General features: G+C 59.6%; 40 protein-coding genes and 2 pseudogenes (2 of these 42 only partly in view). 22 read left to right on the top strand and 20 right to left on the bottom strand.

What is annotated here, in order from left to right:
- The 3 genes from xth to C8D95_RS05780 form a co-directional block, all read left to right on the top strand.
- Nucleotides 1-293 carry the end of an exodeoxyribonuclease III gene (gene xth, locus C8D95_RS05790; RefSeq protein ID WP_109758220.1) on the top strand. Its footprint begins 490 nt before the window's first position, so 293 of the gene's 783 nt are visible here — the last part of the coding sequence; the start codon falls outside the window, past its left edge; its stop codon occupies nt 291-293.
- Between the two features lie 458 nt (nt 294-751).
- Nucleotides 752-1,174 (top strand): hypothetical protein, encoded by a 423-nt coding sequence (locus tag C8D95_RS05785; RefSeq protein ID WP_109758219.1) that lies wholly within the window; start codon nt 752-754, stop codon nt 1,172-1,174.
- Entirely contained in the window at nt 1,175-2,095 is a 921-nt protein-coding gene (locus tag C8D95_RS05780) for a tellurite resistance TerB family protein (protein WP_109758218.1), read from the top strand.
- A 638-nt stretch (nt 2,096-2,733) separates the two neighbouring features.
- Here C8D95_RS05780 and C8D95_RS21700 read toward each other — a convergent pair.
- Nucleotides 2,734-3,915: a P-loop NTPase family protein gene (locus C8D95_RS21700; RefSeq protein ID WP_126918569.1), complete on the bottom strand. Its 1,182-nt coding sequence runs from the start codon at nt 3,913-3,915 to the stop codon at nt 2,734-2,736.
- Nucleotides 3,912-5,984: a hypothetical protein gene (locus tag C8D95_RS21695; protein WP_126918570.1), complete on the bottom strand. Its 2,073-nt coding sequence runs from the start codon at nt 5,982-5,984 to the stop codon at nt 3,912-3,914. The genes C8D95_RS21700 and C8D95_RS21695 overlap by 4 nt, the downstream gene beginning before the upstream one ends.
- An 833-nt stretch (nt 5,985-6,817) precedes the next feature.
- Here C8D95_RS21695 and C8D95_RS22450 point away from each other — a divergent pair.
- Nucleotides 6,818-8,105 (top strand): annotated as a pseudogene (locus tag C8D95_RS22450) (transposase).
- A 133-nt stretch (nt 8,106-8,238) separates the two neighbouring features.
- Here the strand turns inward: C8D95_RS22450 and C8D95_RS05750 are convergent.
- The 11 genes and pseudogenes from C8D95_RS05750 to C8D95_RS21950 form a co-directional block, all read right to left on the bottom strand.
- On the bottom strand, nt 8,239-9,072 hold the full coding sequence (locus C8D95_RS05750; RefSeq protein ID WP_109758215.1) for a hypothetical protein: 834 nt from the start codon (nt 9,070-9,072) through the stop codon (nt 8,239-8,241).
- A 41-nt stretch (nt 9,073-9,113) separates the two neighbouring features.
- A complete protein-coding gene (locus C8D95_RS05745) occupies nt 9,114-10,118 on the bottom strand; it encodes an HIT domain-containing protein (protein WP_206508301.1) in 1,005 nt (334 codons plus the stop codon).
- A 2-nt stretch (nt 10,119-10,120) separates the two neighbouring features.
- Nucleotides 10,121-11,191 carry a 5-methylcytosine restriction system specificity protein McrC gene (locus tag C8D95_RS05740; protein WP_109758214.1) on the bottom strand — a complete coding sequence of 357 codons (1,071 nt, stop codon included), beginning with the start codon at nt 11,189-11,191 and terminating at the stop codon, nt 10,121-10,123.
- A 4-nt stretch (nt 11,192-11,195) separates the two neighbouring features.
- The gene (locus tag C8D95_RS05735; protein ID WP_109758213.1) at nt 11,196-13,793 is read right to left on the bottom strand and encodes an MrcB family domain-containing protein; all 2,598 of its coding nucleotides are present in this window, start codon (nt 13,791-13,793) and stop codon (nt 11,196-11,198) included.
- A 128-nt stretch (nt 13,794-13,921) separates the two neighbouring features.
- Nucleotides 13,922-14,137, bottom strand: a complete 216-nt coding sequence (locus tag C8D95_RS05730; protein ID WP_109758212.1) for a hypothetical protein — start codon at nt 14,135-14,137, stop codon at nt 13,922-13,924.
- 46 nt (nt 14,138-14,183) lie between these two features.
- Nucleotides 14,184-19,661, bottom strand: a complete 5,478-nt coding sequence (locus C8D95_RS05725; protein ID WP_109758211.1) for a RecQ family ATP-dependent DNA helicase — start codon at nt 19,659-19,661, stop codon at nt 14,184-14,186.
- Between the two features lie 774 nt (nt 19,662-20,435).
- On the bottom strand, nt 20,436-20,765 hold the full coding sequence (locus tag C8D95_RS05715; protein WP_249033311.1) for an H-NS histone family protein: 330 nt from the start codon (nt 20,763-20,765) through the stop codon (nt 20,436-20,438).
- Between the two features lie 401 nt (nt 20,766-21,166).
- The gene (locus C8D95_RS05710; protein ID WP_109758208.1) at nt 21,167-21,964 is read right to left on the bottom strand and encodes an alpha/beta fold hydrolase; all 798 of its coding nucleotides are present in this window, start codon (nt 21,962-21,964) and stop codon (nt 21,167-21,169) included.
- A gap of 65 nt (nt 21,965-22,029) precedes the next feature.
- Nucleotides 22,030-24,144: an alpha/beta hydrolase gene (locus C8D95_RS05705; protein ID WP_109758207.1), complete on the bottom strand. Its 2,115-nt coding sequence runs from the start codon at nt 24,142-24,144 to the stop codon at nt 22,030-22,032.
- 3 nt (nt 24,145-24,147) lie between these two features.
- Nucleotides 24,148-24,759, bottom strand: coding sequence for a TetR/AcrR family transcriptional regulator (locus C8D95_RS05700; RefSeq protein ID WP_164721685.1), 612 nt, complete (start codon nt 24,757-24,759; stop codon nt 24,148-24,150).
- Between the two features lie 556 nt (nt 24,760-25,315).
- Nucleotides 25,316-25,492, bottom strand: a pseudogene (locus tag C8D95_RS21950) (IS3 family transposase); the annotation flags it as partial.
- A 488-nt stretch (nt 25,493-25,980) separates the two neighbouring features.
- On the opposite strand from C8D95_RS21950, the gene pdxA reads away from it, so the two are divergent.
- Genes pdxA through C8D95_RS05660 form a run of 7 tightly spaced genes read left to right on the top strand, consistent with a single transcriptional unit; the run spans nt 25,981 to nt 33,702 of the window.
- Nucleotides 25,981-27,063: a 4-hydroxythreonine-4-phosphate dehydrogenase PdxA gene (gene pdxA / locus C8D95_RS05690; protein WP_109758204.1), complete on the top strand. Its 1,083-nt coding sequence runs from the start codon at nt 25,981-25,983 to the stop codon at nt 27,061-27,063.
- Nucleotides 27,060-28,049, top strand: a complete 990-nt coding sequence (locus C8D95_RS05685) for a TRAP transporter substrate-binding protein (protein ID WP_109758203.1) — start codon at nt 27,060-27,062, stop codon at nt 28,047-28,049. The genes pdxA and C8D95_RS05685 overlap by 4 nt, the downstream gene beginning before the upstream one ends.
- 58 nt (nt 28,050-28,107) lie before the next feature.
- Complete coding sequence (locus C8D95_RS05680) at nt 28,108-28,614, top strand: TRAP transporter small permease (protein ID WP_109758202.1); 507 nt, start codon at nt 28,108-28,110, stop codon at nt 28,612-28,614.
- On the top strand, nt 28,614-29,909 hold the full coding sequence (locus tag C8D95_RS05675) for a TRAP transporter large permease (RefSeq protein ID WP_109758201.1): 1,296 nt from the start codon (nt 28,614-28,616) through the stop codon (nt 29,907-29,909). Before C8D95_RS05680 ends, C8D95_RS05675 begins: the two co-directional genes overlap by 1 nt.
- An 11-nt stretch (nt 29,910-29,920) precedes the next feature.
- Entirely contained in the window at nt 29,921-31,261 is a 1,341-nt protein-coding gene (locus C8D95_RS05670; protein ID WP_164721686.1) for an FAD-dependent oxidoreductase, read from the top strand.
- A 58-nt stretch (nt 31,262-31,319) separates the two neighbouring features.
- Nucleotides 31,320-32,933, top strand: coding sequence for an FAD-binding protein (locus C8D95_RS05665; RefSeq protein WP_109758199.1), 1,614 nt, complete (start codon nt 31,320-31,322; stop codon nt 32,931-32,933).
- 1 nt (nt 32,934) lies between these two features.
- Nucleotides 32,935-33,702: a DeoR/GlpR family DNA-binding transcription regulator gene (locus tag C8D95_RS05660; RefSeq protein WP_164721687.1), complete on the top strand. Its 768-nt coding sequence runs from the start codon at nt 32,935-32,937 to the stop codon at nt 33,700-33,702.
- A gap of 782 nt (nt 33,703-34,484) precedes the next feature.
- Here the strand turns inward: C8D95_RS05660 and C8D95_RS05655 are convergent.
- Both C8D95_RS05655 and C8D95_RS05650 read right to left on the bottom strand, forming a co-directional pair.
- Entirely contained in the window at nt 34,485-35,411 is a 927-nt protein-coding gene (locus C8D95_RS05655; protein WP_206508303.1) for an acetamidase/formamidase family protein, read from the bottom strand.
- 255 nt (nt 35,412-35,666) lie between these two features.
- Nucleotides 35,667-36,893: a citrate synthase gene (locus C8D95_RS05650; protein ID WP_126918572.1), complete on the bottom strand. Its 1,227-nt coding sequence runs from the start codon at nt 36,891-36,893 to the stop codon at nt 35,667-35,669.
- Nucleotides 36,894-37,088: 195 nt separating this feature from the next.
- Here C8D95_RS05650 and C8D95_RS05645 point away from each other — a divergent pair, with 195 nt between their 5' ends.
- From C8D95_RS05645 to C8D95_RS05605, 9 genes are all read left to right on the top strand, one after another.
- Complete coding sequence (locus C8D95_RS05645) at nt 37,089-38,705, top strand: ABC transporter substrate-binding protein (protein ID WP_109758195.1); 1,617 nt, start codon at nt 37,089-37,091, stop codon at nt 38,703-38,705.
- Between the two features lie 74 nt (nt 38,706-38,779).
- The gene (locus C8D95_RS05640) at nt 38,780-39,730 is read left to right on the top strand and encodes an ABC transporter permease (RefSeq protein ID WP_109758194.1); all 951 of its coding nucleotides are present in this window, start codon (nt 38,780-38,782) and stop codon (nt 39,728-39,730) included.
- A complete protein-coding gene (locus tag C8D95_RS05635; protein ID WP_109758193.1) occupies nt 39,723-40,595 on the top strand; it encodes an ABC transporter permease in 873 nt (290 codons plus the stop codon). Before C8D95_RS05640 ends, C8D95_RS05635 begins: the two co-directional genes overlap by 8 nt.
- The gene (locus tag C8D95_RS05630) at nt 40,592-41,683 is read left to right on the top strand and encodes an ABC transporter ATP-binding protein (protein WP_109758192.1); all 1,092 of its coding nucleotides are present in this window, start codon (nt 40,592-40,594) and stop codon (nt 41,681-41,683) included. The genes C8D95_RS05635 and C8D95_RS05630 overlap by 4 nt, the downstream gene beginning before the upstream one ends.
- Nucleotides 41,684-41,687: 4 nt before the next feature.
- Entirely contained in the window at nt 41,688-42,662 is a 975-nt protein-coding gene (locus tag C8D95_RS05625; RefSeq protein ID WP_241239663.1) for an ABC transporter ATP-binding protein, read from the top strand.
- A 60-nt stretch (nt 42,663-42,722) separates the two neighbouring features.
- Nucleotides 42,723-44,123 carry an FAD-dependent oxidoreductase gene (locus C8D95_RS05620; RefSeq protein ID WP_164721688.1) on the top strand — a complete coding sequence of 467 codons (1,401 nt, stop codon included), beginning with the start codon at nt 42,723-42,725 and terminating at the stop codon, nt 44,121-44,123.
- A gap of 22 nt (nt 44,124-44,145) precedes the next feature.
- Entirely contained in the window at nt 44,146-45,483 is a 1,338-nt protein-coding gene (locus C8D95_RS05615) for an FAD-dependent oxidoreductase (RefSeq protein WP_109758189.1), read from the top strand.
- Nucleotides 45,480-47,714 carry a GMC family oxidoreductase gene (locus C8D95_RS05610; protein ID WP_109758188.1) on the top strand — a complete coding sequence of 745 codons (2,235 nt, stop codon included), beginning with the start codon at nt 45,480-45,482 and terminating at the stop codon, nt 47,712-47,714. The genes C8D95_RS05615 and C8D95_RS05610 overlap by 4 nt, the downstream gene beginning before the upstream one ends.
- On the top strand, nt 47,711-49,171 hold the full coding sequence (locus C8D95_RS05605; protein WP_109758187.1) for an aldehyde dehydrogenase family protein: 1,461 nt from the start codon (nt 47,711-47,713) through the stop codon (nt 49,169-49,171). Before C8D95_RS05610 ends, C8D95_RS05605 begins: the two co-directional genes overlap by 4 nt.
- A gap of 949 nt (nt 49,172-50,120) precedes the next feature.
- Here the strand turns inward: C8D95_RS05605 and C8D95_RS05600 are convergent.
- Nucleotides 50,121-50,543: an SLOG family protein gene (locus tag C8D95_RS05600; RefSeq protein ID WP_109758186.1), complete on the bottom strand. Its 423-nt coding sequence runs from the start codon at nt 50,541-50,543 to the stop codon at nt 50,121-50,123.
- 181 nt (nt 50,544-50,724) lie between these two features.
- Here C8D95_RS05600 and C8D95_RS21690 point away from each other — a divergent pair, with 181 nt between their 5' ends.
- A complete protein-coding gene (locus C8D95_RS21690; RefSeq protein WP_146202981.1) occupies nt 50,725-51,042 on the top strand; it encodes a hypothetical protein in 318 nt (105 codons plus the stop codon).
- Nucleotides 51,043-51,202: 160 nt separating this feature from the next.
- Here the strand turns inward: C8D95_RS21690 and C8D95_RS05595 are convergent, their stop codons facing one another.
- The 3 genes from C8D95_RS05595 to C8D95_RS05580 all read right to left on the bottom strand — a co-directional run bounded on the left by C8D95_RS05595 (nt 51,203) and on the right by C8D95_RS05580 (nt 56,191).
- Nucleotides 51,203-54,007 carry a virulence-associated E family protein gene (locus C8D95_RS05595; protein ID WP_164721689.1) on the bottom strand — a complete coding sequence of 935 codons (2,805 nt, stop codon included), beginning with the start codon at nt 54,005-54,007 and terminating at the stop codon, nt 51,203-51,205.
- Nucleotides 54,008-54,124: 117 nt separating this feature from the next.
- Nucleotides 54,125-54,394, bottom strand: coding sequence for a helix-turn-helix transcriptional regulator (locus C8D95_RS05590; protein ID WP_211312606.1), 270 nt, complete (start codon nt 54,392-54,394; stop codon nt 54,125-54,127).
- A 711-nt stretch (nt 54,395-55,105) separates the two neighbouring features.
- Nucleotides 55,106-56,191 (bottom strand): tyrosine-type recombinase/integrase, encoded by a 1,086-nt coding sequence (locus C8D95_RS05580; RefSeq protein ID WP_109758183.1) that lies wholly within the window; start codon nt 56,189-56,191, stop codon nt 55,106-55,108.
- 280 nt (nt 56,192-56,471) lie between these two features.
- Here C8D95_RS05580 and C8D95_RS05575 point away from each other — a divergent pair, with 280 nt between their 5' ends.
- Entirely contained in the window at nt 56,472-57,479 is a 1,008-nt protein-coding gene (locus tag C8D95_RS05575; RefSeq protein ID WP_109758182.1) for an LLM class flavin-dependent oxidoreductase, read from the top strand.
- 2 nt (nt 57,480-57,481) lie between these two features.
- Here the strand turns inward: C8D95_RS05575 and C8D95_RS05570 are convergent, their stop codons facing one another.
- A protein-coding gene (locus C8D95_RS05570; RefSeq protein WP_109758181.1) for a bifunctional sugar phosphate isomerase/epimerase/4-hydroxyphenylpyruvate dioxygenase family protein crosses the window boundary here: on the bottom strand, nt 57,482-57,671 show its 3' end. Its footprint extends 1,700 nt past the window's final position; the window shows 190 of its 1,890 coding nt (coding positions 1,701-1,890); its start codon lies beyond the right edge, outside the window — the gene reads right to left on this strand; the stop codon is at nt 57,482-57,484.

Raw genomic sequence — 57,671 nt, 5'->3', positions numbered from 1 at the left:
CCGACAATGCATTGGTTCAGGCCGAGCCGCGCCGCCAGTATCGCTCCTTGCTAGACGCCGGATGGACCGATGCGCTCCGCGCTCTTTACCCGGAAGAGACGCTCTACACCTTTTGGGATTATCGTCGGAACAGGTGGCAACGGAACGCAGGTCTAAGGTTGGATCATGTGTTGCTGTCCGGCAGCATGAGGGAACGGCTCGTGTCAGGTGGCATTGATCGCTACGTTCGTGGCCAGGACGGCGCCAGCGACCATGCCCCAGTGTGGATTGATATCAACCGAAAGAAGGTGTGAACGCAGAAGCCTCGGGATGTCGAATCCTCGATTGCCGAGGGCATGATTCTCGCGTCGCCGTGCAGCGTCTGGTCGGCGTCGGTAAGCAGGTAGCGATGCTGTATGACCCAATCCTTTGAGCGCCTCATCGGGTTGAGACGCCTCGAACCTCTGGCCCTGCCCTTTTTGGCACCACTGCGGACTTGCCTTCAGATGGGCTAATACGGCCTTTACAGAGGCGTGGCGGATCAGGCCAACGACGCAGTCCTATGCCGTGTGTTCTCTGGCGGCGGAGGCTTGGGAAGTGGTGGCAGCAGCTGAACTTCGTCCTTGATGAGCGACTGCCCAAGCATGACGGCATCTAAAATTTTGATCTTGAGTTTAGAGCGGCGACCCGCCAAAATTCCAACGAAACTGCACGGGCAGACATCATAACGATCACTCCGCTCTTCTGAAGCACTCATGAGCAAGGTAGAAAAATGTCCGCTACAATCGATGCCGTCATCAAGGACATCAACGCGTCGCTACCAGAGCGAAAGTTGATCGGGCTGATCGAGCGAACAAACCTTTCCGCAGATTTGAAAGCTCTTCTTGCCGACCTCGCGAAAATTACAGTGCAATTAGGAGGGAAGCTCGTAGCAATTGGCCGGAAGATTTTGGCCTTCGCTTTTGACTTAATTAAAGCATTTCCAACGGTAACGCTCGGGATCATCGCAGCTCTTGTCATTTCGAGTTTGATTGCAGCAATCCCGTTATTCGGTGGAGTCCTTGCCGCTGCACTTAGTTCGCTACTTCTGGTTCTTGGTATTAGCACAGGCGCTTTGAAGGATTTCACCAGCGATAAGTTGGGGGCACGTATTGAGTCACTGGTGAATTCCTTCAGTGCACTTGCGGAAATATAAATGGCGCCTAGCGAACAACAGCTCGTAGATGCCCTTAGCACGGTTGATTTGGTTGTCGCCGATACAAATAAATTTAAGATCAAACTCGGGATCGGCGAAGACGCGTATAGCACTCTGAAGCTGACCAAGACGCTGCAGACGCTTTGGGATATCAAGGGCGCCGGAGCGGCGGGAGCGGCGGCGGCGGCATCTCCGGCCGTAGCGACGACGTTCTTCGGCGGCGGTGGCATTCTATCAGTTTTAGGGTTTGGCGCCGCAGCTACCACACCAGTCGGTTGGATTATTGCTGCAGCTGTTGGTTCTGGGGCCGCATACTACGGCGCAATGCAGTTTTTCTCTAAGTACAGCTCATCACGCGTCGACACCATTCCAAAATTTATCAACACTCCGATCGACCTTCTTGGCGCCACCATTTTTGATATGATGGCAGGACTCGCCTTGAAAGTTGCTGATTTCGCAGGTGAAATCGACGAAGCAGAAAGAATTGCGGTGGTCGAGTACTTTACTGAAGAATGGGGGATTTCGCGGGACTACAGCGTCAAAGCGTTGCCGCTAGTTGAAACCCAAATTCGCCAGCGGACATTAAAGAACATGGCCAAATCCCTGGCAGAATTTCAAATGGACAACCCAGATTGTAATCCCTCCGCTATGAGGAAGGACATTAGGGGATTTCTTGAAGAGATTGCTTTTGCAGATGGAGAGTTCGACGAGCGCGAAGAACTGGCCATAGAGACTATCGAGCGTGAACTCAGCGCTCACTTCGCTACGCGCAGTCAGGTTACCAGGGCAGTGTCGCAGTATACTAGCACAGTTGCGGAAGTGGCGCAGAGCGGTTCGGCTGTAGCAGCCGAGCAAGCTCAGAGGGCTATGAGCAAGGCCAATAGGCTGTTAAATAGTTTTTTCAGGAAAAAGGGATCTTGAGTCTAGCAGTGCGCCGGTATTTGCGCGGTTAGTGCGGCGCAAGTAAGTTTTGCGCGATCTTCGGACTAATGGCGCCCTTGGATTTGACCGAGCGTTATCTCAGCCACCGGCCTTTCTGGATAAACAATCTTGTAGGTACCACTCCTAGTTTGCCATCGATTGATTGCTCCGAAAAAGTGCCGACGAGTCCATATTCAATAGCGGTCAGGGATGATCCATATATCGACCGCGCGACTGCGCGGAGCGCAGATACCGCATCCAAACAAATGAACAAGTTGTGGTTGTTGTAAGTGTAGTTATCAGGACGTGTAGAGGCATACTCTGCGCCTTCGAAGCTTCAAGCGCGCGCTCGGGCCTATCGGACGGTGAAGCTTAATCTGGTCTCAGTCGGCTGATGGCCGGGAGCAGACGTCCAGAACCGCGCAGTGCTTGACCGCTTCCGGCCCTGACCGGCCATTCGCCACCAGCTACTCTCTGTGATGCGGTTTCCGAAAGTGGGCGTTGCCGCATGGTTGCGGCAATGTAGGATTATTGAGCGTCGACGATGCGGACCAATCGAGCTTCCGGGGGCCAAGGTTGGAAGCAGCGCAATCAACCCACGGACTCTACGTTAATTCGGAGGAGAGTCGGGTCTCAGCTCAAGCGCCTGACCGCTTTTCCTCGACTATGCGATGTAGCTCCTCGAGAAGTCGGGCTTGGTTCTTCGTACTCCTTGAGTCTGCACGGAACGCTTTCTCCAGGTCGTCGTTGTCTATCAGCGTCCGCGAACGAGTTATTGGAAAACTCTCTCCTCTGGCCATGTTGAAGCGTTTACATTCGAAGTCAATGTAGACGTCGGCGAAAGCGCGCGCTTCATCCAAAGTTTTGACTTCATGAAGCTCCACTCTTGATTCCGTTTCAAAGCCAAGCCTTTGAAACAGTGGGTAGTTGTAATCACGAAGGTTTTGTGCCCCCTGACCCGTTGATCCAGCCAATATTAGGAGGGAATAGCCACTGAATTGGCCCACGGCTTCGTCGAACAGGTAGCGAATATCCTGCAAGAACCCTTGGACTTTCGAAGTGGACAAGCCGCTGCGAAATAGTGCCTCAACCTCGTCAATACAAACCATTGCTCCCATGAAAAGACGCTGTTGCCGAGCCAAAGCGAAGAGCTCTGTGAGAACTCTAATCATAAGTGACGCCGTGCTTAGTCGCGATGAAACGTGAAGATATCGGCGCTCAGTCTGCGTTAAAGTCTCCCCAACTACCCATCGGCGGGAGACTTCGAGCAAGGCGTCTGATGTGAACCTTCCAAATGAATCTTCAGGTTTGAAGCCTTGCTTCTGCGATGCCACAAGTGCTTTGAGTGCGCTCTTCAGGTCTGTCTGACGGATCGGGCCAAAATCGTTGTCTTCGATTCTAGATGATATCGCGGACAGTAGGTCCTGTTCGCCGCGCGACTTCACGTGTTCATCTGCCGCTCTGAAAATTTCTCGAACTAGCGTTGCCGCAGAGCCGCTGCCCGCAGAGAATTCCACGGAAATGACAGGCAGCTCCGCCTGCTTAACTGCATGCTGACAATGACGGAGAAAATGTGACTTTCCTTGTCCGGTGCCGCCCAACACCGCAAGTGACCGACGCGCTAAGTCTGAACCGCATATGGCTTTCACGCCGTCAGCAAAGCGGTGCAAAGCATCCTCCTGATTATAGATAACCTCCGGATAAATAGTCCGAGCTGGAGGAAATGGATTTCGGAGCAAGCCAAACTTTGTGAGGTATGTCCCGCCATCTCCTATTTGTTCGTTGGTACCTTTGAGCAGCCCACTCAGCAAAGAGCTCATTGTGCCGGTCCTCCTATTGTAAGAACGGGCCGCTCCCCTATGTGGAATCGGTCCACTATAATGGGGGTGCTAGCTAGGTTCGTCAAATTTCCGACAAGAACTTCGTCCCTAGTAACGGGTTTAGCCCCTGCGGATGACTCAAATTTGAAGCCGGACAGATGCTCTTCTACTATTAGCCTTTCGATCTGTGACTTCGCCACCCACGGGCTGATGCTGTTATTTTGACAGAAATTCATCAAGAGCTCGTAAACTTTAGCCAATCCTTCATTTTGAGTGTTCGCGAAGGATATCTCAAAAGCTTTTGCCGCGTCTCGATCCGTCAATCTATTGGAACCGTCCATAATGGAGCTTTCCATAGTCCATGCCTGCCCAAGCAAAATGTGGTATTTTGGAAGCCTGTTTGCTTCGTCCTTACCAACCTTTCCCAATCTATCGGTAAGCAATTTCAAAACTGCGCCCTTCTCGAGTCGGCCTTCCCTTTGCAGTTCTTGCTGCACTATCGCGTACGGTTCAAATCGATTAAAAAATCGGCTCACGGTATCAAGATCGCCCTTCTCCAGGGCGGTAGCGACAGTGTTCGCATCGGCCGTTGGCGCAAACTCCTCATTCTGTTGCACAAGCTCAGCTTTTTGTAGTAGCTCAAGCGCGCGTTTTACTGTGTCTGTGGTGTTTACGTCCGGTATGGCCGCGACGATTTCTTGCGGTTGTGCTTGCCCCATCTCCATCAAGACGCCTAGGATTTTCATCGCCGCAGGTAGTGACGCCCTAGGAAGGATTGGTCCGGTCTTTGGCTTGGAGCGTGGACGCGACGGCCCGACACTTCCGTCAACAACAGTAGTAGTGTTTTGCGTTTCGTCTTCGTTCGACGGCGTTACGTGCTGGTTCGGCGCATCATTGGCTGGAGCGTCACCTGACGCATTCGATTTTTCCGACACATCTGCCGGTTGGACTGTTTCCGAAGCTGGAGATGGTGTCTCAATACTGGTTGGGATATCGGCAATCGGTTCCGAGAAATTACAATCCAGGATCTCTTTCGACCAATGCGATGGCGTCTTACCCGGCCAGTAGCAATCTAGATGTGCAACGGTGTCTCCGGCTCGGCGCAAGCGAATACTGCCGAACCCATGCGCCAGCTCCCACAACAGGGCGCTAAGCGGTGCTCCAAGGAACATTCGTGCTATTGGGTCATATCTAAGGCACTCGACAGAAGAGTCGCCAATCTGGATCGTCGGAATGAAAAGTGTTTCGATTCCTTCCGCTTCCAAGACGCGTGCTACGTTCACATCAGATGTGACAACTCTTCTTGGTGTGCGAGACCGCATCGTGCGTAGAACACTCTGAATTGCCTCTATGATAAGGCGATCTTCAAGTACATCGCTCTGATCTGGGTCCGATCCCGATGACGACGCAGTCTTTTGGTATCGCAGCAATGATGGATCAAGTTCAACGACTTGGCTACGCGATCGGTTCCTCTGAAGTAATCCGAGCGCCCCATTAACAAGCCCACGAGATCGGAGAGCCTGCCCTATGTTCGTTGGTTTTTTTTGGTTGACTAAGGCCTTGATTGTCGCATCGCGCATTTGGACGGTCGTTAATGATGCAGCCAGTGGCAAAAGCCAAATTGCAGGGCGCCGCAAGACTTTTAGTAGCCAATGCACCGACCCGTTGTGAAGAGCATTTGTATCTGGAACGATTACAATGCCATCTTGTGAGGCAAGGCGAAGAATATCATCCAATAACTCATCCGAAATATTGGGTGTCAAAAGGCCCGCCCTGGCAAGCGCCAAAGACAGAGAGTCTTCTATGAAGCGGATCGATTTGGCCAACCCTCCGGACTTGGCGGGGTACTTGGAAAGCCCTGAGATGTTCTTTTCTAGTGTGTAGAATTGCTCGGTGCCTTCCTCGCCAAGCTTAAGAGTGATCGCAGAAACTTGAAGTTTCGCAAGCCCTACCCATTCATCCTGCTCGCAATGTGTTGAGTCATTATATTCAACTGTATATTCGCCCTTTGGAAGGGATCGTAAGTGACCATTGGAACGGCACTGATCCAAAGATATCTTATTAGACATTAGTCGATCCTGATCCACTTGGGAGTGCCTGCGGGATACCGCTTTGCATGCTCAACTACCGACTTGCAGATCATAAGTGCTGCTCGGTTCTGGCTAACTTCAAACTGAGCAGTCCAGTGCTCAGTCACTCCGGATTGCTCAGTAGAAACAGTACTGTAAACTTCGTTTGTGCCGGTTTCATTATTTAGAGAAGTCACGATATCTTCGAAATCGTTGAGGCCGTACCATGTCCCCGGAGAAAACCTATCCGTCATAGATGCGATGACCGCGGCCGGTAAGTCATCAGTATCTGTTTCCCACAGACGTTTTCCGGAGGATGGAGGGGCATCCTCTGGTGAGCTCTCCGCGCTCGCAACTATGATCCGCATACCTTCGCCCCTCGAAAACGACTTTGCGCCACAGTTTGATGTGTACTTGTGGCCCGAGCAAGGCAGAAAGCCGCGCTGGCTCCAACGGCCTGAGGTTGTTGCAGTGATTCACTCTCATAAGAGTGGTGTGCTATGCGGATGGGGAAGGTCGAACTCGACCTGCACAGTCGCAACTCGGTGGAGACTTGCTCAGTTGAGTTGCTATCGCCAGTTTCAAGAGTTCCGCCATATTATTGATATAGATGGTTATTTTGGGTCCTGCGGTAGGGATCAACCCTACGAACAATTATTTAGCAGGCAGGCGCTTCAAATCTGGTCGTAGATGTCCGCTCTTGCCTGGCTCTATGGTTAGCGTGCATCTACAGCGAACTTCCGGTTTCCGCCCGATTCTGTTGAAAAGCTCCTTGTTGCAGTGCGGAAAGTGCTTTGATTGACTCGGTTTAGGTAGGCCGGGAGGATCGGGCGATGATGGGCGTTCAGAAGGCCGAGGCACAGCTCGTCAAGGAATTCAATCTGGAGAGCCACGTGCCCGCCGACCACCTTCTTCGGGAGATCGACCGGTTCCTCGACATGGATTGAATGCGAGAGAGGCTTCGGCCGTTCTACAGCCACACGGGGCGGCCCTCGAGCGATCCTGAACTGATCGTCCGGATGCTGGTGATCGGCTGCGTGATGGGGATCCGGTCCGAGCGTCGTCTGTGCCAGGACGTTCATCTGAACCTGGCCTACCGGTGGTTCTGCCGCCTGGGACCCGAGATGAGATCCTCTTTCAGGCAGCGCTCGACGGTCGCCTCGAACAGCTGACGCAGCAGACCGCTCTCCCGGAACTTGCCGTGCCGATACCTCGAGAAGGTGGAATGATCGGGGACTTTGTATGACCCGGCCTTCGGCGCTGCCGCAGAGCCTGCGGCCCAGTGGACCCGGGCCGAAGAAAGCCGACCCTATTTTGCCTACGCCATAAACTACCTGGTCGACACCAAGTGCTCTGTCATCATGGACGTGGAGGGCACGAGGCGATCCGGCAGGCCGAGGTCGGCGCCTCGCAAACCATGCTCGACAGGACCGACCAGCGCTTCGGCATCCGCCCGGAATGGCTCGCCGCCGACACCGCCTACGGGTCTAGCGAGAACCTTGGCTCGCTGGTCAAGAAGCGCGGGATCATCCCTTTCATCCCGGTGATCGACAAGACCGAGAGAACCGACGGCACGTGGTCGCGGGCGGACTTCGAATGGGACGAGGAGAACGACCAGTATATCTGCCCGGAAGGCCATGCCCTGCGGCAGTTCCGACGCAACTACTCGGACCCGGGCCGCGGGAAGAACATCGCTGGCATACGCAAGTACCGCGCTCTCCGGGCCACTTGCCAGGCCTGCCCGTCGAAGGATCTCTGCTGCCCGAACGTCGACGCGAGATACGTCACCCGGACACCGGACGAAAACGCGCGCGACTTCGCCCGGGTCTGCCGGAAGACGAGGGCCTACAAGGTCTCCCGGGACAAGCTGGAAAGGTCGAGATGCTCTTCGCCCACCTCAAGCGCATCCTGAACCTCACTCGCCTGCGCCTCAGGGGTCCGAACGGTGCCAGGGACGAGTTCATCCTCGCCGCTACAGCACAGAACCTCCGAAAGCTCGCCAAGCTGCGGCCGGCGTTGCGCCAAGGTCTTAGAAGGGCGGATTGTGTTGAAGAACCCGGCCGGATTTGCGGCACAATCGGGCTTGGCGGGTGGTGCAGCCCTTGTGGTCCCGGATGCTGATCCGGTGCTGGGGTCGTCCGGGTAACCTCAAGGTTCAGATCATGTCGCGACCTTCATCTGATTGAACGCGCGGCGGACGGGTGCAGGACGATCCGAGCGCGCATAATGCGCAATATGTGCTGCCTTCGACAGATCAAAGCATAGGCTCAGGTGGTGGCCGCTGATTCAAGCGCAAGCATCTTTGATAGAACCGCCAGAGAACTTCGCCTGAAGTTCTATCCACGTCACGAATTATATCGATCAGCTCGTCCCAGGTGAGGACCCTCAACGTCCCCTCCTCTTCCATCCTCGTGACAAGGGGATCAAATGCTCTCTCTCGCCAAGCATCTAGTTGAGAGGAGTCCGCTCCGGATTCGCTTTCATAGGCTTCTATTCTCTTGCTAACCGCGGAACGCACGGCATTCGGGTGTGTAGCTACTTCCAGATTGGTGCGTCGGGCAGCACGTAGCTCGTACTGCGGCGCGACGACGTAGAACCCAACAGTTTCGATTTCATTGAGTGTTGATCCGCCCTGCTCGATGGCCTCTGCCATACACGCAACGTTGCGTGCCGCTTGATTGAAACCTAGGGCGTTTTTCACGCCCATGGACAGATTGCTAAACATCTTGGCTTCTACGACGACGAACTGCTTGCATCCTTCCGGAAGCCACAGTCCGGCCGTGGTGTCGGCCCGAAAGTGGAAATGGCCAACAACAGCGTCTGCATGAGTGAAGCCTTCACCGAGTCCATCTGCCCGGCTACGTGGTCGAAACCTAGAGCTTAAGCGAACTTCGGAGAACCAATCGGCACCTTTTTCGAAGCTCAACGGATGACCCTGGATATTGAGCCGCTTGAACGCTTCGAGGACAAGTCGTAGCATCCAGCCTTCATTGAAGATCTCAGTTTGCGGAAAGCGGGCCCCCTCGGGTTCGGAGGCCTCCAAAATCAATCGAGAAAGTATTTCAGGAATAATGTCGTTCGATGCCATACTGTCCCTTTAGGTAAAGTGGCCTCGTGCCATAGTAGCTTTCAGTATGCTTGCTTGCCAGGTACCACTCCACGTACTCCGCCTCGTGGGTTTTCAACATCACCTCGCCGCCGCGGGATCAAGTGAACGTGGCAATGAAACACCGTCTGTCCTGCAGCCTCTCCTGAGTTAACGCCCATGTTGAACCCATCGATGCCGTCGTCCTGAACAAGCAACTTCGACCGTGTTGCGCGCATGAGTGACTGGATCGCGTTCAGTTCTGGCTGGAATAGCGTGAAGTAGTCAGCCACATGACGCTTCGGAATGATCAAGGAGTGCCCTTCTGCTACGGGGAATTTGTCCCGGATCACGAGCGCCAGTTCGTTCATCGCGATGATCCGATCAGTCGGCAACTCGCAGAAAATGCAACCATTCTCTCGGTGTTCGTAGAGGTCTCTTACCCCCCGGAAGTCTGCATCGTCCCGGTCGCGCTTCATCGCGTTGCAGGAATAGCAGAGCGCCTGAAGGTTCGCCTCATCATCTGACCCGCCATGGTTCCGCGGGAGGATGTGATCCACCTCGAGAGCTTTCTCATCTGCAGAAACTCCACAAAGCTCGCAGTGGAACTTAGCGCGTTTCAGCACCTCGTATCTCAGCGTCCCTGAGATGTAGCCCGACGCGGCGCTCCGATGTGACCAGACTTGGTTACCCCGCCTTTCGAGGAATGCTTCGATTGCGGCGTCACAGGCCTCGATCAAGACGTCTAGCTCTGGCGAGCTCAAGTCATCAGCGTCTGGAAGCTCATAACCAGTGATATTGCGGCCCGCCTTCTTGACCTCTGTGATGCCGTTGTTCGTCAGGACCTTACCCACCATGTTCTTGGTTCGGAGCCCATAGTATTCGACCTGAGAGGGATCGTGCGCGAGCAGAGCTGTGGCGATCTCCTCGACGCTGGCTCTACCACCTCGGACCAGCAGCTCTCGGATCATCACGGGCTGGTAGATGTGCGACATGCGCATTTTCGTCGAGATGTACTCAGAGAGCTTGCTGAAGGTCGTCGCTGACATCTCTACTCCTGGTCCTCCGTCGCCGAAAATTCTGTTCCGGCAGCTGGCTCAATCAGCTCGATGAGCTCCGCATGAATCTCTGGCCACTCGGCGCTAAGGTCCACCGTCGCGACCGTCAAAGGCGTTCCCAACAGCCGGTAGTGCAGGCGAAGAGACTGCCCACCAGATGGGTAAACTAGTAGACCTGCTATAGCCTTCCCGGGCTCATTCTCACGAACGTGAGCAAGATAGGTGGACAGCTGGTAGAGGTGTGCGGAACGGACCTTGGGATCATAGCGACCGCCAGCCAGAACTTCCTTGTAATACTTGGCATCGGCTACAATCGTGCGATTGCCGGATCGCAGCGTGATGTCGGTCTTCATGATTGGAAGATAGGCGAGATCGGCTTCATTCTCGGCCTCAGCAAGCCATGGCATGATCTCTGAGGCCGCCGAATATCCGGGCAGCTCTGAACGATAGAAGTTCCGCAAGAAGTCCTCGAAGAGCGCCGACATTCGTGTCTCGTCGTCCAGGATGCTCTGGAACTTCGAGCCGCCGCCCTCCTCGTCCGGCAGGAGCGCGTGAAACACGAGCTCGCAGACTCGCATCAGGAAGCCATACTGCGAAGTGTTTCGCGAAAGCTGCACGCGGCGAAAGAGACTGGCGGAAAGCCGGATGGGGGATACGCCTGTCATCCGGCGCGCAGATGTCAGGAGTGCGTGTTGCAGACCTTTCTCTACATCCCCGCAGTTTGCCAATGAAAGCAGGCTGGCCTTTAGCACCTGATTGTGCAGCACATCTGGAGTGAGTTCGTCGAGGTCGCAGACGGCAAGACCCCGCAGGAGCGTCTGCTGCTTGGTCATGACGTCTAGTCGGAGCTTTCCGCGCGGAGAGCGGGTCTCTTCTGTCACTTCGACGTAACCGCGGTCGAGGCCGCGCCGCAAAAGCCGGTGCGTTCCGTCGTTCAGAACTTTGCCGAGCAGGTTTGGGAGGTCGGGGCTTTGGTCGGCGCCAACATCCCTCACCGCACCACTCTTGAAGTGCCCCCAGGCGTAGAGCAGCAGGTAATAGATGTTGCGGACGGGAATGGTCACCCGATCATCTCAACAGCTGGTCGCGCCACTGATCCGCCGTCTCCGGCGCGTCGAACCAATACTCCTCAAGGAGAGGGTAGATTTCCGTCTCGACGATGCGGCGATACCAACCGTCTGGATCACGCACCGTAGCGGTGGGCGTGAAGAAGCTATGTCCGATCCGAAACCCCGGACCAAGGTTTGTGCGATCACTCTGAATAGCTTGGTTGAGTTCGCCCATAGCGTTGACGATGCGGGTGACAACGTCCTCTGGGACGCCACGTACCTCCAAGTGCGCACGGAACTTGGGAGCGCCAAAGAGCGGCTCCATGGCCACAAAGGCAAAACGACGGCGGAGCGCATAATCCACCAGCGAGAGCGAGCGGTCCGCCGTGTTCATCATCCCGAGAATGAAGAGATTGTCCGGAACGAAGAAGTCGAGGTCAGCTTCCGTGGCGTACGCCAGTCGAGTTTTCCAGGTGGGACCACGCTTGTCCGGCTCGATCAAGAGCATCAGCTCGCCGAAGATTTTCGAGAGATTCCCTCGGTTGATCTCATCGATGATGAACACATAGGTCCCGCTTGGGTCCCGCATTGCCCGATCGCGAAACTCGTAGAAGGTACCGTTCTTCCGCTCGAAGCCGAGATTTCCATTAGGTCGGTACCCTTGCACGAAGTCCTCATAGCTGTAGGACTGGTGGAACTGGACCGTCTGAACTTTACTGTCGTCCTTGAAGCCTATGAGGGCGTAGGCGAGGCGTCGTGCGATGAAGGATTTCCCGACGCCCGGAGCACCTTGAAGGATGAGATTCTTCTTGTTGCGCCAAATGTCGAGGTAGCGCTCGACATCTTCGCGCTCGAGGAATAGCTCCTCCAGCGCATCATCTATTGAATAAGTCTCCCAAGTGGGCTGCCCGTCATCTTCCTGGATGACGCTCTGTTCACGCGCGATCAGTCGGTCGTAGGCTAGGAGTGCAGATTCCAAATGCGTATTGATGGTCTGATCGTCTGGGAGGTTTTCGGACAGAAGCTCCATGTACGCGATGGTACCCTCCTCGTAGTTTCTTGCGGCAGCTGTCTCGGAGCCTAGATCGATATCACGATCCAGCGTGAATCCCGGATCCAGTAGTTCGAGGATCAACGGGCGCGACTGCTCGGCCACCCTATGCATCTCCTCGACTGCCCCACGCTGGCCCAACCTGCTCACAAGCTCTGTCATCCCCTGGTTCAACGTGAGGTAAGTTCGCGACAGGTCTTCCGCGAGGAGGAAGACAATATATCGGCCTCTCTGAGTACTTGTTGTCTCCCTCGCATCCAGAAGGGCAATCCAGGGAGTCTTTGTCCAACTCCCCTGCCCCACACTGACCTTGACCCTAATATTCGGTCGCGCGGACACGCATGGAAGGTCCTGTAAGCAGTCGCGGAGATCTCGCATCGTGCTGCCGAGTTCTCCTTCCGTTGTGAACGGCCCTTCACGCCTCCTGCGAAAAGTATCCATGAACTTTCGAAGGAGTCTGGCAAACTCGGTCCTGCCCTCCAGCTCCATGCTTTCCTCTTCCACCAACAGTTCCTGGTTTGCCTCAACGCCCTCAACACCCCTCAGTCTTGCGTGCCACTCCCGATCAAGAAGTGGCTCAAAGAGGCGAGCCATCGTGGCAACCTCTTCGCTGAGGTCGGTATGGTCGATTTCATCGCCCCGAAGGTATCGACTGATGGTTCCTGCGGCGTTCTTCTTCCCTCGGTCGGACTGCAGATAACGAAGCCACTCCTGAAGGCTAGAAAATTCCTTCTCTTTTGGATCTAGGCGGTGCTTCGATCGGAAGAACCACGGTGGAGCATCGTCGATGTCTTGAGCGATACCTGTCGCTTCGACCGAACCCGGCGCTGGGAGCCTGACGAAGATCTTGGGAGCTGCGGTTCGCACGGCTCTTTTGGGAGCTTGCTGAGAGAAGTCCGTCGGAGAAACGGAAGCACCAAACCCATACTCAATGCCTCTCTCAGAAACGATCATGAACATCTGGGGTATCGAAGCGAGGTCTTTCGAGTTTTCCCTCGGCGACACAGAGAACCAAAGATCCTTCGGGATGAAGCTTCGAACACCGCTTTTGACGTGGAAGCCAGCCGTTGTCCGTACTTCGAATTTGTTCGGGCTTGCCAACTTCGACTTCAGCAAATCCCCGAGCCGCTCGAGCGAGCTCGAGACCTTCTCATAGGCATCGCGCTCCTCAATTGCGAGGTCAGCATAGAATTTTTTGGATCGCGAGCTTGAGATCAAGCGGACGTCTTCCGAACTGATCCTAGGCTGATCATCGGCATCCTGCACTTCGCCTACTGGAGCTGGTGCAACTTCAAACTCGAAGCCAAGCGCCTCCAAAGGCTCTTGGACCTGGCGCTCACCACCGGAGAAATCTGCTGACCGCTTGGGTCCCAGTTCGGGATACTGCATCTGGTGCGCGACCCCATAGATGGCCTTGGAGTCATAGAGGCGGTCGCCGCGTTTGACAAAGTATCGGTTTGCACTCCTGAAGCCGTACTTATGCAGGAACGTGTCCCGACCCAGGAGGTCGAATTCGTTCATTGCTGCCTCAACTGCAGCTCTGTCGGTGACCCGCTCTACCGGCATAACTCCTCCCCTAGTCCCGGGTTATAGGCTCTTGGCTGCCGTCCCACAGGCTGGCCGAGTGCTATACCCTTACATGCACCGACAGATCAGCGACCCCGCACATTGGCAATCACGTCGGCAGTCCCACGTCAGTATTTGTGGCGGCGGCGGTGCAAACGTTCAACCTCCTCGAGGAGCAACTGCCAGTACTCTATCGACTGCACGTTCCCACCCTCCTTGACCTCGGAGAGCCTTTCCCTTCTCTTAGCAATGGCGCCGTTGCCGAACAGTTCGATCGTCGCACGTGCAACCATGGCGATGTCTCGTTTGCTGGCAAAACCGTGTGGCTTGTCGTCTTTGTCCATCCGATCCGCGAGCTCTCTAGTCACTTGGCGATGAAGACGTGCGGGTTCACTCGACCACAGAGCCACTTTCGTCGCCAAGGACTCTTTCGACAAGCCACGTTGCGGGATGTCCGGGGAAACCGCCTCCAAATCTTTTGATTAACCGTGCGTACGCGTAGCCAAGGTCCGACGCTTTGCGGACATCGGAGCGATGAGACAGCGACCTCAAGACCAGTCCGCCCCCGCGCGGGACGAGCTCAAGGCCTTCCACGCGAAGTGCCGCCTGAAGCTCATCCCAAGACGACGAGGCACGGACGGACGCTCTGAGGATCCTTTGCAGCTCAAGGGTTCTGTCTTCGTCTGCCGATGGAACATCTCTTTTGCGCTCGATTGGTGACGCTACAAGCTCAGTCTGATGGGCCGGCCCAAACACCAGTTCCGGCAGCACAACGCTCCATGTCTCACGCCTGAGGTACTCATGGTATTCCTCCGCGGAATCTTCACGGAACCGCGTCGAGATCGCGTAGACGCTGCCATGCAGGAAGCTCGCCCCGGCCGGCGGCGCAAACTTCTTCGCCAGACGACACACGGCCGTGCCGGCGCGGTCCGTCATCAGCCACAGATCACCGCGCTGAACCAGTTGCAGTGCGTCCTCCGTCCCGAGGCGCTCCATGGCACCAAGCGTCGGGTTCCCGTCGTGCAGGCGTCCGGCAAAGCTGAGGTCGACCTCGGACGGATCGAGCGTTCGGTAGAGTTTCAAGCACTCCGAGACATCCACAGCCTCTCGTCTGCGAGCGCGGATCAGGAACGCGTCGTCATTGAGGCCGTCCAGGATGGCATGTGAATAGTTCATGGCCACGAGCGCCAGGCTACGCCGCGCTCTCGTCATGGCGACATAGTAGAGCCGCCGCGCGGCGTCTCGATCTTCGCCACTGGATCGCTTGTCCCATCCACCGTCGAGGACGACCACGTCGTCGAATTCGAGGCCCTTGGCGCGATGTGCCGAGAGAAGAAGAAGCCCGCTCTGGCGTTTGCGGATGTCGCGACCCCATTCGGCCAACCACTCGAGGACGTCCTTGCGGTCCGTCTCGCGGTCGCCGACCTCGCGGACGAAGTCGTCCACGCCTTCCCTCAGGATCGACCACCAGGGCCCTTCGGGCTGAGCCTCCATCCAGGCTGCCAGCTCCGACACGTGAAGTCCGGACCGTTCGCGACCCCGTAGCCAGGCGACGAGCGTCTGGGTTTCCCTCAAACGCCAGAAGTTCGGAGGATCGGCGTTCGCCGTCTGCACGGGAATACCGCGCGCCTCGCAATAGCTCCGAACCGGCTGCAGATACCTCCACTCGCGCGCGATGATGGCGGTTCTTGCCCAGCTCCAGTCCGAAACGATCTTTGAGAGCCGTTCCAGCTCCTCGACGGCAAGAACGGCTTGGGCGAACTGGTCCCCGGCATCCTTGAAGACCTGAACGCGGCCGCGACCGACGCTGTCGAGGCGCTCTAGTGCGCCGCCGGGGCGGTCTTCCCTGCGGGCGCGGTTCACGGCGATATCGTGCCCCGCCTTCATGCGCTCCGCGGCCGGTGCGATCACATGGTTCGAGGCTCGGATAATGTTGGCCGTCGATCGGTAGTTCTCGATCAGATGGCTGGGCTGCGCCTTGTAGTCCTCTTCGAAGCGACGAATGAACTCTACAGAGGCCCCGGTAAATGCGTAGATGTTCTGGTCATCATCCCCGACAGCAAAGAGGCTCAGCCGTCGGTCTTCGTCTTCGACCGAGCGCCCGGCGACGGCCGCGATCAGCTCGTACTCTTCCGGTCCGATGTCCTGATATTCGTCGACGAGGATCCATCGATAGCCTTCGATGAGGGTCTCTCTCTGCGCTTCCGCCTCGTCGCGGGACAGGCCATCGCCCTTCAGAAGCGCCACAGCCTGAGCCATGACTTCGTCGAAGTCGATGCTCTCCACCTTTTCTGCCCGCTTCGCGAAGCTGGCGCCGACCATCCGCATCGCGAGGCCATGGCAGGTGGAAATGGTGACGCCACGGGCATCATCCCCGATGAGATCGTGGAGGCGCCGCCGGATTTCAGTGGCGGCGTGGCGGTTGTAGACCAGGGCCAGAATGCCGCGCGGGTTCTCGCGCTTGACGCGTATGAGATACGCGATCCTGTGCACCAGAACCCGGGTCTTGCCCGATCCTGGGCCGGCCAGGACCAGGACGTTGGTCTGCTCCCGGTCATCCGCGACAATCCGCGCTTGGGTGGTGTTGCCCAGGTCCTCGACGATGGTTCTCCAGGAGGCAGGCGTGGTCTGCCGGCGCAACTCGGCGCTCCGTCCGGGCAGCCACTTCTGAACGAAATCGTCCCGGTCCTGCGTGAAGTAGTCCTCCGCGAGCTTGAGTGCATCGCTCATGGACGTAAGCCCCCTCTCCGCATAGGCGCCCATAATGTGGGCTTGTAGAACCTGCTCCTGGTAATGGAGCTTGAGAGGCTCGAAGTCGGCTTCCGTAAAGGCCTGCGTTCCCGGTGCCAGATGAATCGTCATGGCCGGTCGGAAGATCGTGAGGCCCTTTCCGAGCGTTACGACACCCTGTTCATGAAGCCAGAGAAGCGCCCGGTCGAGCAGCTTGGTCGGGTCTGTGACAGCGCTCGAGAGCTCAAGATCGCTCCGGAGGGATACCATCAGGGCTCCCAGGGTTGTCTCAACCTGGATATCCTTGCCTCGGATCTTGTCCGGCGCCACAGTCTGAAGCGCGGAGAGGATAACCCGTCCCGCGAGGCGACGCAGTTGGGCCGTCACCGAGAGCGCCTGCCAGGTCCGCTGCATCCGGATCGTGAGATGCTCCCTGTCGATCTTGCGGACCTGAAAGCTACCGATGCCGTCGCCGTCGTCGCGACCATCTCGCGCGATCCCGCGGACAAGCTTGTCCACGATGTCGGGCCGGACCGCCGCATGACCGGCGTCGCGGAGCCCTTGCGAGGCGAGCTTCAGGTTGAGGGTCGACGCCGCCCCCAGATCGAGGTCGGGCGCGAACTCGCGCAGCTTGTCGATCAGGTCCTTCTCGAGACTGTTCGCTTCCAGGAGGCGCTTCTCGGAGGAGTCTTCGACGCCCAGATGCACGAAGATGGTGATTGCGGTATCGTTCGACGCGATCCCCAGCGTTTCAAGATCATTCAGCGCCTTGCGCATCAGACCGGGCGGGAAGCCCGACATGCCACAGAGCTCGTCCGTCGAGAGGCCCTGATCTGGCGAGGCAGTCATCAGGCTCTGAACGAGCGCCGTGAGTTTCATGCGGTAGCCCTCCGTCGCGTCCGCCGTCGCGATGATCTTCGCGGCTTCCTCGAGCGTTCGGACGCGAAGCGACGACGGGAAGACGCGGACGCGGTTTTCTTCGCGCTTCAGGAGGACGGCCTCCTCCAGCCAGGAGACCGCCGTTTTGACTCTGGTGTCGTCCGTCGCCGAATCCCGCTCGAACTCCAGGTCCTTCTCTTCCCGGACGATTTCCCCGGGAGTTGCGACCACCTCACCCTTCTGCCTGGTCCGCCGATCCAGACGCCTGAGGGACTTCAGGATGCCTCCGATCTCGCGCTTTTCGAGACGGGAGCGGGCCGAGAGGCTGAACTGACGTTCTACGTCGTCGCGGCTGAAGAGGAGGACGCATCGGGCGTGGTCCCGGTCACGACCGGCACGGCCCGCTTCCTGGAGATAATTCTCGAGGGAGCCCGGAATGTCGTGGTGGACGACCAGGCGAATGTCCGGCTTGTCGATCCCCATGCCGAAGGCGTTGGTGGCCGCAATCACGCGCAGCTCACCCTCTGCAAACTGCTTCTGAACGTCGCGTTTCTCTTCCGGCGTGAGGCCGGCGTGATAGTGGGCGGCGGAGAACCCGCGCTCCTGCAGGAAGGCCGCCACACGTTCGGTCGTCGACCGCGTGGAACAGTAGACAATGGCGCCGGAGGAGCCCTGCGCCGGAAGCGCGTCCTCAAGCACCATGACCATATCGCCGAGCTTCTTGCCCTTGTCGGTTGGAATGATTTCGAAGGAGAGGTTGTCGCGGACCGCACCTCCGTCGAGAAGCTCGAGAGTGGCGCCAAGGCGTTCGCGGAAATGCGCTGTGATATCGCGGATGACGTCGGGCTTTGCCGTCGCCGTCAGGCAGATGATCGGCGCCGGTGCCTCCTCGCCCGAATACTCCCTGATGAAGCGGCCCACGTAGCGATAGTCCGGCCGGAAATCATGCCCCCACTTCGAGACGCAATGCGCCTCGTCCAGCACCCAGTATCCCACCTCGCGCTGGCTAAGAACGGAGCGGACGGACGTACTCCGGAGTTGCTCCGGCGAAATGAGCAGGATCGCGGCATCGCCGAGACGGACCTGGTTCAGGGCCTCCTGACGCTCCGGAAGAGAGAGCATGCCGTTGATCGTGACGCAGGAGGTGATCCCCTGCCGGCGCATGCCCTCCACCTGATCGGCCATCAGGGCCACAAGCGGGGAGATCACCACCGTCAGCGCACCCGTCTTCGTGAACTGCGACAGCGCCGGCAGCTGATAGCAGACCGACTTGCCGGTCCCCGTGGGCAAGATGCCGAGGACCGGCGTCTTCGCGATCGCGGTCGCGACGATGGTCTCCTGCAGGGGCCTGCCGTCGGGGCCTTCCGGGATCGGGCGAAACCCGTCGAACCCGAACCATCGTTTCAGAAGACTCCTGGGGTCGTTCTGGGCGCGGCACCACTCGCAGCCCGGATCAATGCAAGGGGTGTCGCGAAGGCGGCGGACAAGACGACTGGCTTCGGGAAACTGATGACGCACCCAGGGTGGCATGACGGAATCCCCGCCGGCCACGGAGATCCAGGCCAGCGCATAGGCGAGCGGCCATCCGTGTCGCTCGGCGTCCATGACGACGGCTTCGGTCTGCAGGACGCAGGCCTCGCCGCGGAGCCGTCCCCGGATGGCAGCCTGTGCCTCGGCCAGCCCTGGACGGGGGGCGCCGCGCAGATGTTGAAAGACCGCGTCGAACCCCGCATGGCCTTCGTGGGCTGTCGTCAGGAAATGGTAAACCCCCGCGGCCTCGGGATCAGCCCGCTCGAGGTCGGAGAGCGCCTGGATCTGGTTCTCGAGGACTGCAAACACGAGCTTGGCGTCAAGTTCCGGATCGTTGACGTGCCCGGCCTGCAAGCGTCCATCCTGATAGTGCTTCACCAGATGATGATAGGGGTTCCTCGGAAACGCGAGCGGGTTGAGCCAGAGCGTATCGATGATCGGCTTCCTGAGCAGGCGCAGGTCGCCTTTCGCGGCACTTAGGTGAGGCGCGTCAAAGCTGATGAAGTTGTGCCCGAGTACGAACTCGCAAGCCTCGGTGTAGCGATCGAGGGAATTGAGGGCCTCCGGGGCATTTCCACGCCTGAAGACGAAGGACTCATCATGTCCAAAGCGAACCCCGGCGAAGGTCTGGAGCCGATTGGTCTTTGGATCGATCTCGAGATCGATCGAGACGCACCTTTGCAGGAGCGCCTCCGCGCGTGCGGCCTGAGGATGAACGCCGTCCGCCAACTTCCCGTCTCACGATGCCTGTCCCTTTAGTGAGTTATCCACAGGAATTGTGAGAATTCAAAGGCAAGGACGGATGTTCACCATCCGTTCCTGATTGTTACACGCTTCGAGCTCAGTGCACGTGCACTGGGTCATCGATGACGCGCGAAGAACGCTGTTCGGACTTACCTCAGCAATACAAACAGAGACGCATATCGTTTAAGCTGCTTGGCAGTCACTGTCATCGACCGGACGAGCATTGCGAGAAAACTTCATTTTTGCTTCGGAGCTCTACATCATAGCATAAAAAGCATGCATCGCCCATCTATCGCTGGTACTTTACCTGCCGCACACGATTTCGCATTCGGCCAAGTCCCAATTTCCGGGTCATTTAAGGACTTAGGATATTTTCCCTTGAACCTCATGTGCGCCGCTGGACTTGTGTTGACCAAACTTAATCTGAAAGACTTCATCCAGCTCTATAGCAGGTTGCCAATCGCTCACCTCGACCGCCCAGACGTGGGCTTCCCAGGCCGGCCTCGGGTGGCAATGGCAGAGGTTTCCCGCTAACTCGAGCAAGTCGAGCCAGAGCGCGTAGACCTCGGACATTGGATCCGCACGATGTGTCGTCCATAGTCCATCAGACCGCCGAAGGACCATGCGATCAGGAATCCCGGAGATGCACGTTTTTGCTCAGGCTGCCGTTTTAAACTACGCGAGCTGAGACAGATTTACTTGCGCTTATTCGCGCCGAGCCGAGCTATAGCGCTCCGCACAACCACACGGCTTGACCGCTCATACTGCAAAATCCTGCAGCTTTCTCCCTGACGCCAAGCCGTCGCTGATCCACCCCGGCCGACGTCCGCGTCCCGTCCAAGTAACCTCAGGATTCTCGGGGTGCCGGTATTTCGGAGGTAGAGCGGATTTTGTTGCCGGTGCCTTCGAACGCGAACCTTTTGTCAGCTCGGAGAGGCTGAAGCCAAAGCTTTTCGCTGCTTCATCCGCGGCCTTCAAAGCATCTGCCCTGCGAGCCTTCTCCCCGTCTGCAATGGCCTGCTCAATATCTGAACTCAGCGCTTTCAGTTCCTTAAGTGTCATCCGATTCAAGTCGGGAGATTTTGCCACGATAGTTCCTTTTTTCGCCTTCAGCGTTTCAACAGATATAGGTACGAAGTTATTGCTGCAAGCCTTCGGTCCAAAGTCGCGCCATATTCAGTGTGTCCGTCGACCGGTTTGTCCCGAAGGCCGAAGTGATCGATTCTGTGGGCGCAAGTGCTTTCCGCTATCCAAGTTGTTCCGAAGCATCCGAGCCCACAACATGCCGCCGCGCTTTGAAGCTTGCGAGTCGGAGTCTGACGACAGATTCACTTGGTCTTCGCTTCGAGCGAGCTGTCAATCCGGATCAGGCCGTCGACATCCGGCAAGAGGTGCAACTCGGCTTACCCTGCGGTTATGCAGCTTCGCTCCGAGCCCGAAGAGGACGTGCTTCTCGAACTAGGGTGCTTGCCGACATCGATTACGCAGCCTCATCGGCCGGCATCGCAAATGTGAGCCTCCAGAATCTCGGCGCAGGCGGCTGGGTGCGTCGAAATCAGGAAGTGGTCCGCGCCGTCTACAACCTTCTTGGACGCACGCGGAATGTTGGCCGCGAGGTGCTCAGTAACGTCAACGATCGGAACAGGTGTATCCCTACCCCGCACCAGAGTGACAGGAAGGTCGAGGGTAGCGAAGGCCTCGAAGAGAGGTGTGAAGGTAGCGGCTGAGTGCCAATCACGGAGGTTCGTCGGCGCCGTCGCACGGCAAAAAGCTCGGACATTTTCGGGCATTCCGCGGAAAGTCCCCGGGCGGCTGTAGAAGTCGATGATTATCGAGGCTGCTTCCGGATCTCCCTCGGCCAAGGCGGTCCCGAAGCGATGAACCAAAGCCTCGATGTCTGACCGCCACGGAAAGGGTCCATTGCGCGGTCGCGCGAAGATCGGGTTGGCTTCGAAACAGACGACGCTCTGAGGCTTGATCCTTTGCGCCAGCACCGCCGCGAGGAGAAGATGCGCTCCCCACGAATGGCCGACAACATGCACCGGCTCGCCAACCGCATCCACAACCTGGCCAACGAAATCGACCAAACGATCAATGTCTGCATCGTCCACTGGTCGGACCTCCGGTGTCGTGCCGTAGCCAGGCAAGCTAGTGGACAGTAGCCTAAACGGGGTCTTCAAAGCGTTTTGGATACCCTTCCATGCCGCAGGCGTCGCATAGGAGCCCGGCAGCATCAGGACGGCGGGCCCTTGACCTGTCTCGATCAGCTCAAATGCGAATTTCTTCATGTGTCATGTTCCCGTTCTCGAAGCGGTGGCGCCCGGCGTTGTCGCCGCTCCGTTCCTGCGCATTATCACAGAAGCTCCGCCAGCATCGCCGCCGCGCGCTCGGCGCCGTCGCGAGCGACCGGGTGCGGTACGCGCGGCGCTTGCAGTTCGTCCAGCATGGCTTCGGCAATGCGTTCGGGACTGCTCTCGGCATAGGTCATGCGGCGCCCGGCGTTGTAGCGGTCGAGCCGGGCGGCGACGTGGAAGTTCTGCTCGAAATGGTTGCGCAGCGGGAAGTACAGGAAGGGTGTGCCCGCGGCGGCAAGCTCCATGCAGGTGGTGAGGCCCCCCTGAACGAGGGCGAGGTCGCAGGCCGCGAGGTGGCGATCGAGATCGGGAACGAAGGCGCGTGCCTCCACGCCCTCCGGCCAGTCGAAGGCGGCCGGGTCCAGCCGCGGCCCCGTGACGACGATCATGCGCAACTCCGGGATCCGTGCGCGGGCATGGGGATACGCCGCAAGGATGCGCCGGATCAGCTGGGCTCCCACGCCAGAGCCGCCCACCGCCACGATGCAGGTCTTGCGCCCGCCGTCGTAACCGAACTCCGCCCTCAGGTCGGCTCGTGAGCCGAAGGCGGAGGGATGTGTGCCGATGATATAGTCGGAGAACTCGTAGTGCCGCGGGATCCAGTCCCGCATCCACGGCAGACCGTCTCCGAACGACAGGTCGACGATATCCTGCGTGCCGCCAACGAAGATCGCGCGGTCCCGGACCTGCGGGTGGTTCTCGACGTGCCCGATCATCTCGGCATTGTAGTCGGTGGTCAGGAAGGCCTCGCGCGGGCCGTTCTCCGCAAACGGCACCCAACCCACGAAATCCGTGAACCAGGCTATCTGGGCGCGCTTCAGTTCAGGATGCTCGTGCCAGTAGTGATCGATGTCCCAAGCCTCATCGGCGATCACCAGATCGTAGGACTCCTGTTCGAGCACATCCTGGAACACCATGAAGTTCTTGATCAGGATCTCGTCCATGCTGCGGATAGCCTGAAAGGCGTTCAGATCGTGCTCTCCCGCCTCCTCCTCGATATGCGCACTTTCGTTCGCGAGAAGGCGGCTTGCGGGATGGAGCGTCTCGCCGTTGGCCGCGAGAAACCGGGTGACCGGGTCCTGCGCCAGCCAGTCCACCTGCAGCTCGGGGTGCAACTTGCGCAGTTCACGCGTGACCGCCAGATCGCGGCGGGCATGACCCAGACCGATGGGCGATGAGAGATAGAGCGCACGTTTCGGGCGCCTTGACCTCACGGCGTCTTTGCGCGGCTCGGACGCAGACGGATCAAGCAAGAGTTCGAGGAAGTTGCGCATCACGGCGTTGAACCGGGCCGGAAAACGCGCGTGCGGCGCATGTCCGGCCTCCTCGAAGATGACAAGCTCCCCGCCGGTGAGTTCGGCCACCTTCTCGGACGCGGCGACGGGCGCGATCGGATCCTTCCGGCCGTGCACGATCAGCATAGAGCAGGAAATCCGGCGGTAGGCCGCCTCGTCGAGCGCATACTGCCCGGCATAGGGCGCGCTCATCGAGGCGGCGAGAATCTCGCCGCTGGTCCCTTCGGCCCAGCCCCGGACGTCCTCCTGCTGCTTGGTCGAATGCGGCTCGACGAAGAGCTGCTCGGAGAAGAACTGCGCGAAGTCCGGAAAATCCGTCTGCCAGTACCCGCGGTTGTATTTCTCCCAGCCCTGCGGCCTGTGCGCACCGAGGTCCGAGTTGTAGCTCGCCTCGCTGTTGTGCGCATGCCGTGGAACCAGTGGCGTATGTGCGCCCACGGTGATCGCCGCCGTCACCCGGTCGGCATGGTAGGACGCGAGAATGGCGCAGGTCGGCCCGCTCTGGGAGTACCCGAAGACGATAGCCTCGAGAGTGTCGGTCGCGTCCATCACGGCCAGCGCATCGGCGACGTAGTGGCCCTGACCGTAGGAGGCGGAATCCGTAGGCCGGTCCGACTTCCCGTTGCCGCGCGGGTCCCAGGTCACGCAGCGGTAGCGATCGCTGAAATAGGGGATCTGCGCCTTATAGCCGCGCGAATGGATGAACATCCACGTCGGGATGAAGAGGATGGTGCGGGGGCCAGTTCCGTAAATCTCGTAGTGCAGCCCGACCCCCTCGCGGTCAATCCTGCCTCCGGTATGGGGATGTGCGGCGCGCATGGCTCAGGTCTCCTTTCTGGCTTCCGTCATGCCGATGAGGTCGCCGACATTGCGAAGGGCAGCGCGCATTGGATGCTGTGTGTCGTCGAAGCCGAGAAGGATCAGCGACTCCGCCCCGACGAAGGCGGCGCCAATGAGCGTCGCGATTTCCTCGGCGCGGAACGGCCCCAGCGAGCCTATCTGCCCTTCGACCTCCCTCACGAGTTCCAGGATGAGCGACTGCCATTGCGCAACGGCGCGGCGGATCGCATCGCCCACGGCGGGGTTGGACCAGCCGACCGCGGTCAGTTCCTGTAGCACGCGTACGTAGCCAGACTCGAGATCTTCCTCGAGATAGTCGCAGGCGCGCGACCATTTCTGCGAGACAGTCAGGTCCGGGCGATGGAAGGTCTCGGCCTGGCGCGCGATCAGCGCCTCGTTCATGTGTTCGAAGAGGGCGAGCACCATGCCCTCCTTGGATCCGAAGTGATAGCGGATCTGGCTCATCTGGGTTCCGGCCTCGGCCGCCACGGCGCGGGTGGACAAGCCGGCATATCCGTCCTCCAGGAGGACACGCTTCGCCGCCTCAAGGAGTTCAACCTTCGGATTGGATCGGAGGCTAGCCTGGGTCGTCATTGGTCTGTCGCTCCCCGGGCGGCGGATCGCGCGAAGCGAACCGGAAGTTAAGCGTAACTCTACTTCGTTCGAACGAATTAGGTCAAGTATGGCGAGGGCAGCGTGAATGCTGCACGATGTTGAGCTGTCGGAGGGCCCCGACATGCCCCCGGCACGCGCGGCGTAGAGACAGTCAATTCGTTCAGGTCCATTTGTCGGTTAGCGCGACTAACCGTTTGTCAGAGTAACCGTTGGATCAAGCCCCAGACGCTTGCCAGCAGCGACAGCGCTTCGACGGCCGGGATGATCCGGAACCGACGCAGAGCTTCGCTCCAAGTCATGCCGAGTTCATCGCTTACCCAACGCGCCGCCAACGCGCGGGGCGATTGTCCTGTCGCACGCGCGATCTCGACGATTTTAGGCTTAGCCGCTGCGATCTCTTAAATTAGTTTGATCGCTCGGGGCTGCTGAGTACCGGCATGACGCAGGGGCTCGGGGTCTCCGCGAGAGTGCAGACGCACATCTGCAAGCAACGCGAAGACGTTACAAGCATAAGGACACCCGGCGACCTCTTACTTCAGCCTTTCTTCAGCGCCGCGATCTCGGCCAAATCGGCCCCCATCAGTCCGTTCGCGGGAAACGCCGCCACGGGTGCCGCAGTCAGCTCCCGCATCCAACGCCCCAACACGCTCTCAGCCACCTCCAGATCTCGGCAGGTTGCAACAACCGCAACGCGTCCCTCGGTTACAAGGTTGACGACCTCACCTTGAACTCGCGCCCAAACGTTCTCTCTCCAATTACATCGTCACGATCTTATCTTCGCAATCACGAAACCGGCAGCAGGGAGATGTTGTGCCAACAGCCAGGTGACAGCGATGCCGCGATCCAGACCTGCCTGACGATCAAGGTGATGATCGTCATCGCGCCGCGCTAGACCACAGGCTCCGTCCAGAGACATTCCGCTTGGCCGGGCTGAACTGGCCGGCGTCGGTGTTCGGTAGGCTGTCCCGGGCCAAAAGGACTATGGTAGTGAACACCCCGACCACGTGGCTCGTGGGAGCCCATTCAGGAAAAAGGAAATCTCCGCCATCAGCGATCTGGTGAAGCTAGCTCGAGGTCCACTAAATTTGGGTGGTCATGGTGTCGCGTTTCGCGGGGACCTTACGAGCTACCGACGTGGGCCAAGCCGCTCAACGGCGAAAACGTTTGACATATATTGCCCAAATCTGACATGTTTTGATCATGAGTGAAAGACTGCCATCAGCAACGTTAGCTTTGGCCATGGGCGATCCCGCAGGGATCGGTCCCGAAATTAGCCTGAGAGCGGCCCTTACCTTCAAAGAGCGTCTGATTGCTGGTGAGTTGAAGCTGCTTCTGGTCGGGAGCAGCGCAGCAGTATCCCGTAGCGAAGAGCTAAATTACGGTGCGCTGCGTGGGGCTATCCATCTGCCGGGGGTTCGGATCATTGGTGTCGAAGAAGAGCCGCACTCACATGCCTTCGGGCAGCTTAGTGCCGCAGCTGGAGAAGTGGCTTACCGTGCCGCTGAGGCCTGTGTCGGTCTCGTTCGCTCCGGTGCTGCCGACGGCATCGTCACTGCACCCCTCAACAAAGAGGCTCTATTTCTCGCTGGACGTAGGTTCGCGGGATACACGGACATGCTTGCCTATCTGACCGGATCGCAACAGGCCGTCATGATGCTGGCCCACGGCCCGGTCCGTATCAGTCACGTCACCACCCATGTCGCACTGAGCGAAGTACCTAAGCTCGTGACGCCCGAGCGGCTCGAGCGAGTGGTGCGTCTCACCGCAGACGCACTACGCGCTTTCGGCATTAAGCATCCACGCATCGCTGTGGCAGCGTTAAACCCGCACGCCGGCGAGGGGGGCAATTTCGGCATCGAAGATGATCTAGTTATTCGCCCAACAATTGACGCATTGTGCACAGCCGGGCTTGATGTCGACGGTCCAGTGCCTGGTGACACCGTCTTCGTGAAGCATGTAGGTGGACAGTATGACGCCGTGGTTGCCATGTATCATGATCAGGGTCACATCCCCTTCAAGCTGCTTGGATTTAAGATCGACCCTGCATCGGGCAAATGGGATTTGCACGGCACAAACATTTCGCTCGGCTTGCCGCTGGTGAGGACGTCGGTCGACCACGGCACAGCCTTCGATATCGCTGGAAGCGGAACCGCCAACGCTGACAGCATGGTGGAGGCAATCGAGGTCGCGCTGAAACTGATACGCGGCCGTGAGAGAGTAGAAGATCAGTCCGAGGCGGAAAAAGCAAAACGAGAATCCAAACTCAAGGGAGAGAGACAATGAGCTATCAATCCAGAGCATTAGCGACCAGTCTGACGGCGCTGTTAACCGCAATTGCTGTACCAGCGAGTGCGCAGGAATTCACATTTGTCCATGCCAGCCTCAATCCAGCACAGCATGCAGACTTCCCCGTCAACATGAATTTTGTCGAACGAGTACAGGAACTAAGCGACGGTCGCATCTCGTTTAAGGTCTTCGATAGCGGCGCGTTGGGCGACGAGCGGCAAATGGTTGAGCAAATGCAGTCTGGAACTATTGCGACCGCCAGACTGACTCCAGCGGCGCTGAGCGGACTTTGCTCAGGCATTTCAATCCTGAACCTGCCTTTCCTGTTCACTGACGGACAAGCCTTGCTTGACGCCGTACAAACAGACGAGTTCAAGGCCATCTGTGACGATATACTGATTTCTGCAGGGATCCGGCCTCTCTCCTATTGGTGGATGGGTGTGCGTGACCTCTACACTAAAGAGCCGGTAGAAAGCCTAGAAGACGTGCAAGGAATGAAGTTGCGTGTTTGGGAAGATCCCTACGTCGTGAAAGCCTGGGAGGATCTGGGCACCATTCCGACACCGATCTCGTTCTCGGAGCTTTATACATCGCTGCAGACCGGCGCCGTAGACGGTGCCGAAGGGTGGGCAGAAAGCTACAACTCGCGCAGCTTCTACGAAGTCGCTCCGCATCTGACACGCATCGGTTACGTTCAGATTGCCAGCACGCTGGCAATCTCGGAAAGCGTCTGGCAAAGCTTGCCTACAGATCTGCAGGCAGCTGTTCAGCAGGCGGCAGACGAGAACTCCACGTTTGCATTAGAAACGTTTACTGAACTTCAAGACGGCATTTATACGACGTCCGCCAAAGTGGCTACGGTTCACGAGGTCAGCGACCTAGAAGCTTGGAGCGCGAGATCGACCGGGGTCTACGAAACCTTCGCCGCGGAGCATCCCGGTGCGGCGGCAGATCTGCTCACACAGATCGTCGAGTCCAACTGAAACTAAATTTAGACGCCGCGCGATCGCTAGCGCGGCGTCTGACTTAGTGAGGGATACGATGCATCTGATCAGAAAATTAGAGCGGTCCGTGCACAGCGCGCTTGTCTTCGTGACAGGCGCGATCACCGTGGCCATCGCATGTGTTCTGCTTCTACAGGTCGTCAGCCGAATGATATTCAAATACCCGTTCGCCTGGCCTGAAGAACTGGCCGGTTTTCTCTTCACTTGGCTCATCTTTCTCGGAGCGTCGGTGGCATATCGAAGCGGCAGCATGATCGGTATCGATTGGCTGGTTCAAATGCTACCGACTCGTGCAAGAGCAGTGATCAACACCCTCACGTCCCTACTGATGATCATGTTGCTGATGTTTTTGGTTTGGAAGGGGGTCGAGACGACGCTAAAGTCTGCGAACAGCCAGACAACAGTGCTCCGCTTCTCTTGGGCATGGGTCTATGCCGCTTTCCCAGTCGGGTTCAGCTTTTTGCTCGCTTCGATTACACTTGATTTCCTAGCAAATCCAAAGAGCGCCAACACAGGAATTCTCGAAGACGAGAGCGGCCGCTGATGGAAATGATCCTGCTTTTTGGGTTGCTTTTTCTTTTCATTTTCATGGGAATGCAGGTGCCACTGGCGCTTGCAGGGTCACTCGTCGTGACCCTGCTACTTGCTTTCCCATATCTCGATCCGATCATTGTTGTGCAAAAATCGGTTGGCGCCATGGCGCGTGCCTGGCCGCTACTAACAATCCCTCTCTTCATCATGCTCGGTGAGATATTCAAGGTCGGGCGAATGTCGACGCGCATTGTCGATGTGACAAACATCTTCGTCGGGCGACTTCCTGGCGGTCTCGCCATCGTCAACATCGTTTCCAGCTATTTCTTTGGTGGAATTTCAGGATCAGCCACCGCTGATACCTCGGCAATTGGTGGCATCATGATCCCGCTCATGAAGAAGCAGGGCTACAGTTCTTCCTTCTCGACGGTGGTGACGATCACGTCTTCGACTCTTGGGCCGATCGTGCCGCCAAGCGTGCTTGTCATACTGATATCCTGGGTGACCGAACAATCGGTGGGGATGCTATTCCTCGCCGGCTATCTTCCCGCACTCATTTCCATGCTAGGTATGATCGCCGTCGCAGTAATCATCTCAAAGAAACGCGGTTACCCGCGCCAGCCCACGCCACCGTTTCGAGAAGCTGTGCGGATATGCACCGATGCCCTGCCTGTCCTCGTTACGCCATTCATTATCGTCGGAGCTATCGTGTCGGGCCTTGTCACCATCGTAGAGTCCGCAGTCGTTGCCTTAGCTTGGGCGCTCTTCATCACGGTTGTATGGTACCGTGAATTTGCGTGGCGTGATCTAGGAACTGTTATGCACAACACGGTTGCGACCACTGCATTCGTCGGAATGTTGCTGGCTTTGGCATCAGCCTTCGCATGGTTGGTTACGTTTTCTGGCGTCCCGCAGCAAGTCTCCGACCTGTTGGTACAATACAACGTTGGCCGCTTCGGTTTTTTTGCCGCGTCTATAGCCATTTTTCTGGTTCTTGGCACGTTTCTGAACGCGGGTGAAGTGGTCTTGATGGTAATGCCAATTCTCTTCCCGGCAGCACTATCGGTTGGGATCGACCCAATTCACTTTTGCATGATTGCAGCATTGGCGATGGTGATAGGCAACGTCACGCCCCCCGTTGGGTTGTGTTTGTTCATAGGCTGCGCGATCAGCGGCGATAAAATCGAAGATCTAATACGCCCTCTCGTGCCATTCCTGGCGGTGATGGTGGCAGTAATCGTACTGCTCACTTTGGTGCCCAGCGTAGTGTTGTGGCTGCCCGAGACCTTCGGATACGTTCCCAAATAATGAGGAAAGACATGCAAGAAACTCTTAAACAGCACTATGATCTTGTGGTATTCGGCGCTGGCCCCGGCGGCCTGTCGGCAGCAATTGTTGCCGCGCGCCGCGGTCTGCGCGTGGCGCTTGTAGAGCGATCGGCGATGGTTGCCGGCACTGTCAATGTAGGACTATGTCTGCACGGATTTCAGGATGACCATGGCAACCGCGTCGTTGGGGGCGTGTCTTGGGAATTGATTCAACGCTGTATTGATGAGGGTGGATCAACCGGACCCACTCATCTGCAAAACGCACACATGTATTCCACCACACCAGTCGACATGGCGGTGCTACAGAAATGTGCGCTCGATATGCTCGAAGAAGCTGGTGTCGAATGTTGGTTTCACACGCTTGCGACGGAGCCGATCGTAGAGGGCCGGAGGCTGGCCTCGGTGAAGGCCTGGTCAAATAGCGGCGAAATAGAATTCATCGCTCGTTCTTTTGTTGACGCGACCGGGCATGCCGACATAGCGTTCCGGGCGGGAGTTCCTGTCCGCAGCGGTCGTTTCGGAGACGGGGCCATGCAGCCCATGACTCTGGGCCTTTCGATGGCGCCAGTTGACATTACTCGGATGATGGAAGCTATCGGCGAGGGCTTCGGTATGGCTGTCAAACCAGGCATGGATGCCGAGGACTACGTCTGGTTCGCTCTGAACTTCACGCCTTGGCGCGAACAGGTCGAGAAAATCGGAATCCGTCTTGGGGACAAAGGCACGTGCTGGGGCAATTCGATCTATCCCAAGATTGTTAATCTAAACGCTGTCAAGATTATCGGCATGAACGGCGCTGACGCCCGCGAGCTTTCAAGGGCCGAAGTCGCGTCGCGTCGAATCGCGGTAGAGTTTGCGAAGTTCATGCGAGAGAATATTCCTGGCTTCGAAGAGGCTTATATCACCCGGACGTCTCCATATATCGGAATCCGTGAGACTCGGCATATCGACGGGGTTTACACGCTGAGCGATGAAGACGCGATCGAGGGTCACATTCCAGACGACAGCATCGCGCTTTGTGGTTATCCAATCGACATCCACGATCCAATTGACGGTGCAGCGAGATTTCAGCGTGTTGGTGGCGGACGCTTTGGCATTTCGTTCAAGTCATTGGTGCCCACAACGCTCGACAATCTCCTTGTCAGTGGCCGCGGCATCTCGGCGTCCGATCAAGCGTTTGGTTCAGTTCGGGTAATGGGCACCTGCCTTGCGATTGGAGAGGCTTGCGGTTACGCCGCTGCAATGTCTAAGGATACAAACGCCAATATAGGTGAAATGGACGGTGTTGTTGTTCGTTCCGCACTCGAGGATGCAGGCGTAATGATGGTATGATCGGCTGGCCTGTTCAACTTGCGAATGCTGACCGAGACGCCGTCAGTGAGGGCTCCCTATGACCGGCAATATTTCAGCTGCCGTTGTCGTGATTGGCGAGGGCATCGCCGGTTTGGTCGCTGCTCTGCGTGCCCGCGACGCTGGGGCCTCGGTTCTTATTGTTGGGCTGGGAGGCGGTGCCTCCGGTTGGCTTCAAGGGGTCAATGTCGTGGTCGACGGAGCTGACAATCAAGACACAACCTCTGCTCATCGCGACGACATCTTGCGGGAAGGCTGTGGTATCAACATTCCGACTATGGTCGAAGACACTGTTTCAGCTGCGCAGCAAGCCTTTCGTGCACTACGCGAACTAGGTGTCGGCTTTGCTGAAGTCGATGGAAAGCTTGTACTGCGTCATGCTTCCGGATCGTCCCGTCCGCGATGCTGCTTTACGCCTAGTGCGATGTGGGGAGGTCAAGCAGCGACGATCTTGCGCCGTGCACTTAAAACACGCAGCGTCCAGCGCAAACGGCTGCGTGTGCTACGTCTGATCGTCAATGGCGGTCGTGTACGCGGGGTAGTCGCTCAGGATCCGCGCGGTGGGAATCCCGTCATGATCGACGCTGGCGCTGTGATCCTAGCAAGTGGCGGCGTCGGGAGCCTATTTGCCCAATCAACCTACCCTCGCGATGTGTATGGTGCCTCCGCCGCGCTGGCACTGCGCGCCGGTGCCGAACTAGCAGACATGGAATTTCTTCAGTTCGAGCCCCTTGTGGGGCATGCACCAAAAGAAATCTCTCGATATGTTATACCGACTACGTTGTTCGGGGACGGCGCGGTAATGCGCGATGTGAACGGCAGACGTTTCCTGCTCGAGCGGCGGCCTCAAGGTGAGGCCGGCATTGGCAAAGAAGATCTTGTACGCGAAATGGCACGTCAGAGCGCCGCCGGAACGACCCTGAAGGAAGGGGGACTATGGTTCGACGCAACAGGTTTGGATCCGTCCATCATTGATCGCTATCCTTGGCTCGCTACATTCATGCGGAAACATGAGATCGATATGACGCAATCCCCGGTTGCCGTCTGGCCGGCACCACACACATGCTTAGGCGGAGTCGCCGTAGATCGAGACAGGCAGAGCCGTGTAGGTGGGCTCTTCGCTGCTGGAGAAGCAGCTGCCGGTGTACATGGCGCTGGTCGCCTGGCTGGCGGCAGTGGGACGGATGTGCTAGCAGCGGGCTGGATTGCGGGCGCGGCCGCCGCAAGAGTGGCTGCCGCGACGCGGTTCGGAACAATGCCAACCTCCTTAAATTACAACATCTGTTCCCCTGCAGACGCTGACGGCAGGGCTCTAACACAGGTCAATGCTGAGGTATCGCAATGCCTGTCCAACGCCGCTGGCATTGTCCGCAATGGTGAGACCCTGGCCGACGCTGCCAATCAACTTGCTCGTCTCGCCGAAGGCCTTGGCGCTTCCAGCGAAAACCCTCTTTCGCCCGCTGCAGCGACCGCTGATCGCATCCTTGTAGGCCGCGCAATCATAGAGTCAGCACTCGCGCGGTGCGAGAGCCGCGGAGCACATCTGCGGAGTGACTACCCCGCGACCGACGCACTACAAGCTCGCTCGCTGTTCGTGTCTTTCGACGGCGACGGCGACGGCAATGTTGCGATCGTCACCGAACGCAGGACGTGACATGCTTAAGGAACAACGGCACGCCCGGATTCTTCAAGTACTCAGAGACGCGATGGCCGCCACGATCGGCGACTTAAGCGATGCTGTCGGCGTTTCTGATTCCACTGTCCGTCGCGATTTGCGCGTTTTGAGCGAGCACGGCCTTGTACGGTTGACGCACGGAGGCGCGGTATTGACGGAGAGCCACTTCTCGTCATTCGAGCTCGACAGCGAGCTCGCCGCAGCGACCGAATCGCAGGCCAAGGCTTCTCTAGGGGTGTATGCAGCTACGCAAATTTTGACCGGTCAGACAGTTCTTTTCGACAGCTCCTCAACGGTCCTCGCAGCGGCGCGGGAAATAGCTCGCCGAAAGTCAGAGATCACGGCTATAACAAATTCTCTGCAAATCGCCGAGGTACTTGCAGCCAGCAGATCTATCGCAGTCATCGTGGTGGGTGGCAGCGTGCGGCGCGGTTCTGCTACACTTTACGGAAACCCCGGCCTCGCATTTCTGAACGAATTGCACGTCGACTTAGCACTGCTTGGCACCCATTCCGTAAGTGGAGCCCTTCTGACGGAGACGTCGCAGGATGTAGTCGCTATGAAGCGCGCGATGATCCACGCTGCCCGACATATCATTCTCTTGGCCGACAGCACAAAGTTCAGGCCACCGGCGCTATTTACTATTTGCGGCGTTGAAGACATAGACGAAATCGTAACCAATTCAGACGCCAGCCACGAGGCCTTATCGATCGTAAAGGAAGCCGGGGTCGCCGTTACCACCGTGTGACTATATCGCGAGCAACTACTACCCAATGTTATTCGTCGGCAAGCGTCAATGTCTAAACCCAGGCTATTCGCCTTATTACCTCGCACACGCGAAGTCAAAAGAACACCTTCAGATAGTTCATTTTGGTCGAAGTCAATGATATCTCTATCGACGGCGTATGGTCGGGCCGTGAACCCGGCGTCGCTGGTCTCGTTGGCTGAAGTGCGGGAAGCGACCGGCGATTTGGAATGTAGCGCGGGCGGCGATCCAGAGGCGATCCGCAACAAGAATAGTTCAATTCAACGAGTCCTGGTAGCATGAAGCGTCGGTATGGAGCTGATCAGTTCGGCGAGGGTGATAAAAAGAGACATTTGATCCTGCATGCATCCCGTCGAAACCGCAAGAACATTGTCCACAGGATTCCAAGGTCTTTCGACGCCATCACGAGATTGAGAACACGTTCGGACGACCGAATGACTGGCGCAGGGTTGGCTACTCCTTCTGTCAGCCATCGCCCCCGCGGCAACGGTTTTCTTTTGGGTATGAGTCCGGACGCGTGACGTATGATATTATTTTCTTCCTATCTCTACTCGCGTACCTTCCGGCGCCTGCCCGGCACCGGACGTCGTGCGTCGTCACGATCTGGCAGGCATCGAATACTGAGCCGAAGTCAACTTTCTTCCTGGCCAAATCGTAAACGAACCCGGTACCTCCTCGCGATGACGTGATACGAACCCTTTGAAAAGCAAAATCCTTTCTGAAAGTGCCAGATTAAACCTTCACCAAGTCCTCTCTGCTCCGAGTCATACCTGATTTGGCTTTTCTGGAAGCCATTTTTTTGCGATGCTGCAAACCATCGTATACGCGGGGTTATAGACATTCCCAACTTCATAACGGACGGTCTGACCGAGTAGATGCGCGGCATCGGAATCCGACAGGCCATAATCTGACTTGAGCCAAACTACCATCTCGGTTGTCGCGTGCTGAAGCGCCTGATCAAGCGGGCGTGCATTGCCCACGGTGAAGATACGATCATCCAACTCTCCGCGAGGCCATCCAATCGAACGATGCTTTTCGAGTGTCAAGCGGAGCTCGACATCACAACAGGTTTCCACACCAGTACCGGCTATCTCGCCGTCACCTTGTGCAGCATGGCAGTCTCCCAGGAAAAAGAGCGCACCGGTCACGCCCACAGGGAAACTTACACTGCATCCGGCAGTGAAGCCGCGATAATCCATATTTCCACCGTTTCGGCTGCTGGTGGCGGTCGAGATAGCCACGCCCCCAGCGGGAGCAACGCCGAAGCACCCGATCATTGGAGCACATGGTAGGATTAACTGCTTAAGTGTGGCGGGCGGAGTCGCGAGCTGGACAGTCGATGTCTCCAGATCAATAATCCAATTACATACATCTCTGGGAGGGAGATTGCGGGCATATTCCGGCTCCAGAACATTCGCCGAGAGGGCGGCACGGGTCCAGCCCGTTGCACGCACCGGGTCAATCCTCAGGATTTCAACCCGAAGAGCGTCTCCCGGCTCTGCACCTGCCACGTAAATAGGCCCGTTCATCGGATTGGGGCGATTTGCCTTTTGCTCACCTCGAGCATTCGTCCCTGCCGCATCAAGTGTCTCGGTGATGATAGTGTCACCGCTCGCTACAACCAAAGCCGGCTTCATTGCCGCGAAGACATTGTGCCAGTTTGTCGGCCTGAATCGATGTGTTTCAGTCAAAACGTAATTCCTCGTGCTCAGCAAGTGGCTTGCGACCTATCCGCGGTTTCTAGAGGCTATATCCGTTAGGAACCGCGCCTTTTCATCGACGGCTGGCTGATCATATTGGAGCTGGGTCTTGCTTGCTTTACCCGGCTTTTTCTTGGAGGCAATATTACCGCCCTACCCCGCTCAAATGAGGTGCCTAGGGCTCGACCCGCTCCTTATCAATCATCATACCATGCTTCACCCTGTCGAAAAGGAAGCTCGACTTCTTCATTCCGCGGATTCCGGCGGCGGACCGATATAAAGAGAGGTAGGCCGGTTCTGCTCATGTTTGCTTTGGTATTGCTCCATCGCATGAGCGGTCCAGCCAGCCATGCGGGCTAGGGCAAAAATGAGGTCGCCCGAGCCGCGCAACATACCCGCGACGTAGGCAAGCGCGGCGATGGTGAAGCCAATGTTGGGGGGGGCAATGCCGCGCTGTTTCTGGATCGCAAGGAACTGTGCCAACTTCTGGCTCCGCGGGGTGGCGGAGTCTGACGAGGTCAGGATGTCGAGCACCGGACGTGTGCGGCGGTCGCCGTCTGGAAAACGTTGATGTCCGAAGCCGGACAGGACCTGCCCCTCGCGCAGCCGCTCCCCGATAAACTGATTGATGCTCTTTTCGTTATTCAGCCCGTCAAGATAGCCCTCGACCGCTAGCGAGGAGGCCGACTGCACCTTGCCGCCACTGCAGTGCATCCCGGCCGCTAGGACCGAATAGATGTCGGTATGGACGGACGCGGCCATTCGGGCAGCGATGGTCGTCGGCGTGGTCACGTCCGCGTCGGCGGTCACGATCATCGCTGCGTTCAGCGCGCGGATCAGCGCATCGCTGGGCGGTTCAGGGCACAGCCGCGACCAGACCCGGCGCGCGAAACTTTCTTCACCCGAGGGCTTATACTCTTGTCCGCCCTGTCTCTCGATCACCGGCATGGCCTCGATCATGGTCGCCATCAGGGTGCTGACCCGCTTTATCACCGAAGCGGAGTTCAGATCGTGGCGCATCGGGTCCATCGGCGCGGCCAGGTCGATCAGGATCTTCATCCGCTCGAAGGGAAGCAGGTCGGTCGGCAGGACCCGGGACTGGCGACGCAAGGTTGTGACCATTTCCATATCGGGCCGGAATGTCAGCCGGGCAGGATCGACCTCCCACAACAGCGCGGCCACTTCCTCGTAGCTCTTGATGAGCGCCAACCGAGTCGCACTTTTCCCGCGATAGTAGAACTCGCCCTCGTGAATCGTCGAGATCGCCGAGACAAACATCGGGCTTCCCTGTGACGACCTGCGGCCCTTCCGTCCGCGGTTGGCGAGATTTTCGACGTCGAGCGGGTCAAACATGCTGCCGTTGGACCCGTTAACCTCGCGCGGCACCAACAGGCCGCGCGATACATAGGCATAGATTGTCGCCCTCTTCACGCTCAACCGTTCTGCTGCCTCTTCCGAGGAGATCAGCCCCATCTTCAAATCGCATTCCCTTCAAGGTCTGGCACGACGGCTGTCAGCGGTCCGGTCGACGAGCCTTCATGTAAGGTTGATTTATGATCAACTATTGACAGGAATAGATGAGCCGTCAACTCTGAAGGTGCTTGGGGCCGATACGTCCGCGAGCGAAAGGGCGGCGCAAAGAACGACGCCCAACCAAGGGAGGAAAACATGAAGATGACGACAATAGTTGCAAGGCGGCTGAACCTTGCCGGACTGCGTGGCTCGGCGCGAGGGATACTCTCCTCCGCCGTGTTGGCGGCCATGGCTGTCTCAGCTCCGATCGCCGGTTGGAGCCAGGATGTCCAGCGCGGCGGCGAGGTCGTACAGGCCGAATGGATCGCCGTACCTTCGCTAGACCCGCACCTGTCGAGCGCCGTCAATTCGTACGTCTGGCCCAACCTCTTCGATGGACTGTTCACCTACACCCCACCGCAAGAAGAAGGTGGTACCTATACCACCGGACCGGGGCTTGCTGCCTCGATCGAACGCGAGGGCGACGGTGTTATCGTGGTTCAACTGCGCGAGGGCGTCAGCTTTCATGACGGCACGCCGGTGAATGCGGAAGCTATCAAGTGGAATCTTGAACGTGCACGCGATCACGAGTTGTCGACGCGAAAGGACGCGGTCGCCAACCTGGAAAGTGTCGAGGTGGTCGACGACCTGACCGTGAAGTTGACCTTCACAGAGGAGCAACCGCTTTTCGAAGTCCTGTTCTCATCGGCCAACCCGGCCAACATCTACTTCGTCTCGCCGACTGCCGCCGAGCAAGTCGGGGACGAGGCGTTCGGTCGTGCCCCAGTGGGAAGTGGGCCGTTCAAGCTGGTGGAGTTCCGCGCCGATGACCGAATGGAGATGGTGGCGAACGAGGCCTACTGGGCGGAGGGTCTGGACGGCGAACCACTGCCATACGTCGACGCGCTGACCATCCGCTTCGTGCCGAACCAGTCGGTGGGAGCGGTGGAATTGCGCGCCGGCAGCATTCACGTCGCCGAACTGCTGGAAACCGACGTCCTCACGCTGAAGGATGACCCCAATGTGAAGCTTTACGAGGTGCCGCTGACCGACAAAGGGTATCCGAGTTTCTACATGGCATCTAACCCGGATCTCGACACGCCCTTCGCGCAAGACGTGCGTCTACGCCGTGCGGTGCAGCATGCGATCAACCGTGAGGCGATGGCTAAGGTCGTTGGCCTCGGCGCCGCCGTGGCGGAATATCACTGGGGCTGGTATCCGGGCGTTCCAGGCTATGACGAAAGTCTGCCGCGCTACGAATACGACCCGGACAAGGCGCGCGAACTTTTGGCCGAGGCCGGTTACCCTGACGGCATCTCGCTAGAGGTCAAGGTGATCAACCGGCCACGCGACGTGAAGCCACTGGAGATCATGCAGGCGATGCTGGCCGAGGTCGGAATTGACCTTTCGATCAACTTGATGGATCGCACTCCTTGGATCGATGCCGGACGCGCAGGCAACTTCGAGGCGCTGTCGCACGGCAATACGGCCGACGTCGAGCCGCTGATGCGCCAGACGACCAAGACAGGGTCGTCTTCGAACTGGGCTAATTTCTCTAGTGCCGAGATTGACAAGCTGTGGGAGGACGCCGCGCAGGCGACTTCGATGGACGAGCGCGCCGAGATCTATCGCGAGATGCAGCGGATCATGCACGAGGAGGCTGTCCACTTAGTGGCGTACCGCATTCCCACGGTACTCGGTTACGCCGCAAACCTGCACGGTCTGGACCAAACCGCCGGTCTGGGGATGCATCACGTCTGGCTGGAACAGTGACCAGCTGACGCATCCGAGGCAACACTGATCGGGCACCCGTGCGCGGGTGTCCGAAGTGAAAAGGTCCAAAGGCAATGCGAAACTTCTACGTGCGCCGCGTACTGACCGCGTTGGTGGTGCTGTTCATCGTCAGCGTGATCTCTTTCTTTATCGCCTTCGTGCTGCCAGGCGACACCGCCACCGCCATGCTCGGCGAAGAGGGTGGTCTGGATCCCGAGCGGTACGCTTACCTGCGAGAGCAGCTAGGGCTGAACAAGCCACTTGTGGTGCGCTACTTCGAGTGGGTCGGCGGTGTGCTAACGGGCGATTTCGGCGTCTCGCTCCGCACCAACGAGCCCATCGGGCCAGCGCTGCTGCGGCGGCTCGGGCCAACCATGCAGTTGGCGATGATGGCCATGGTCTTCGCGGTCTGCGTCGCGATTCCGGTGGGTGTCGTCGCAGCGGTCAACAGCCGGACCTGGGTGGACACGGCCGGCACCCTCCTGGCGCTTACGGGCATTGCAATTCCCGCATTCTGGCTTGGCATCATGCTGATGCTGTTTTTCGCGGTCTGGCTGAAATGGCTACCGCCGTCGGGCTACGTGCCAATCTGGGAAAACCCGCTGGAATCTATTCGACTGATGATCATGCCAGCCATCGCCTTGGCCTCTGGCCTGATGGGCGTAATCATTAGGCAGGTGCGCGCCGCAATGCTGGACGTGCTGACCGAGGACTTCATCACCGCCGCCCGCAGTAAGGGCATCACCGAGCGGCAGGTCATCCTGCGCCACGGTCTGCGAAATTCTCTGCTGCCGGTGGTCACGATCATCGGCCTGCAGATGGGGCATGTGATGGCGGGCGCGGCAGCGCTCGAGGTTGTATTCTCGATCCCCGGGCTGGGCCGTCTGGCGGTGGATTCCATCTTCTTCCGCGACTTCACCATGATCCAGGCGATCATGCTGCTTTTCGCATTCATCGTGCTGCTAAGCAGCTTCGTCACCGACATGGTCTACGCGCGCCTCGACCCGAGGATCCGGTATGACTGATGTGTCCACACATACCCCCCACTACGTGCCGCGACCGCGCACGACCCGGGGCCTGCGCAGCCCTCTTGGCATCCTCGCACTGGTGCTCGTGGTTCTGATCCTGGGTGTCGCGATCTTCTGCGGGCTTATCGCGCCATACGATCCGAACAAGCAGGACTACAATGCCTTCCTGGAAGGGCCTTCGGCGGCCCACTGGCTTGGAACTGACCACCTTGGCCGAGATCTGCTGTCGCGTCTGATGTACGGTAGTCGGGTCGCGCTGATGGTCGGGTTCGGCGCCGTCGGCTTCGCGATGTTCTGCGGCGTCACGCTCGGCCTTCTTGCGGGGTATTCGCGCGGGTTCCTAGACGATGCGATCATGCGCGTGGTGGACGCGATCCTCGCCTTTCCCTCGGTCATGCTAGCGCTGGGCATCATGGCGGCGCTCGGGCCCGGTCTGAGTACGATCATTATCGCCATCGGCATCGCCGACATGCCGCTATTCGCCCGTCTTACGCGCAGCCAAGTTCTCTCGGTGCGAGAGCGCGACTTCGTCACGGCCGCGTTGGCGATGGGCGCCCGTGCCCCCCGCATCATTATACGACACATCCTGCCGCATATCCTCGGCCCGGTCATTGCTTTGGCGACCCTGCAGGTCGGACACGCTATCCTGATTGAGGCCGTGCTCTCCTTCCTCGGGCTCGGGGTGCAGCCGCCCACCGCCAGCTGGGGCGCAATCCTGAAATCCGGGTTCGACTACCTTGAACTGGCTCCCTGGATCTCCGCGTTCTCTGGCCTCGCCATCCTGATGACGGTCCTTGGAGTTACGCTCCTCGAGGACGCGCTGCGCGAGCAGATGGATCCCAAGTCCGGTGCCAAGACATGACAGTATCCGGTCCCGCCCGTTCGCCCGATCGTCCGCTCTTGCACCTGGATGATCTGCACACCTCCTTTGCCCAAGGCGCCATCGTGGCGGTCGAAGGGATTGACCTGCGCGTCGGTGCCGGAGAGTCGGTTGGTCTGGTTGGAGAGTCAGGGTGCGGCAAGTCGGCTGCGGCGAAATCGATCCTGCGGCTGCACGATCCGCGCAATACCCGCATCGGCCCTGGACGCATCCTGTTCGAGGGGCGAGACCTCCTGCAACTTTCTGACGAAGGCATGCGGAAGATCCGCGGACGCGAGATCGCGATGATCTTTCAGGATCCCATGACCGCATTGGATCCGGTGATGACTGTCGGCGACCAGATCGCCGAATGTCTCGACGCGCATGAGCGTCTGTCCGCCACGGCTCGGAAGGCGCGCATCCTAGAACTGATGAAGCTGGTGGGCATCCCCTCGCCCGCCACCCGGATGCGCTGCTACCCGCACCAATTCTCAGGTGGGATGCGGCAGCGGATTATGATTGCAATTGCGTTGTCTTGCCGACCGAAACTGATCCTTGCCGACGAGATCACTACCGCGCTGGACGTGACGCTTCAGGCTCAGGTTCTGGAACTGATCCGGTCCCTACGCGACAGCATGCAGCTGGCCACAATCATGATCACCCACGATCTGGGCGTCGTAGCCGGCATGACCGACCGCGTCTACGTGATGTATGCTGGCCAGATCGTAGAGACCGCAGCAACGGATGACCTGTTCGCTCGTCCTGCCATGCCCTACACGTGGGGACTATTGCGTTCAGCGCCCGATCTGGAGGCGCCGGTTGTCGAGCGCATGGTGCCGATAGAGGGAATGCCGCCTAGCCTGGCGGACCCTCCTTCGGGCTGTCGGTTTGCCCCGCGCTGCCCCTACGGACGAGAAATCTGTGAACGCGCCGCGCCGCCACTCGCACCCAATCCCGTCAGCGGACCAGAACATGCCGCCCGCTGCTGGGGCACGCAACAGGTCAAGGGCGGCGGTTGGCTGATCGGGCATGACTGGCGCGCGCCGAACAGTGACACGCCGACTTCGGGAAAGGCGGGGACGAATGCCTGACACATTGAAGGTTCAGGAGAAGGCCCAACCGCTGTTGAAAGTCACCGACTTGGCGGTCAGGTTCGGTGAGGTGCGTGCGGTCGACGGTGTCAGCTTCACGATCGCGCCGGGCGAGACGCTGGGGCTCGTGGGCGAGTCCGGATCGGGCAAATCAACCGTAGGCCGCGCGATCCTTCAGCTGGTCCGCAGCAGCGGCGGTACGGTCGAACTGGACGGCACCGACCTGGGCGCTCTGAACGGCGAGCGTCTGCGGACCATGCGCCGGAAAATGCAGGTCGTGTTTCAGGATCCGCGCGGCTCGCTTGACCCGCGCATGCGGATCAGTGCGATTTTGGCGGAACCATTGGTTATCCATGGCCTCCGCGACAAGACCGCCATGGCCGACAGAGTGCGCGATCTGATGCGGCTGGTGGGCCTGCACGACGACATGGCCGACCGGTTCCCGCACCAGATATCCGGCGGGCAGGCGCAGCGTGTAGCCATAGGCCGGGCGCTGGCGCTTGAGCCTGCGCTGATCGTGGCGGACGAGCCCGTCTCTTCGCTCGACGTATCGATCCAGGCGCAGGTGATGAACCTTCTGGCTGACCTGCGCGCCTCGCTGGGGCTGTCGATGCTTTTCATCGCTCATGACCTTGCCGTCGTCAGGCACATCTCGGACCGTATCGCGGTGATGTATCTGGGCCAGATCGTCGAGCTGGCCCCGCGCGACCGGATCTACGCCAAGCCACTGCATCCATACACGCGGTCGCTGTTATCGGCGGTGCCGGTTCCCGACCCGGCGCGCGAACGCGCCCGCAAACGTATTATTCTTGAGGGAGATCCGCCCTCCCCGGACAATCCGCCGCCGGGCTGCCCGCTCAGTTCCCGGTGCGCCCTACGCCGGGAACTGGGCGACCCGGCGGAATGCGAGAAGCGCCGTCCAGCCCTGACCGAGACAGCACTCGGCCATCACGTCGCCTGTCATTTCGCGCGGGAGTAGCGCTGCCGTGCGCAACTACACCCGTTTCTCAGACATCCCAAGACCATGAGGCAAACGACCATGACATCAGCCCTTACAATTCGCCACCACGACGTGGTCGTCGTTGGCGGCGGCGCCGCCGGGATCGCCGCGGCTCACGCGGCCGCCAGCAACGGCGCCGATACGCTGCTGATCGATGCCGGGCCCATGCTGGGCGGCGAGCTGTTGTCCGGCATTCCTATCGACGGCTGCCTCAACACGCGGGGAGAGTGGATCGTTGGCGGGTTTCTCGACGGTCTGCTGGAAGAGTGCAAAGCGCTGGACGGTTTCGTCGGCGCCTTCTTTGACTGGCGCACTATTTGGGTCGTTTGCTGCGACCCCGAGACCATGAAACTGGCCGTCGCGAGGCAACTGGACAAGGCGGGGACCAAGATCCTGCTAAACAGCTTTGTCGACGAGGTCGTCACTGATGGCGGTCGTGTCAAAGCGATCTCTGTCCTAAACCGGAACGGGCGCACGCTAATTTCCGCTGGCACATTTCTGGATTGCTCGGGGGACGGCGACCTCGCCGTTGGCGCGGGCGCCGAATTCCTCAGTGGCGACGGCAAGGGCGCATATCAGCCTGTTACCATGGTCTTCCGGATGGCAGGCGTCGACAGTGACCGCCTGATGCAATTTGCAGAGGAGGAAGAGGAAAACCTCGCGCTGCGGGAAAACCCCTGGATCAAGGAAACGCGCGAGGAATGCCTGCGAGCGTTGATCAAGCAGGGCTATCCCAAGCTGTTCCTCAAGGCCGACGGCCCGCTGATGGCAAAATCCATCGAGGCGGGAGAGCTTTATCCCACGGCCCTGATCGGGGTCACGCCGGTGTCGATGCGCCGCCGCGAGGTGGCCTTAAATACGACCCGTGTGGCCAACGTGGACGCGACAGACACCCGCGCGCTCAGCGCGACGATGCCCCAGCTGATCGACCAGGTCTGGAATTGCCAGAGCTTCATGCGCAAGCGCGTGCCGGGCTTCGAGAACGCTGCCTTCGCCGGGATTGCCCCCCGCATCGGTATACGCGAAACGCGGCGGATCGTGGGCGAAGAGACGTTGGACGGCGACGACGTGCTGGCGGCGGTGAAGCGCACAGACGGCATCGCCAAAGGCGGCCACCACGTCGACATCCATGGCGGGGGCACCGATCAGGTTCGCAAGCCGATCCGAGACGGCGGGTCCTATGACATCCCGCTGGGCTGCCTGCTGCCCAAGGGGATTGAGAATGTAGCCGTCGCCGGGCGCTGCCTGTCGGCCGACCGACAAGCGCATGGCTCGGCGCGAGTTATGGGCACCTGCATGGCAATGGGTCAGGCCATCGGCACCGCCGCAGCTATCGCCAGCGACGGAAATGACCCGCACCCGGTGCTGGGCGAGGTGCCGCTGTCTCGGTTGAGGGAGAGACTTCTGGACCAGGGCGCCATTCTGGACGGCACACATTAACGAACGAGGAAGAGGTCAGGACATGGGCAACGCGATCTGGGATATTGATACTGACGTTCTGGTTGTCGGAGGGGGCGCCGCGGGCGTTTCTGCGGCGGTGACTGCCGCGCGGAATGGTGCGCGTGTCACTATTGTGGACGGCGCGCCGATGCTGGGCGGCGAGTTGCTGACCGGTCGGCCAGTCGATGGTGCAATTGCGCTGGACGGGCGGCGGATCCTGGGCGGGTTCGCGGACGACCTGCTCAGGGGCTGCGAGAAATTCGACGGGCGAAGCGCGGTGGTTTGCGATTTCGACCGGCGGAACGTCATTTGCATGGACCCGGAGGCGGCCAAGTTGGCATTGACCGAGCTGGTTTTCGGGTCCGGGGTATCGGTCTTGATGTATACGGCGGTCGACCAGGTGGTAAAGGATGATGAGGGGCGCGTGCACGGCGTGATCGTGCGCAACAAGCGCGGCCGCAGCTTGATCCGCGCCAAAGTGACTATCGACGCCAGTGCTGAAGGCGACGTGTTCACGACGTTGTCGAACGCCGTGCAGGAGGATGGCGTCTATGCGGATACGCGGAAGGTCGACCTGACGATGCGCATGTCCGGCATTGACGCCGGCGCGCTGCTTGCCCGGGCTAGCGAGACGCCGAGCAACTTCTCTCTGCTGCGCCATACGCGGTTCTCGGACCGCTCCGACGCTTTGTCGAAGTTCCGCGAGCAAGGAGTACCGATCCTGAAGGTGCCGCGCGAATCGCCGCTCCTGTCGGGGGCGATGGGGCCGGGCGGCCGGCTGCCGGATTTGGAGGCAATCGAGATCGCGCCGACCTCTGCGTTGCGGCGGGAAATTTACGTCCGCGCGGCAAATGTGCAGGTTCCGGCAGATCGCACCGTCGAGGCTGCGAGCGACAACTACACCGGCTTGCACGCCCAAATAGAGACGATCATCGCCTTCCTGCGAGAGAGCCTACCGGGGTTCAGCGAAGCCGGCCTTGCCGCCGTCGCACCTCAGGTAGAGTTCTCGGGTGGCCGTTATGCGAAGGGCGATGTGGTGATGGACACCGCGACCGACGCCGGAGCGCCGGTCATTGCACTAGGATGCGGGGTCGCGGATGCTGAGATCTTCGGCATTCCGTTCGGCAGCCTGCTGGTGAACGGCACCGACTGCCTGCTGGTTGCCGGCAGCCGGATTTCCGCCGCACAAAGCCGGCGCGCCGATACACGCGCGGTCGGGACCTGCATGGCAACGGGACAGGCAGCCGGCCTGGCGGCTGCCATGACCGCCGAAAGCGGCGGCTCCTTGCGATCTCTGGACGCGCACGCGCTGCGCAAGCGGCTGATGGATCAGGGCGGCGTGCTCGAGGCGACGTCGTGACACCACTTCCGGACGTTACGCCGGCCGAAGGCTACGCGACGCTCGGCCCCGGGGAAGCGGCAATTCTGTCCGCCGCGGTTGCGGTGATGTGGCCCGCGGATGCAGCAGGACCAGATGGAGCTGCGCTAGGCGTGGTGCGCTATGTCGACCGGGCGCTGGCCGGGGCGGAGCAGGCGGCGCGGTCAACCTACACGGAGTGCCTTGCCGCGCTTGACCATGTGGCGGTTTCGGCCCACGGCTCCAGGTTCGCAGAGTTGCCGGCCGATGCGCAGGTGACCCTCCTGGAACGGCTGTCGAGGGGGGAGCTCGGCATCGATGCACAGCGCGAGACGTCGTTCTTCTCAATCCTCCGGCGCCACCTGACCGAGGGCCTGTTCGCCGATCCGGTGCATGGCGGCAACCTCGATTGCGGCGGCTGGCGATCGATCGGCTTTCCGGGCGTCGTGCTGTCTCACACCGCAGAAGACAACCTTGGCGCCTCCACCGATCCCGGCGAGGGGCCCATTCCGTCCCTGAAGGACGTGATAGGCGAACCCGCCCCTCGCGCAGCGCCGCCCAAGACGTCAGCAGAAAACATCGACGCGGCCGACGTTGTGATTGTGGGCGGTGGCGGCGTCGGAGCTCTGGTCGGCCCGTGGTTGGTGCAGGCGGGTTTGAAGGTGGTGATCCTCGAAGCCGGGGAGCACCGCAAAAGCGACCGCAAGCGCCCGGACGAACTGACCTATGCATACTACTGCCGTGCGGGGTTCGGTGAGAAATTCAACTCCGAGGTACCCACATGGTGCGACGGCGAAGGCGCCGATCCCGTGCCGATGCCGTTCTCGCTTGGGCGCATGTGCAACGGCGTCGGCGGTTCGCTAGTGCATTACGGGGCGCGTTTGCGGCGGATGCATCCGCACCAGTTCCGCATGCGCTCCACCCTGTCCGACCTTGGCCGGCTCGAGGGGCTGGACGACGATTGCACCGTGGCTGACTGGCCCTTGGACTACGACGCGCTGGAGCCGCATTATGAGGCACTGGAGCAGCTTGTCGGGATCGCCGGCGCCGACACGCATCCATTCATCCCGCGCCGCACCGGCTTGCCGATGCCGCCCGCGCGGGAGTTCGCCGTCGGTGCCTTTTTCGAGAAGTTCGCTAGAGGGCGAGGCTTGCACCCGGAACCGGTTCCGGTCGGTCAGAACACCGTGCCCTATGCCGGCCGCCCTGCCATGGAGTATTCGCCCTGGGGCGAGGGCACGGGCTGCCCGGGGGCCGCGCGCTGGATGCCCAACGATGACCTGCTGCCCGCGGCGCTAGCAACCGGGGGGCTAGGCCTTCGTACGGGCGCCCGAGTCCTGCGCATTCGCACCGACTCCAGCGGCCGTGCCAGCGGCGTAGACTTTGTCGACGCGCAGGGCCGCGAACGGATTCAGGTGGCGCGCGCGGTGATCCTGTCGGCTTATACCTTCGAGAACGTGCGTCTAATGTACTTATCGGGTGACAGCGCGCACCCCGATGGTCTTGGCAATTCTTCCGACCAACTCGGACGCCATTTCATGACCAAGCAGTTTCCCAGCGTCTATGGCAGCTACCCGGGGCAGCAGTTCAACCGCCATACCGGGCCGGGCGCACAGGGGTTGGTAATCGAGGATTTCCTGACCTCCGACTTCCTCGCCGCTTCGGGACTGGCCGGGGGCGGCACCCTATCGGTCGAGAACCAACTGCTGCCGATCCAGATCGCGCGGGAACCGCTGCCTCCCGATACTCCCAATTGGGGAACCGAATGGAAGGCACATGTGCGGGCCTGGAACGAGCGGCTTGCCATCCGCATCCAGACCGACACTCTGCCCTATCGCGACAACAGGCTGACACTGGATCCGCTGCGTCACGACACGAGCGGGCTTGGGCTTCCGGTGGTCCGGGCCACCTACCGCATCCGTGGTCACGAGAACCGCCTGTACCAGCGCATGATCTTCGAGGCTGAGGATCTGCATCGCGGCTTGGGGGCAGCGCGTGTCTGGCCCGGTCCTGTCTTTACCGGGATCGGAAGCTGCCATGATCTCGGCGGCTGCCGGATGGGCGAGGATCCCGACGTCACAGTCGTTTCACCTGATCTCGAGGTGCACGACACACCCGGCCTGTACGTTATGGGAGGCGCGGTGTTTCCCTCCTGCCACGCGGTGAACCCCACGCTGACGATCTGGGCGCTTTGCCGGATGGCCAGCCAGAACCTTGCCAGGAGGCTCACATGAAGCTGCACACGTCACTGGATCATCTCGGTTCGGTGATCGTCGGTCACCGTATCGGCGGCCAGACCGTGCCGGGAGAGGAGCGGCTGGAACTGGCCGATCCCGCGCGTGTTGCGCGGCTGACCGGATCGCCGGATGGCGGCCAAGATTGGATCGACGAGGCCGTCGCGGTGGCCCGCGCCGCACTGAACGGTCAGTGGCGCGCTACTAAGCCGGTCGAGCGGGGACGGCTGCTGACGGCGATCAGCCGGGCCATCGCGGCTAACGAGGACCGAATTGCCGCGATAGAGACCCTTTGCATGGGCAAGCCGTTGAAACAGGCGCGGGGCGACGTGCGGACCGCGGCGCGCTTCTTTGAGTACTACGCCGGCGTCGCAGACAAGATCGAGGGCGAGACGATCCCCTTGGGGCAGGGAATGCTTGCCTGGACAGAACTGGAACCCGTGGGCGTAAACGCGCAGATCGTGCCGTGGAACGCGCCCTTGGCCATGCTGGCGCGCGGGCTGGCCCCCGCACTGGCGGCAGGCTGCACCGTGGTCGCCAAGCCGGCCGAAACGACACCCCTAAGCGCGCTGATCCTGTCCGATATCTGCACAGCTGCCGGGCTGCCGGATGGGGTTCTCAACATCGTGCTGGGCGGGCGAGACACAGGCGCGGCGTTAAGCGGGAATGCGGATGTGGACCACGTGACCTTTACCGGGTCCGTTGCCGCCGGCAAGAAGGTGATGGCCTCGGCCTCCCAGCACCTGGCCTCAGTGACGCTGGAGCTCGGAGGCAAGTCGCCGTTGGTAGTCCTGCGGGATGCCGACCTAGACCGTGCCGCCGATGGCGTGGTGCGCGGCATTTTCTGGAACGCTGGACAGATCTGCGCGGCCTCGGCACGGCTAATCGTGGAAGCGCCGGTGGCCGAGCCGCTTTTGGACAAGGTCGTGGAGCGGGCGAAGAGACTGACCTTGGGTCATGGATTGGATGATCCGGACCTTGGCCCGCTGGCATCAAAGGCGCAGTTCCACCGGGTTGGCGACGCCCTGGTCCAGGCTGAAAGGGACGGCGATACGGTTCTGCTTGGAGGCAAGCCAGCCGAGGTTACCGACTTGCCCGGCTATTTCTATCCTCCGACCATCCTGCGAACCAGGCCCGACAGTCAGGCCTCAAGGCGAGAGATTTTCGGCCCAGTACTCGCCGTGTCCGAGGTGCCGGATGCTGCGGCGGCCACCGAATTGGCGAACGACTGCGACTACGGGCTAGTAGGCGGAATCTACACGCGCGACATGGATCGCGCCCTGGCTTTCGCTCGCGCGTTGAACGTCAGCCAGGTTTTCGTGAATGGCTATCTTGCCGGCGGTGTGGAAACCCCGGTGGGGGGACGCAAGGACAGCGGTTTCGGGCGCGAGAAAGGACTGCGCGGCCTACAGGCTTACCTATCTACCAAGTGCACAACTGTCACATTCTCGGAATAGGGTAACGTCCGGAGCGGCGTGATAGTTCTTTGACGAACCTGGTGACGCCGTAGCGGATGTCTGCGCGTGCCCATGCCCATTCGGCGGGCACGAAAGCAATCCGCTCCAAGATGGTGCTCGCTAACAACCCAGCCGGGACCGGAAACGACCAATATGTCGGAACCGGTCAAAGAGGCTTCGGACGTTCAAGGCCTGCCACTTCTCGCCCGGCCGCATCGCGGGCTTTTACAGCTCTAGTGCTTCCTCAATTCGCCAGTGATCGGCTCTCGCTCCTGCCGTGCAAACAGTTCCATGATGCCGGCCGTCAGTGTCGTTCGCTTTCGGCATGTCGCAGGCCCGGAAGGTAGCACCCATCTCTGCCAGTGAGCAGAAAAACAGCGTTGCGAGCAGGTCGCTTGGGTCCTTCCTAATGGGTGGGGGCCTCCGGGGGTTGCGCTGAGCCCCGGATCTCGCCAATTTTTCGGATATGTCAGCATGACAGACCTATTTCTGGGGATTTCCCCCACAGCTCCCCCACAATGACCCTCGGCTTCCTACACCCAGCATACCTCCCCCAGAAATTCCCCACAGCATCCCTGAGAAATGGGACGGGGTGGGACGGGGGTGGGACGGGGGGGCCGTCCCAGCATTTCCCCCTTTATTTTCAACTACTTATACTACTCCAAATCTATGGGACGGGGGTAAGAGGGTTAAGTGCTGGCTTCCAGCGAAAAGTGGAATAGGGGCCTGCCCCATCGCTGTGGGGGCCCTCGGGGAGCCCTGTCTTCGTCGGGACGCCAAAAGTTGCCCTGACCCCCGTCCCGGCCGTCCCACCCCGTCCCGGACCTTATAAATAAGGGCTTTCAGAGCATAGGGGGCCCGTCCCACCCCGTCCCAAAAAAAGAGGACCTGATTTCTCAGATCCCCCACAAATCCCCCACACGGACCCCCCTTCTGTGGGGGATCGCTCTCAGGGGGAAATCTCCCTCACAGGGACTTTCTTGCCGATGCTCTGGTAGATCATGTCTGCGGTCCCGGGGCCCCCGGGGAAGGCGATGACGAGCGTCGGTTTCCCCACAACAAGCATCTCGGTATTTCTCCGGGCCCCCGCAGAGCGTCCCTGCGTCTTCCACGCGGCCCGGAACTCACGATGCCCGGCGGCGTACAGCACGGCCCAGACCTTCCCGAGAAAGTCGGCGCCGCGCGCCCCGCCTTGGATGATGAAGACGTCCCGATCTCGGAAAGGGGCCATGACCTCCTGCACCCGGTCCCAGTTGTTATAGTCGCGGCCGCCGCAGATCTGGATGCGCTGCTGCGGCCCGGCAGAGCACATCTCGTCGATCAGCTGGCTCTCCCCTGCCCCGCAGACGGCACAGACGGCGTAGCCCTTCACGACTACCTCGGCGGGCGCGTTCCGGTCCTAGAGCGACCAGAGGGCATGGGTGTAGCGAAAGTCGTCTGGCATCTGGACCTTCCAGCCCCTGTGCAGGGCGCGCTTGTGGAAGTCGTCGACGGTCAGCCCCCTCGCCCACTACAAGATGGGGACGGTCCCACCGATCCGGCCATCGAGCAGGATGGCGCCCGCGACGAAGTGCGGGGCTACGACCCGGATCAGGGCGCGGCGGCCGCGCTCACCCACGGCCAACAGCGCGGTGCCGGTCCCGGGGCTCTCGCCGGGCGAGCCGTCCGGGCGCTCGATCTTAATCTTTGGCGAGACGAAGCAGATCAGGTCGGCCCGGGGCGCGAACTCCTGTCACCACAGGGCCGAGGTCCTGTCGGCACGAGGCGATCCCATTGCCGTGCTCGAAGAACTTCGTCAGCCACGCGACCTTGGTCTTCTGGTGCCCGAACGGCGGGTTCATCCAGATGAAGCCGTGCCAGCCTGTCTCTAGGCTGTCTCCAGGCTGTCTCGGTAAATCCGACAGTCGCAAGGCCCATGAAGAGGGCTGAACTGGTCAGCGGCCACATCCAGATCGAACTCTTCCCCGAGGGCGTCGAAGAGGTGGGCCGGGGTGAACCAGTCGTCGGACTTCCCGGCTGCCTCGTAGGCGCTCACAACAGGTCCTCTGGGTTCGGGGTCATATCATTCCGGGTGGGCTCCGCCTCGCCCGTAGAGGTAAAGCCGCGTTTCAGGTCTTCCTTGGTCACGGCAGGAAAAATTACCCAGCGACGTCTCTTTCCGCCGACGTAGGGTCTGGTGTCGCCGTGGATGAAACCTTGCTCGACAAGGTGCGAGACAACCTTCTCCCATGCCGAGTCCATGATGTTGTTCGTCAAAGGACTTTTACGGAGACCGAGCGCCGCTTCAAAAGCGTGTTCCTGAGCGAAGGCGACACGCTGGACCAGCGTGTCCTCCGAGAGGCCGCCCGGAAGGTCGATGAGTTCGGCGGTGTCGCGCTCCTGCTCGTGGAAGATCGTCGCGAGGGTGACAGGCTGCGTCGCCCAGTCGAGGACTGCTTCCGACCAGTTCTCCCACATCTCTTTCTGTCGGGCGCGCTCCTGAAGCCTCTTGGCCTCGCGCAGGGCCTCTCCGGTCAGGGTGAGGGGCAGATCGCCGTTGTACTGGCGTCGCATCTGGTCGTACTCGTGGACGGCCTGCGCCCAGAGCTGATCGCGCTCGGCGAGCACACCGCGCAGGTCGATGCTGTTGACCTCGCATCTGACTGGCCAGTACGAGCGGTTGCCCGTGGGGTCACGGAGGTACTTGGAGTCGTTGGTCGTGCCCCAGATGACGTTCTGCCGGGGGAAGCGCGTCAGCTCCCGGCCATAGGCTTCCCGGACGTCGTCATCCTGCCGTCGCATGAACTGCTTCGCGGCGTTGTGGTCGGCTTTGTGGAGAGAGGACAGCTCGGGCAGCTCCAAGGCCCACTTGCCGGAGGTCTGCTCGGCGACCTCGCGCCTGTTGCTCAGATCGCAGTCGATCTCGCCGAAGTAGTCCGAGCCATAGATGACCTTGATGAGCGTCGACTTCCCGATGCCCTGCTTGCCCTCGAAGATCAGGGCGTAGTCGAACTTGCACCCGGGGGTCTCGATCCGGGCGATGCTGGCGATCAGCATCATCCGGAAGGCCATGGCCGTGTATTCTGTCTGCTCGCAGCCGACGAAGCGGTGCAGGAAGGTCCCGATTCGGTCGACCCCGTCCCAGCCCGCCGAGCGCCATCGGCTGATCTTTTCCTTGATCGGGTGAAAGGCATTGTTTCGAGCGGCCAGTGCCACGCCACCGACGAGGTCGCGGTCGGATGATTTGAACCCGTAGCCCGCCTTTCCGGGGCCGTTCGGCGCTTCGATCACGGCGCGGATGCTCAGGTTATAGAAGTCCACCCAGAGCATCCCGCGCTCGGTGTCCGAGCAGACAACTGGCGGGATGGTCTTGCTCTTGGTCTTGATGCTCGCCAAAAGGACGACGTTCTGGGCGAACTCGTTGTAGGCGATCTTGCGGAAGAATCGCGGGTCATTCGTGATGATGGTCGCGATGTTGTGGAGGGTGGATTTTATCGACCCGTCTTGGCCCAGTTCCAGCTCGGTGGCGACCCAGTTCTCCGGCGGCTTTCCCGCCTGCTGACGCTGGTATCTTGGCAACTCTTCGGCCGTGTCCTCGACAGGGGAGCCCAGCAGGTCCGAGACGAAGTCCCGCTTGGCCTTGGCCTCTGCCGCCATCACCCGGGCATAGCCCTCGCCCAGCAGCTCGGCCGCGATCTCATCCGTGGTCGCCTGCTGCACCCAGCTCTGGTCGTCGTCATCCTCGAACATGGTGTTGAGGTCGTAGCGATCCTCGACGGACTGGAGGTTATAGCCCGGCTGGCTCCCGGCCCACTTGTTCATGGCCTTGACCGATTCCCGGTCCTTCATCGGAGTGTCGTCTTCGTCGTCGGCCGAGTTGAAGAGATGGCACCGGACCAGATCGTAGGCGTTCATCAGCTGGTCTTGAGCCGGATCAGAGCCATGGTGCGAGTAGACGAACTTGTCGTCGTAGACCACGGCGCCGCTGGTTGTGGTGCCCTTGATATAGGTCAGCCTTGTTGCCATACCTTCGTGGTAGTCGACGACCTCGTAGTAGTCCGCGAGGATGCCCGGCTCGCCCTTCTTGCCCTCGACAAGCTCGGTGATCGAGTAGGCCCGGCAGAAGGTGCCGATGGGGCTGTCTTTCAGGAGAGGGTCTTCCGCCTTCTCGGCTGACTCGCGCAGCTCTTGCTCGCCCTTGTAGCGTGGCAGGTTCGAGAGGTCTCCGGCGGTGCCGTTGATGGTCTCCCAGTCCGCGACCATCCCTTTCCAGTCCAACAGCTTACCCGGCTGCTGGTAGAAGACGTAGTGCTCGATCATGTTCGATGAGACGGTCGGCATGTACATCATCTGGGCGACCCGGGCGGAGACCTTGTCGATGTGCTCCATGTTTGGATCGACGATCTGCGAGAGGATGCGACAGACGGCAGGGTATTGCTCGGGCGGGATCGGTGAATCGGCGATGACCATGACCCGGAGCCGGGGCTTCTCGGGCGTGTGGCGACGGCTGCTGTGGGCGAAGAGGCAAATGCCGGGCACAAACTTTCCGGCCAGCAGGTTCTCTTGAAACTCGGGGGTCGCGTAGTCGACGTCCATGGTGACAAGATCGCGCGGCTGGATGCCGCGCTTGTTGCGGGTGCCGGTCTCGGTCTGCGCGGGCATGAACCAGCCGCCTACGCCCTTCAGGAACGCTTGCTTCCGGTCATGGAACGTCAGGTAATCGTGGAATTTTTCGGAGGTCGGAACAGGTGTCTCGAACCGCTTCATAAAATGCTGAAGGGGTTCCGACAGGTTCTTGGCTTTCCCCAGATTCGTCGCATCTCCGAGCGCGAAGCGGATCTGTCTGGCGGGAAACATGGGCTCTTCTCGCATCCAGGAGAGTCCTACTTGGAGAGACGGGCAGTTGCTCGCGCTTGCAGTGCCGACAATGCTGTGCCGCGCATGCAATCGCTGTGCTCGAAATCCGACTGAAAGCTACGTCGTCGCCTCGACGACGTTCTTCTCAATCCATGCATCGAGATCTGAGCGGCGATATATGACTGTGCCGGATAGTTTAACGAAGCGTGGACCTCGACCGCGGTTCGCGCTCATTCTAAGTTTTGCAAGCGTGGACTGCGGGATACAGGTGTACCGCGAAGCTTCACTCGGCTTCATGTTCTCGGGCAGGACATTCTCATCCACCAACTCGGGCGATGGACTTCCAGCTTTGATCGTCTGCATTCTCAGGTCCTCGTGGATGTTCAAGGTCTTTCGACAATATTCCACGAATGCAGACGCTTCCGTCCTCAAAGTTAAGCCGCTATCTTAAGAGACGTTATACTCTGACCTGCTCATCCTCTAGCAAAGACAGGTAGAACAGTTTCATCACCTCGCGATACTCGGCTCGCAGCGCCGTGTTTTCCCAGACACGCTGTATCTCAGTTGCCTCCACATTCCGCAGACGAGATTCCTTTATTCCCTTTGAAGCTATGTCAGCTAGGTGCGTCTTCTTACCGCGTATACCCCATCGGTCTCGATTTTTGCCCACAGGCAGGTCGTCATGCTGCTGCATCAATTCCTCAAGAAGAGCGAAAATGATGAAGTTGCGAGACCAATTTCTATCTCGGCCTGGACCGGGATTCCTTCTTGGACGCGTTCTTGGGTTTTCCAGATATGAAGCAACAACTTGGCCAAGCGGTTTAGGTACATGCACTCCTGCTCGAAGTCGCGTGCCAGAGGCGAACAAACATAGGTCAAAGACGTCTGGTTCTGTCTGTGCGCGTCTTGCGAAATCCCGAAGATGCCACGGCGAGAGAAGAACGTATTCAGGCTCAGTTTCGGACCAGCTTAATCGGAGCTGATACCAAGCACGGATCCATTCTGGACCATGCTTGACGAGATGGCTATCGACCATTCCGTCGACAATACGCGTTGCGAATTCGCACAACTCTCGTTGAGCAACTTTATCCATAGAGTTCAGGTTCCAGGTCTGTTGCTGCGTCGGCCAAGTTCGCTACAGGTTGTCTTCATCGCCGGCCTCAAAGCATCGAGAGAAGGTCGAACGTATCTTTGACCGGTGATCGAGAGCGGAGTGTGATTGAGGAGGCGACCCACGACTTCCTCCAGGACGCCAGCCTCCATGGCCACGGTCGCGAATGTTCTGCGGTGGCTATGAGGACTCCAATTGAGACGTTTGGGTCCCGTCAGACGGCCCTCCGGGCCTCTCGCGGCCGGAAACACCCACCGGCGGTGGAGTCCGCGGACAGGGGCGAGGATATCGTGATGAACTTGCAGGATTGGAAGATCAAAGCTTCGTCCGTTCTTGGTTATAGGCAGGTGAAGGCGGCCTTCGTGGACGTGTTTCCACTCGAGTTTCAGAGCTTCGGCTTTCCTGAGCCCAGTGAACAAAAGAAACTCGTAGAAGGTGACGTGGATAGGGTTCGGCAGCGCTTCGATCGTCCGGCGCCAAAGGACCAAATCCTCTATGATCGTACCCTCCGGTCGCTCCTCGAACCACTCAATGGCCAGAGTTGGGCATTCTGGAAGCTCCGAGGTGCGACGAGCGTGGTTCCAGACCGTACGAAAGTATTTGAGCGTGTGGTTGGCTGCAGAAGGCCTATTAGCCATCGATTGATGTTTGGCTACGACCATTCGCTTTGTGATCTCGTCGAGCGGCAGGCTAAGCCATTCCTTCAGGTGCAGCGCGAACTGCTGGCGAACACCGCTGCGATGTGCCTCAGACCGCAGTTTGGTCCGAGCCAGATAGACATCCATCGCACTTTCGAGAGTGGGCGCGCCCACTTGGATCGCCTTGCCGGCCCCCCTGCCCCATTCAAGGGCGAAGCCAAGGGCTGTCTGTCTCGCGGTCGCGGCAGAAATCATCGGATAGCGTCCAATCAGGACACGCTGCGTGCGTCCGCCGACATCCCGCTGGAAGTACCATGTCTTCGATCGCTTCCCCACAAAGAGGACAAAACCCTTGATCTCATTGTCCCAGTACTTCTGCGTACCTTTATCGGCCTGCGAGAGCTTGCTCGCGAAGGTCTCGGTGAGCTTGGGCATTTTGTCGGCTTTTTGTCGGTTTCTATAGCAAATCGTACGAACCGATGGGACACGATCGGAAAGTTCAATGTCAACAAAAATAATGAGTTAGAATGATCTGGAACGATCTGGAAAGGCCCAACATCTGGTTGGAAGGCTGAGGTCTTACCATTACACAACGCCCGCGTCGCTTCGGGGTAAGTATTGGATGGGGCATCCGGGGTCAAGCGCGGGCATGGACAGGGTTGCCCTTGGCGGAGCGCGCCACCGCCCCTAGGTCTGGGGGGAACGGAGATTCCAGATGCAGCATTATTCGCTTCTCGACCTGTCGCCGGTGCCCGAGGGACATACGGCGGCAGAGGCCCTCGCCAACACCGTCGAGCTGGCGCGCGCCGCCGAGCGTGCGGGCTATCGCCGCTACTGGCTGGCCGAGCATCACAACATGCCGGGCATCGCGAGTGCGGCCACCGCCGTGGTGATCGGTCATGTCGCGGGTGCAACGAAGACGATCCGCGTCGGGGCGGGCGGGATCATGCTGCCGAACCACGCGCCTCTCGTCGTGGCCGAGCAGTTCGGCACGCTCGAGACGCTTTATCCGGGGCGGATCGACCTGGGCCTTGGTCGCGCTCCTGGCACGGACATGGCGACGGCGCGGGCGCTCAGGCGGCACATGGTGCAGGAGGACAGCTTTCCGCAGGATGTGATCGAGCTTCTGGGATACCTGGGCGATGCCGACGCAGGCGCAAAAGTGCAGGCGTTTCCGGGAACGGGCACGCATGTCCCGATCTGGATCCTCGGCTCGAGCCTTTATGGCGCGCAGCTCGCGGCGCATCTGGGGCTGCCCTATGCCTTCGCGTCGCATTTCGCGCCGGGCTATCTCGAACAGGCGGCCGAGACCTATCGCGGCATGTTCCGCCCGTCGAAGTGGCTTGACCGGCCGTGGTTCATGATGGCGGCGGGCGTCTGCGCGGCTGTCACGGATGCCGAGGCCGAACGTCTGCGGTCGTCGCAGATCCTCTCCTTCGCGCGGCTGCGGTCGGGCCAGCCCGGCAAGCTGCCGCCGCCCGATCTGGCCGCCGTCGAGGCATTGCCGGAGGAGGTCAAGGCGCAGGTCGCGGGGGCGTTGGCCTGCTCGGCGACGGGGTCGAGAGAGACGGTGCGGCGTCAGCTCGGCGATCTGGTCGAGGCGTTCCAGCCGGACGAGCTGATGGTGACGGGCATGATCCACGATCACGCCGCGCGGATCCGCTCGTTCGAGATCGCGGCCGATGTGCTGCGCGAGATGGTCGAGGTGCGCGAACCCGCCTGAGGTCAGTGCTTCGGCATTCCCCTGCCCCGCCCCAGCCGCTTCTGAGCGGCGATGCGGAAGGGGGCGTTCGGCGCGCCGTAGCCGTCGTAGCTGCCGGTTCTCTGCACCACCTCGAAGAAGAGGCCCCCCGCGAAGGGGCGGCTGTAGAACTGGAAGAAGGCGCCGTCCGCGTCCTCGTCGTAGAGGATGTTG

It is taken from the genome of Silicimonas algicola (assembly GCF_003148765.1).
GTDB lineage: Bacteria > Pseudomonadota > Alphaproteobacteria > Rhodobacterales > Rhodobacteraceae > Silicimonas > Silicimonas algicola.
This window is presented reverse-complemented; position numbering and strand designations above follow the sequence as displayed.

What these genes read in the sequence shown, in the direction of transcription:
- C8D95_RS05630 (WP_109758192.1), top strand. Translation starts at nt 40,592, where the DNA reads ATGACAGTATCCGGTCCCGCCCGTTCGCCCGATCGTCCGCTCTTGCAC.
- C8D95_RS05640 (WP_109758194.1), top strand. Translation starts at nt 38,780, where the DNA reads ATGCGAAACTTCTACGTGCGCCGCGTACTGACCGCGTTGGTGGTGCTG.
- C8D95_RS21690 (WP_146202981.1), top strand. Translation starts at nt 50,725, where the DNA reads ATGGCGCCCGCGACGAAGTGCGGGGCTACGACCCGGATCAGGGCGCGG.
- C8D95_RS05605 (WP_109758187.1), top strand. Translation starts at nt 47,711, where the DNA reads ATGAAGCTGCACACGTCACTGGATCATCTCGGTTCGGTGATCGTCGGT.
- C8D95_RS05730 (WP_109758212.1), bottom strand. Translation starts at nt 14,137, where the DNA reads ATGGACAAAGACGACAAGCCACACGGTTTTGCCAGCAAACGAGACATC.
- C8D95_RS05750 (WP_109758215.1), bottom strand. Translation starts at nt 9,072, where the DNA reads ATGGCATCGAACGACATTATTCCTGAAATACTTTCTCGATTGATTTTG.
- C8D95_RS05670 (WP_164721686.1), top strand. Translation starts at nt 29,921, where the DNA reads ATGCAAGAAACTCTTAAACAGCACTATGATCTTGTGGTATTCGGCGCT.
- C8D95_RS05620 (WP_164721688.1), top strand. Translation starts at nt 42,723, where the DNA reads ATGACATCAGCCCTTACAATTCGCCACCACGACGTGGTCGTCGTTGGC.
- C8D95_RS05700 (WP_164721685.1), bottom strand. Translation starts at nt 24,759, where the DNA reads ATGACGACCCAGGCTAGCCTCCGATCCAATCCGAAGGTTGAACTCCTT.
- C8D95_RS05675 (WP_109758201.1), top strand. Translation starts at nt 28,614, where the DNA reads ATGGAAATGATCCTGCTTTTTGGGTTGCTTTTTCTTTTCATTTTCATG.
- C8D95_RS05665 (WP_109758199.1), top strand. Translation starts at nt 31,320, where the DNA reads ATGACCGGCAATATTTCAGCTGCCGTTGTCGTGATTGGCGAGGGCATC.
- C8D95_RS21700 (WP_126918569.1), bottom strand. Translation starts at nt 3,915, where the DNA reads ATGAGCTCTTTGCTGAGTGGGCTGCTCAAAGGTACCAACGAACAAATA.
- C8D95_RS05680 (WP_109758202.1), top strand. Translation starts at nt 28,108, where the DNA reads ATGCATCTGATCAGAAAATTAGAGCGGTCCGTGCACAGCGCGCTTGTC.
- C8D95_RS05650 (WP_126918572.1), bottom strand. Translation starts at nt 36,893, where the DNA reads ATGGGGCTGATCTCCTCGGAAGAGGCAGCAGAACGGTTGAGCGTGAAG.
- pdxA (WP_109758204.1), top strand. Translation starts at nt 25,981, where the DNA reads ATGAGTGAAAGACTGCCATCAGCAACGTTAGCTTTGGCCATGGGCGAT.
- C8D95_RS21695 (WP_126918570.1), bottom strand. Translation starts at nt 5,984, where the DNA reads ATGTCTAATAAGATATCTTTGGATCAGTGCCGTTCCAATGGTCACTTA.
- C8D95_RS05785 (WP_109758219.1), top strand. Translation starts at nt 752, where the DNA reads ATGTCCGCTACAATCGATGCCGTCATCAAGGACATCAACGCGTCGCTA.
- C8D95_RS05710 (WP_109758208.1), bottom strand. Translation starts at nt 21,964, where the DNA reads ATGAAGAAATTCGCATTTGAGCTGATCGAGACAGGTCAAGGGCCCGCC.
- C8D95_RS05635 (WP_109758193.1), top strand. Translation starts at nt 39,723, where the DNA reads ATGACTGATGTGTCCACACATACCCCCCACTACGTGCCGCGACCGCGC.
- C8D95_RS05580 (WP_109758183.1), bottom strand. Translation starts at nt 56,191, where the DNA reads ATGCCCAAGCTCACCGAGACCTTCGCGAGCAAGCTCTCGCAGGCCGAT.
- C8D95_RS05595 (WP_164721689.1), bottom strand. Translation starts at nt 54,007, where the DNA reads ATGTTTCCCGCCAGACAGATCCGCTTCGCGCTCGGAGATGCGACGAAT.
- C8D95_RS05780 (WP_109758218.1), top strand. Translation starts at nt 1,175, where the DNA reads ATGGCGCCTAGCGAACAACAGCTCGTAGATGCCCTTAGCACGGTTGAT.
- C8D95_RS05645 (WP_109758195.1), top strand. Translation starts at nt 37,089, where the DNA reads ATGAAGATGACGACAATAGTTGCAAGGCGGCTGAACCTTGCCGGACTG.
- C8D95_RS05685 (WP_109758203.1), top strand. Translation starts at nt 27,060, where the DNA reads ATGAGCTATCAATCCAGAGCATTAGCGACCAGTCTGACGGCGCTGTTA.
- C8D95_RS05745 (WP_206508301.1), bottom strand. Translation starts at nt 10,118, where the DNA reads ATGTCAGCGACGACCTTCAGCAAGCTCTCTGAGTACATCTCGACGAAA.
- C8D95_RS05660 (WP_164721687.1), top strand. Translation starts at nt 32,935, where the DNA reads ATGCTTAAGGAACAACGGCACGCCCGGATTCTTCAAGTACTCAGAGAC.
- C8D95_RS05735 (WP_109758213.1), bottom strand. Translation starts at nt 13,793, where the DNA reads ATGCCGGTAGAGCGGGTCACCGACAGAGCTGCAGTTGAGGCAGCAATG.
- C8D95_RS05705 (WP_109758207.1), bottom strand. Translation starts at nt 24,144, where the DNA reads ATGCGCGCCGCACATCCCCATACCGGAGGCAGGATTGACCGCGAGGGG.
- C8D95_RS05615 (WP_109758189.1), top strand. Translation starts at nt 44,146, where the DNA reads ATGGGCAACGCGATCTGGGATATTGATACTGACGTTCTGGTTGTCGGA.
- C8D95_RS05575 (WP_109758182.1), top strand. Translation starts at nt 56,472, where the DNA reads ATGCAGCATTATTCGCTTCTCGACCTGTCGCCGGTGCCCGAGGGACAT.